This window comes from Burkholderia sp. BCC0398, assembly GCF_902833245.1.
Classification (GTDB): domain Bacteria; phylum Pseudomonadota; class Gammaproteobacteria; order Burkholderiales; family Burkholderiaceae; genus Burkholderia; species Burkholderia sola.
In genome coordinates this window covers 281,893-338,113 of record NZ_CADFEM010000009.1, presented here as the reverse complement: position 1 = coordinate 338,113, position 56,221 = coordinate 281,893, and the positions used below count along the sequence as shown (strand labels likewise).

The window sequence follows — 56,221 nt, the reverse complement described above, 5'->3', positions numbered from 1 at the left end:
ATCGCGCACGGCCGTGCGCGAAGGCATGAAGCTGCTGCACGCGCGCGGGATCATCGACACGACGCACGGCAAGGGTTCGTTCGTCGCGAGCCTGACCCCGCAGCGCGCGATCACGCCGATGATGCATCTGCTCGGCTCGCAGCCGCGCACGCTGTACGACCTGTTCGAGGTGCGCGGGATGCTCGAGGCCGAGGCCGCTCGGCTCGCGGCGCTGCGCGGTACGCCGGCCGATTTCATCCTGATCCGGCGCCGCTACGAGGAAATGACGGCGGCCGACGCGCAGGATCTCGATCCCGCTGCGCGTGCGAAGCTCGACCACGCGTTTCATCTGGCGATCTGCGAGGCATCGCACAACCCGGTGCTCGTCAACACGCTGCAGTCGCTGACCGACCTGCTGCTCAGCTCGGTGTTCGCGTCGGTGAACAACCTCTATCACCGCGAACCGCTGAAGAAGCAGATCGACCGCCAGCATGCGCGGCTCTACAACGCGGTCACCGGCCGGCTGCCCGACCAGGCACGCAAGGCCGCGAGCGAACATATCCGTCAGTGCGTCGACTATCTGCGCGAGATCGAGCAGGAGGAACAGCGGCTCGTGCGTTCGACGTTGCGGCTCGAAGGGTGGACATGAGCGGGCGGGCCTGGCCGACGCGGTAACCGCTAGAATTGCGGTTTTAGCCCGGAACACGTCCATGTCTTTTGCCTCGCTTGGCCTGATCGAGCCGTTGCTGCGTAATCTGCAGGGCCTCAATTACCAGACACCCACGCCGGTGCAGGCCAAGGCGATTCCCGTCGTGCTCGGCGGCAAGGACGTCATGGCCGCCGCACAGACCGGCACCGGCAAGACGGCCGGCTTTGCGCTGCCGCTGTTGCAACGGCTCGTCCAACACGGCCCGGCGGTGTCCAGCAACCGTGCGCGCGTGCTGGTGCTGGTGCCCACGCGCGAACTGGCCGAGCAAGTGCTGCAAAGCTTCGTCGAGTACGGGAAGGGCCTCGATCTGCGCTTTCTGGCCGCGTACGGCGGGGTGAGCATCAATCCTCAGATGATGAAGCTGCGCAAGGGTGTCGACGTGCTCGTCGCGACGCCCGGCCGCTTGCTCGACCTCAATCGGCAGAACGCCGTGCAGTTCGATCAGGTCCAGACGCTGGTGCTCGATGAAGCCGACCGCATGCTCGATCTCGGCTTCGCGCGCGAACTCGACGCGGTGTTTGCCGCGTTGCCCGCCAAGCGCCAGACGCTGCTGTTCTCCGCGACGTTCTCCGACGAAATCCGCACGCTGGCGGCCGGCATTCTGCGCAGCCCGGTCGACATCAGCGTCAGCCCGCCCAACGCCACGGCCAGCAAGATCAAGCAGTGGGTCGTACCGGTCGACAAGCGGAACAAGCCCGACCTCTTCATGCATCTGGTGGCCCAGAACAAGTGGGAGCACGCGCTGGTGTTCGTCAAGACCCGCAATGGTGTCGACTATCTGGCGGTGATGCTGGAGAAAGCCGGCTATGCGGTCGATACGATCCACGGCGACAAGCCGCAACCCGCACGTTTGCGCGCGCTGGAGCGCTTCAAGACGGGTGAGGTGCAGATGCTGGTCGCCACCGATGTGGCGGCGCGCGGGCTCGATATCGACGATCTGCCGCTGGTGATCAACGTCGATCTGCCGATCGTCGCGCAAGACTACGTGCACCGTATCGGCCGGACCGGCCGCGCGGGCGCCAGCGGCGTCGCGGTGTCGCTCGTGTGCGCGGATGAAGCGCCACAACTGGCCGCGATCGAAGCGCTGATCCGGCAGACGCTGCGCCGGGAGGAAGAGCCCGGTTTCGAAGCCGAACACCGCGTGCCGGAAACCAGCGCGACGGGCCAGATCATCAAGAAACCCAAAAAGCCGAAGAAACCGAAGGTGCCGCAAGCTGCGCCGGTGGCCAAGCAGACGCCGGGCAAGAAGCCGCATACGCAAGGTGGCGAAGGCAAGCGCAAGCCTGGGGTGCAGCACGCGGCGGCCAATGGTGCCGGTCAAGGCCCGGACTACACCATCGGCAGCCCGTTCAGCGTGCACAAGCCGCGCAGCAAACCGGCCGGCAAACCGGCCGGCAAGCCGGCGCCGGGGAAGGCTGCCGGTAAATCTGCTGGTGGTCGCGGCAAACCTGGCAAACCGTCCAGGTAGCCTGAATCGTTCCCTTTCAAAGTGCCCGATACGATCGAACCGTCCGATGCAGTGAACGCATAGGGGTGGTTCGGAACAGCGCTGCCGGTTTTCTCGTGAGCGACCTGAAACCGCGCGCGATAGCGGCTTCGCCGCGTGACCCATGATGTGCGATGACTGAAGTGAGAGATGGAATGACGACGACATTCGACGAGGCGACAACGGCGGCGATCGCCGCGTTTGCCCAACTGGATTTCTACACGGCTGTGCAAGCGATGCGCGCCGAGGCCGATTACGACCACGAACGAGACCAGTGGATCTCGCGCTATATCGACGAGCAGGGCGGCGGCGTGGACGATGCGGAATACGACGCACTGCACGCGCGGGCACAGGCCACGCCGGAATACGCGGCGTTCATCGATGGGGTGCGGCGGGAAATTATGGCGTACTTCGGCGTGACCGACGAGCAACTGGACTGGATGATCGTGCTGCGCGACGACGACAGCGATGAACTGTGGGCGGAGGTCAACCGGCAGCGGAGCGCGTTGGGAACCGGGGAAGTGCGCGGGGATCTTTGACCGGGCGCGTCGTTCGTCGGTACGTTGGTGCGCGATTTGAAGGTCGGCTTCGCACCACGTATCGGACGCTCGCCTATCGATCAATCTTCTCGCGCCAGTCGTAGCAAGATATCGGCGAGGGCCCGAATTTTCGGTTGTGCCGCCCGTTGGGGCGGATAGACGAGGAAGTAGGAAAGGCCGTCTTCAACCACTTCCTCAAACGGGGTCACCAGCGATCCGGCACGGAGTCGGTCTCTCGCCATTCGCGGGTCGCCGATTGCAATGCCGTGTCCTTCCATCGACGCCGCGAGCGTCAATTCGAGGGTATCGAATACGAGCCCGCGTCCCGCATCCGTCTGGCGTGTCCCCACGTGATCGAGCCAGCATCTCCACTCTGCGTGGCTGGGCCCGGGATGGAGCAAATCGACCTGCGCAAGGTCGGCAACGGATCGCAGCGATGTCGCCAACGCGGGCGCGCACATCGGCGTGAGCCGCTCGGAAAAGAGCGGTACTGCTTCCATACCGGTCCACTGTCCCGTGCCGCGCACGACGATGGCGTCGACGTCGGACGTCGTGAAATCCGGCGTGTCGTCCGCGGAGGTCGAAATACGCAGCTCCGTGCCGCTCATCGCGCGATGAATGTCCGGCAGCCGCGGGAGCAACCAGCGAACGGCGAACGTGGACGGCAACTTCAACGTGAGCACCGAGGTCGCCCGTGCATGGGAATCCGCATGCTGAACCAGTTGCGTGAGCACGTTGACCGCGACCGTCAGCAGTGCATTGCCTTCCGGCGTCAACGTCAGCCCCGAGACATGGCGCACGAAGAGTGCGCATCGATAATGCGTTTCCAACTGCTGTATCTGGCGGCTCACCGCGCCTTGCGTGCGGCATAGATGATCCGCGGCCTTGCTGACGCTGCCCAGTTGCGCCGCGGCGACGAACGACTGAATTGCCGCCAGCGGCGGGAGCGGCCGCGTCAGGTCGGCCAGCGGATATGCATGCGCCGCATACCCGGGATGCAAATTTTTCGATTGTTCGGTCATCGGTGCGTCGCTATCGTGCGTCTACCGGATGCCCTGTTCTGGCGAATGAACGGGTTGTCGACGAACGATCGGAGGATAATTTTGGGCTCAACGTCGGAATCACTCTACACGGAACAGGTTCGCGCTTACCTGCGGGAACTGGAGCGCGGCGATGTCGGCGCCATCTGCGCGCTATTCACGCCGGACGCGCGGATTTTCTCGCCATTTCTCGGCTGGATGCACCCCGGGCCCTTCTTTTCGAAGGTCGCCGCCGTATCCGGAGAAAGCAAGATTACACCGATCGATATCTGCGTCAGCACGACCGGCGCTCGACGTGCGACAGGTTACTTCATCTACGACTGGGCGCTGAACGACGGTTCGGTGGCGCACTTCGAGTGCGTCGACGTGTTCGAGTTCGACACTGCGGGGCTCATCGAACGGATGATCATCGTCTACGACACCCATCCGATTCGCAGTACGGTCGGCGACAAGTACGCGTAGTCGAATCGGTGTCGCTCGATGCCGAAGGCTGGCGTGTGCGGACGGCAGTTCCGCACGACGCCAAACTTCCGCGGACGCTGTCTCCCAGGTTTTGTCAGCAGGTCGAAATATGTCTCGACGACCGATGTCGATCGAAGTCGTACCCATCTGCGAAGCGCGTCGAAATCCCGGCAAGCTACGCGTCCGTGTCGCGGTGCGCTCTGTCGAAATTCTGCCTCGCTTCCCGGAAGCGGTCCGCATTCTCGACGATCCAGGTCCACAGCGGAACCATCCTGACGAGCAGGTCCATGCCCGTGTCGGACAACTCGTATTCGACTCTAGGCGGTACTTCTTCGAAATCGTGACGGAGCACCAGGCCGTCACGCTCGAGCTGCCGTAACGTGCGCGTCAACATGCGCTGAGTCACCCCGTGCATGCGCCTGCCGATTTCCGCATGGCGCAGTCTGCCGTACACGCCGAGCGTGTGGACGACACCGAGCGACCAACGGCTTCCGGCATGGGCGAGCACCTCCCGCCGCAACCCGTCATCATCGTCTCGCAGGCCGTCACACACGGTCTGCGAATATCGGAGAAGTTCGTCTCGATCCAACTATCCGGCTCCCAGTATCACGCGTGTACCTTCTTTCATACATGTCCGTGCATCGCTAGACTGCGTGCAACACATTCCTCAGCAGGCTGGACGATGAACCCAACAGACCCTCACGCGACTTCTCGGAACATCCTCGTGCTCGGTGCCGGCGAACTCGGCCTCCCGGTACTCCGCAATCTTGCACGTAGAGCGAAGGACGTCGCCGGCGCGAAGGTCAGCGTGCTGCTGCGCGCGAGTGCCCTCGAGTCCAGCGCACCCGCCAAGCGGCATGATATCGCGGAGATTCGCGCGCTTGGAATCGAGATCGTCGTAGGCGATTTCGTGAAGCATTCCATCGATGAACTCGCCGCCCTGTTCGCGCGATATGACACGGTAATCGGTTGCGCGGGCATTACAGCCGGCATCGACACGCCGATGAAGTTGGCGCGGGCTGCGTTGCAGGCGCGCATCCCGAGGTACTTCCCCTGGCAGTTCGGCGTCGATTTCGACGTGATCGGTCGCGGTAGTCCGCAGGACATCTTCGACGCCCAGCTGGACGTGCGCGAATTGCTGCGTAGTCAGCACGAGACCGAGTGGGTCGTCATCTCGACCGGCATGTTCACGAGCTATCTATTCGAGCCGGACTTCGGCGTAGTCGACCTGAAAAACGACGCAGTCCACGCGCTGGGTAGCCTCGACACCGCCGTGACGCTGACGACGCCCGACGATATCGGCGCGCTGACTGCCGCGATCGTGTTCGCCGAACCCCGTATCCGGAACGAGATCGTGTATCTGGCCGGCGACACCGTGACTTACGGGGAGGTCGCCGACAAGCTGGAAGCGGGCCTCGGCCGTCCCTTCAGCCGTTCGGTATGGAGTGAGCAGTATTTGCTCGACGAGCTGGCGCGCGATCCGAGCAACATGATGCGCAAGTACCGTGCGGCATTTGCTCAAGGGCGGGGCGTCGCATGGGACAAGAGCGGGACGTTCAATCAACGCCGCGCCATCCCGGTCACCGACGTGGCGTCGTGGATCCATGCCAACCTCGCTTCGGGTCGCGGCGAGTAATCGCAAGCCCGACCATCCGGATAAACGGCATCGACGACAGGCGATCGTCGAAGGCGTTGAAGCCTGGATGGCGGATCAGGCTCACCAACCGACATCCGCCCAACCCGCAAGGCATGAAAAAAGCCCGCCGAAGCGGGCAACCTCACGATGCGGAGGGGGAGATGCGAAAACGCAACCGGCGCGCGTTCAGCCTTTCGTCGCGCCGAACGTGAGCCCCGCGACGAAATGCTTCTGCATCGCGAAGAACATCGCGACCGACGGCAGCGCGGCGAGGATCGACCCGGCCGATACCAGATTCCATGACGTCGTCCATTGCCCCTTCAACGCCGCGACACCCGCCGTGATCGGCGCGGCCTCGTCGCCTTGCGTGAGGCACAGCGCCCAGAAGTAATCGTTCCACACGAACGTGAACACGAGAATCGCGAGCGCGGCCAGCGCCGGCCGGATCAGCGGCAGCACGATGCGCCAGAACACCGTCCATTCGCCCGCGCCTTCGATGCGCGCCGCCTCGATCAGTTCGAACGGCAGCTGCTTGATGAAGTTGCGCAGGAACAGCGTGCAGAACCCCGTCTGAAACGCGACGTGAAACAGGATCAGCGCTTCGACGGTATTGAACACGCCGAGGCGCAGCGACAGGTCGCGTACCGGAATCATCAGCACCTGCACCGGCACGAAGTTGCCGGCGACGAACGTGCCGAACAGCGCGGTATTGCCGCGAAACCGGTAGGTCGCGAGCGCGAAGCCGGCCATCGCCGCGAGCGCGATCGAGCCGACGACCGACGGCACCGTGATCTGCACGCTGTTCCAGAAGTAGTGCAGCATCGGCGACGTGGTCAGCGCGTCGCGATAGTTCTCGATCATCGAGAAATGCCGCGGCCAGCCCCAGTAATGGCCTTCGACGAGTTCCTCGGTCGAGCGCACCGACGTGACGAACACGGCGATCATCGGCAGCAGCCAGATCACGAGCGCGACGGGCAGCGACAGCTTGTACAGCCGGCGCGATACCGGCTTCCAGTGGGCAACGGGTGTCGGAAACATGATGAATGAACTCCCGAAAGGTCACTGTTCGTTGCGCAGCATGCGGCGCAACTGGAACGCGATGTAGACGAGCATGATCGCGAACAGCACGACCGCGATCGACGCGGAATAGCCGAGCCGGTAGTACTTGATCGCCTGGTCGTACATGTAATACGCGAGCACGGTCGAGCTCTCGAACGGGCCGCCGCCCGTCATCACCGAGATCAGGTCGAAGCTGCGCAGCGCGCCGATCACGGTGACGACGATCGCCATGAACGTGGTCGGCCGCAGCTGCGGCAGCACGACGTGCCACAGCAGCGCGAAGCCGCGCGCGCCTTCCATCCGTGCGGCTTCGATCTGTTCCGGGTTGACCGACGTGAGGCCGGTCAGGTACAGGATCATGCAGTACGCCGTTTGCGGCCACAGCGCGGCCAACACGATGCCGAAGGTCGCGTAGCGCGCGTCGCCGAGCACCGGGATGCCGTGCCCGGCGATGAGCGCGAGCAGCCCGAAGGTCGGATCGTAGAACCACGAGAAGATCAGCCCGACGACCACGCCCGACAGCACGAACGGTGCGAAGAACAGCGACTTCACGAGGCGGATGCCGCCGACCGCCTGGTTCAGGTACAGCGCGAGCGCGAGGCCGAGCGGCGGCGCGAGCATGAACAGCACGAGCCAGATCACGTTGTTGCGCAGCGCCGTGTAGAACGTCGGCGCATGCAGCAGCTCCGCGTAGTTCGCGAGGCCGACGAAGGTGCGCTCGGTCATCCCGTCCCAGTTGTACAAGCTCAGCCACAGCGTCGACAGGATCGGCCAGATCACATAGACGGCCACCATCGCGCAGGCCGGCGCGAGAAAGAGCCACGCGGCGCGCCGTTGCCGCCGCACGGCGGGCGACGGGCGGCGCGCGGGCAATGCGTCGGCGGATGAGCCGCGCGACGGCGGCGCGGCGCCGGCGGGCGGGGGGGACGCGATCGGACTGGACACGGCAAGCCTCCTGAAACGGACACGGCGGCGCGCCGCCGCCGGTTGGGTCACGCGGTCACTTCTTGTAGATCCGCTTGCGGGTCTGTTCGAGTTGCGCGAGCACCGTGTCGAGCTGCGCGGGATTCGCGACGAACTGCTGCATGCCCTTCATCCCCTCGTCGGCCATTTCCTTCGTCATGTCGCGGTCGTAGAACTGCGCGACGCCGCCCTTCGTGTCGGCGAGGATCCGGAAGCCGATCCGCGAGATCGGATCGGCCGGCTCCGGCGACTTGCTGTTGGCCGACAGCGAACCGAGCCCTTCGGCGAGTTTCGCGCCGATCTCGGGCGTTTCGACGAATGCGAGGAACGTGTGCGCGTCGGCCTTGTTCTTCGCCTTGGTCGGGATGTGCAGCGATTCGACCGGGCCGTCCTCGGCGGTCGGCACCTTCGGGTCGATGACGGGGAAGCGGTAGTAGCCCATTTCCGGCTTCACGTTCGGCGGAAAGCCGGCCGCGATGAAGGTGCCCATCAGCATCATCGCGGCCTTGCCCTGGAACAGGAACGGCTGCGCGCCGTCGAGATCGTAGGACAGCGCGTTGTCGATGAAGTAGCCCGAGTCGATCAGCGATTTCCACGTCGTGTAGACCTTCTTCACGCGCGGGTCGGTGTACGCCACGTCGCCGGCCATCAGCTGCTGGTGAAACGCGTTGCCGTTCAGGCGCAGGTCGAGATAGTCGAACCAGCCGGCGAGCGTCCACGCGTCGCGGCCGCCGATCGCGATCGGCGTGATGCCGGCCGCCTTCAGCTTCTTGCACGCATCGAGAAACTGGTCCCAGGTCTTCGGTTCGTCGGCGATGCCGACCTTGCGGAACAGGTCCTTGCGGTAGAAGAGGCCCCACGAGTAGTAGACGGTCGGCGCCGCGTACTGCTTGCCGTTATACGACGACGCGCTGCGCGTCGACGCGTACATCGCGTCCCAGCCGTTCTTCGTCCAGTCGCCGCTCAGGTCCTCGAACAGTCCGCGCTTCGCGTAGTACGCCATCCGCTCGCCCGCGTGCCAGTTCACGACGTCCGGCGCGACGGTCGTGAGCCACGCGGGGAGCTGCACCTTGTACGCTTCCTCGTCGACGAAGGTCGGCTTCACGTCGATGTCGGGATGGGCCTTGTGGAACGCTTCGATCGTCGATTGCCACACGGCGCGCTGGCTCGCGCCCTTGAACGCGATGTTGATGGTCAGCGTGCCGGCATCGGCGGGCGTCGTCGCGCCGAACGACGCGAACGCGATGGCGGCGGCGCTCGCCAGGCGGGCAGCGACGCGAAGGGGGCGATGGGTCATGAGTGTCTCCAGTCCTGTGTGTCGTTGTTTGTGCGTGACCCGGCGCGTGGCGGCGCCGGGGGCGGTTGCTACGAACGGCTTCGATACACGGCCACGCCTTGCGGCTCGACCTGCGCGGCGCCGACCACGAACGCGGACGGCGGTACGCCGTCGATCGCATGCGGCGTGTCGCGATAGTTGAATACGTAGGTCAGGCCGCCGCGCCGGCTCACGCGCACGGTGTCGCCGAGCGGCGTCGGGGCCAGGCCCGCAACGGCTGCGACATCGGCGAACAGCCGCGCGGTGGTCGCGTCGTCGAACAGCGCGGCCCAGTAGTGCAGCGTGCCGTGCGACACGCAGGCCGGATGGCCGTCGGCGAAGCGTGCGTGCACGACGCAGCGGGCGCCGTCGTCGTTCAATTCGACGAGGTCGCGCCAGTGACGCGCTTCGCCCGCGAGCGGCGAGCCGTCGCGCAGCGTGCCATCGATCCGTTCGGTCAGGTTCGGCCGCAGCGATTCGACGCGCCACACGCGTACCGGCAGGATCGATGCGAGCGGGCCGGGCGGCAGCGCCGGCGGAATCTGCAGGTCGGCCGTCTTCGAGCCGGTGCGCGGGCCGAACACCGCGTGCGCACCCGACGCGGCGAGCCGCGACGCGAAATCGTCCGGCACGACCGGCAGCGGCGGCACGACGACGAGCCGGTAGCCGTCGAGCGGCGCATGCGCGGACACGATGTCGACGTCGAGGCCGAGCGAGCGCAGCGCCGAGTAGTACTCGAACGCGAAACGCGGGTAGTGGAAATCGGCGCCCTGCGGCTGCACTTCGAACAGCCATTTCGCTTCGTAGTCGAACACCAGCGCGACCGGCGCGCGCACCGGGCCGGTTGCGTCGGCATCCGCGCCGGCGTCGAGCACGGCGGCGATTTCCTGCGCGACGCGCTGCGCTTCGCGGCCGCCTTCGTCGAGCCGGTTGTCGGGGGTGTTCAGGCCCGCGTGCATCTGCTCCTGCGCGAACGGCGCCTGCCGCCAGCGGAAGTACGATACGCAGCCGGCGCCGTGCGCGAACGCTTCCCAGCTCCACAGCCGCACCATGCCCGGCAGCGGCGCGGGGTTCCAGTGCGCCCAGTTCACCGGGCCCGGCTGCTGCTCCATCACCCAGAACGGCAGCTTCGACATGCCGCGATAGAGATCGTGATTGAACGACGCGAAATCGGGATGGCCGGTACGCAGCCAGCGCGCCTTCACGTCGGGCGCGAACCACAGCTCCTCGAGCGCGCCGAGCGGATAGCTGTCCCACGTCGCGACGTCGAGGTCGCGCGCGACTTCGTAGTGATCGAACTCGGTGAACAGCTGCATGAAGTTGTGCGCGACGACGCGGCCCGGCGAGTGCGCGCGGATCACGTCGACCTGCATCCGGTGATAGCGCGCGAGCTCGTCGGACGCGAAGCGCCGGTAGTCGAGGCGATGCGACGGATGGGCTTCGGTCACGGTGCCCACCGGCGCGTCGACTTCGTCGAAATGGCGATACTCCATGCTCCAGAACACGGTGCCCCACGCGCGGTTCAGCGCGCCGATCGTGCCGTAGCGCGCTTTCAGCCATTCGCGAAAGCGCACGAGCGCGGCCGGCGAGTAGCTGACGACGGTCTGGTGGCAACCCAGCTCGTTGTCGGTCTGCCAGTAGCGCACGGCCGGGTGGCGGCCGTAGCGTTCGGCGACCGCCGTGCAGATCTGGCGCGACGCTTCGAGATAGGTCGGCGACGAGAAGTCGTAGTGGCGGCGCGAGCCGAACGCGCGCGGCCGGCCGTCGGCGCCGATCGCGAGGATATCGGGATGGCGGTCGACCAGCCATTTCGGCGGCGTCGCGGTCGGCGTGCACATCACGATCTCGAGGCCGGCCGCGCCGAGCACGTCGACCGCGCGGTCGAGCCAGCCCCAGTCGTATTCGCCCGGCGACGGCTCGATGCGGCTCCATGCGAATTCGGCGATCCGCACCTGCTCGATGCCGAGCGCTTTCATCCGGCGGGCGTCGTCGGCCCACATCGATTCCGGCCAGTGTTCCGGGTAGTAACAGACTCCGAGGCGCATGCCCGATCCTTATGCGTAGTGGTGGACGGGAAGGTCGGCGCACGCGGGCACCGCGCGGCCGTCTTCGGTGAACAGGTGGCAGGCCGCGGCCGGCGCGTGCACGTGCACGCGTTCGCCGGTGCGCACCTGCGCGTCGCCGGGCACTTTCGCGATCAGTGGCGTCGCGTTCGGCTGGCCGGCCGGATCGAGGTGCACGTAGGTCTGCTCGCCCAGGCGTTCGACGAGCGCGACGTCGCGCGCGAGCGTCGTCGCGTCGGGCGCGGCGCCGAGCGTCAGGTGTTCGGGGCGGATGCCGAGCGTCACGGCGGCGCCGGCGGAGAGCGCCGAGCCGTCGCGCGGCAGCACGAAGGTTTCGCCGGACGGCACGAGCGTGACGGCCGTGCGACGCGCGTCGCATGCGGTCACGACGGCCGGCAGGAAGTTCATCCGCGGCGAGCCGATGAAGCCCGCGACGAAGCGGCTGGCCGGATGGTGGTAGAGGTCGAGCGGCGCGCCGACCTGCGCGATGCTGCCGTGCTGTGCGGTATCCGCGCCGGCGTGCAGCAGCACGATCTTGTCGGCGAGTGTCATCGCCTCGGTCTGGTCGTGCGTCACGTAGACGACGCTCGCGCGTTCGAACTGACGATGCAGCCGCGCGATCTCGATGCGGGTCTGGCCGCGCAAGGCCGCGTCGAGGTTCGACAGCGGTTCGTCGAACAGGAACACGCCGGGCTCGCGCACGATCGCGCGGCCGATCGCGACGCGCTGCCGCTGGCCGCCGGACAGCGCCTTCGGCTTGCGCTCGAGCAGCGTGTCGAGCTGCAGGATGCGCGCGGCGTCGCGCACCTTCCGGTCGATCTCGGCCTTCGGCACGCGCGCGAGCTTCAGCCCGAACGCCATGTTCTCGTACACCGTCATGTGCGGAAACAGCGCGTAGCTCTGGAACACCATCGCGACGCCGCGCTGGGCGGCCGGCACGTCGTCGACGCGGCGGCCGTCGATCGACAACTCGCCGGCGCTCAGATCCTCGAGCCCGGCGATCATGCGCAGCAGCGTCGATTTCCCGCATCCGGACGGCCCGAGAAACACGCAGAACTCGTGCGCGCCGATCTCCAGATCGACGTCGCGAATGACCGGCGCGTGCTCGCCGTAGGCTTTCTGCACGCGTCGCATCGAGATGCTCGCCATTGTCTCCGCTCCATGTTTTAATGCGCCGTACGACTTGATTAAGCGCTTAATCACCGCGATCAAAAAAAGGGGCGATGCGATCGCGGCCGAGTCGCGCCCGTTGGCGGGCGGCAAGGTGTGCGGCGATAGTGCGCCGCTTCGGTGAGCGAAGCAAATACTGGATCGACGTCTCATATAGTGGGTAAGCGATGGCAACACTGGATGAAGTGGCGCGCCGCGCCGGCGTGACGGCCGCGACGGTGTCGAACGTGCTGCGCGACCGCGGCCGGGTGGGCGACGCGACGCGCGCGCGGGTGCTCGAAGCGGTCGACGCGCTCGGCTATCGGCCGCATCTCGCCGCGCGGGCGCTGGCGGAAGGGCGCGCGCCGACGGTCGCGCTGATGGTATCGAGCATCGCGAACCCGTTCTATCCGGAGTTCGCGCTGGCGGTCGAGCGCGCGGTGCGCCGCAACGGGCAGTTCCTGATCGTCTGCAACACGAACGAAGATCCGTTGCAGGGGCGAGCGTATCTCGACCAGATCGCCGGCACGGTCTCCGAAGGAATTCTCGTGACCAACGCGAACCTGCATCTGCCGGATCTGCTCGACGTCGCGCGGCGCGGTGTGCCGGTCGTGCTGTGCCTGTGGGAGCGGCCCGAGGCGCCGCCCGACGGGCTGCCATGCGTGGCGATCGATTTCCGCGAGGCGGGGCGGATCGCGACGCGGCATCTGCTCGAACTCGGCCATCGCGAGATCGGCGTGATCGTCGGCGGGTCGGCAAACGGCGTGCAGGCCGCGCGCTACGACGGCTGCGTCGACGTGATGCGCGAAGCCGGGCTGGACGCGTCGCGCGTCGGCGCCGGGCACGATTCGATCGAGGGCGGCGTGCGCGCGGCCGGGCAGTTGCTCGATGCGCATCCCGAGCTGACCGCGCTCGTCGCGACCAACGACCTGCCGGCGATCGGCGCGATGCACGCGGCGGCCGATCGCGGCCGGCGCGTGCCCGACGATCTGTCGATCGTCGGCATCACCGACATCCATCTCGCCCGCGACACGCGGCCCACGCTGACGACCGTCGCGATCCCGACCGCCGAGGCGGCCGGTATCGCGGTCGAATTGCTCAATACGCTGCGCGAGGCGGGCGGGCGGGGTGACGACGCATCGCGCGTGCGGGTCGCGTCACCGCCGACGCTGGCGGTGCGCGGTACGACGGGGCCGGTGCACGGCCGCGCACCGCACCGTGCCGGGCGGTCGCGCCGCACGTAAGGCCGCGAACCGGCCAGGTGGCGGCGCGAGGTTCGTTGGTAGAATTCGCATCCGTGGACAGCCGCCGGCAGCGACCCAGCCAGCCGGCGGCTACGCCAGACCGCCGACCCGCGCCCGCTTCGGCGCTCGATCCAATACGTGAATGAAGAAAACCGTCAAGACAGGTACGGCATCGGCTTCCGGCACGGCGCGCGCACGCCGGCCCACGCAGGCGGAGCGCAGCCAGGCGACGCGTGAGCGCGTCATTGCCGCCGCGATATCGCTGCTGCACAGGGAAGGCTATTCTGGCGCGACGACGCTCGCGATCCGGCGCGAGGCCGACGTCAGCATGGGCGCCATGCAGCACCAGTTTCCGACCAAGGCGGAATTGATGGCCGCGGTGCAGGAACGGCTCACCGGCGATCGCTTCGCGCAGTTCGAACGCGCGGCGCGCAGCGCCACGACGCCGCTCGAGCGGATCGACCGGATGCTCGATGTCGCGGGCGTGCTCATCGGCACGCCGCTATTCGCCGCCAGCATGGAGATCCAGTTGGCGCGGCGCGCCGACAAGGAGCTCGACGAGGCGGTGACGCGTATCCTCAGGCCGTTCGGCGAGGGGTTTCGCGCATTGATGGACGATGCCGTCGCGGGTTTCGATCGTGCGATTGCGCTCAAGATCACGCAATTGCAGTTACTGGCCGGATCGATGATCCGCGGGTTGACCATCGATGTCGTGACGGGCAGTGACCCTGCCGTGGCGCGGGCCGCATTCGCGCTCTGGCGTGAAATCGCGCTGCGGCACATCACGGACATGGCGCAATCTACTGCGCCGGCGCCCACGAAAACCGGCAAGCGCCGCGCTTCACGCTGATATCCCGCTGACGATGTGGGCCGCGCGCATCGTCGCGCCGGCCTCAACCACCTTCGACGAGCCGCAGCACGGTGCGTCGCGCCGAATCGAGATGCGCGACGGTCATCGCGCGTGCCGCCCGCGCATTGCGTTCGCGACATGCCTGCAGAATCTCTTCGTGATCGACCTGGAACGACGGCGTATCCGCGAGCAGCGTGGCCTGCAGGCGCTCGTAACGTTCGACCTGGCTGCGCAGCTCCGCGATCGACTTCAACTGCCGCGCGTTGCCGCAGCACGCATACAGCAACGCGTGGAATTCGCGGTTCAGCTCGCCTTGCCGGCGCGGCGCCGTCGCATCGCCGAGCAGCCTATGCACGAGTTCGGCGCGCGCGAGCGTCTCGTCGTCGAGCCGCTTCACGCTGCGGTAGATCGCATCGCCTTCGAGCAGCACGCGCAAATCGTAGATTTCCTGCACGTCGGACGCGCTCAGCATCCGCACGACCGCGCCGCGATTCCTGAAGATATCGAGCAAGCCTTCGCGTTCGAGCCGCTGGATCGCTTCGCGCATCGGAATTCGGCTGATGCCGAACCGTTCGGCCAGGTCGCGCTCGACGAGCCGCTCGCCGGCCGCCAGCTCGCCGTTGATGATCATGTCGCGCAGCGACGCGGCGACCGCGTCAGCGGTGGAGTCGAGTTTGGCTTCCATGCCTGCGTGTTCCGTTATTTTGGAATAATGGTATACCAAACGACGATCCGGTGCCAGAATGGCGATCACCGGCGGGCTTCACGTAACGGCGTCCGGCCCGTTCGGACCGGTCAAGACAACCGACATCAATGGAGAGCGAGATGGCATCGGGTGAACATCACTATCGCGTCGCAGTGGAGTGGACGGGCAATCGCGGCACCGGCACGTCGGGGTATCGCGAGTACGGCCGCGATCACGTGATCCGCGCCGGTTCGAAGCCGGATATCCCCGGTTCGTCGGACCCGGCGTTCCGCGGCGACGCGGCGCGCTGGAACCCCGAAGACCTGCTGCTCGCGTCGGCGTCGGCATGCCACAAGCTCTGGTATCTGCATCTGTGCGCGGAGGCCGGCATCCGCGTACTGGCCTACGTCGACCACGCGGAAGGCATGATGGTCGACGGCGCCGGAGCGGGCCGCTTCACCGAGATCGTGCTGCGGCCGCAGGTGACGATCCGGGCCGGCGACGATCGCGAACGGGCCGCGCATCTGCATCACGATGCGCATGCGCAGTGCTACATCGCGAATTCGGTCAACTTCCCGATTCGCTGCGAACCGGTGGTCGAGTTTGCCGCGGAGTAGGCAACCGCAGCTGCACAGTCACGGCGCGACGCCGTAAACCTCCCGCGCCGCGGCCCGAATCGCATCGACCATCACCGCGACGGCCGGCGAATGCAGCCGGTCGGTGCGCGTGATGAGCCCGAAATCGTCCATCCGGCAATCCATCTCCAGCGGCAGCACCGTGACGATGCCGTGCCGCGCGTAGTAGTGCGCGACGTCCTCGGCGAGCACCGCGATCATGTCGCTCTGCTCGATCAATTGCGTGATGAACAGCAGCGCGGCCGTCTCGACGACGTTCGCCGGCGGCGCGAGGCTCGCGCGCTGGAACACGAGCTCGAAGCGGTGACGCAGCACGCTGCCGGCCGGCGGCACGACCCACGCGGCGCGCTGCACGTCTGCGAGCGACAGCGGCGCCTGCGCGAGCAGCGGGTGGCCGGGCCGCACGACGGCGGCCACCGACTCGCCGGTCAGCGGTTCGTAGCGCAGGCGCAGCTTGTCGTGTTCGGCGGACAGCCGGCCGAGCACGATGTCGATCTTTTCCTGAGCGAGGTGTTCGAGCAGCACGTTGCTGGTGTCGATCTCGACCGACACGTGCAGGCCCGCATGCGTGCCCTTCACCGCGGCGACGGCCGGCGGCACGAGCCGCAGGCCCGGCGACGTGATCGCCCCCACGGCGACGTGGCCGAGATGCCCGGCCTTTAGCGCGGCCAGCTCCTCGCGCGCCTGGTCGAGGCTGCCGAGCGCCGCGCGCGCGTGGCGGATCAGCGCGTCGCCGTACAGCGTCGGCCGCATCCCGCGCGGCAGGCGCTCGAACAGCACCGCGCCGATCGATTCCTCGAGTTCGCGCAGCAGCTTCGACGCGGCCGGCTGCGTCATGTTCAGCGCGGCCGCCGCGCGGTGAATGCTGCCTTCGTCGGCGAGCGCGACGAGCAGCAGCAACTGGCGCGTCTTCAGGCGGGCGCGGTTTCCCCACGGGCTGGCTTCGGTCATCGTACGGGTTTATATCGATATCTGAATCGATATCGTAATCGCCTAAATCGTCATTAGCCAGTTATCAAAATTCTGCCTAGACTGCGCCGGTATCCCGTCACCACAGGACTGACGATGTCGGCAACAAAACCCAGGCTGCGCTCCGCTCAATGGTTCGGCACGAACGACAAGAACGGCTTCATGTACCGAAGCTGGATGAAGAACCAGGGCATTCCCGATCACGAATTCGACGGCCGGCCGATCATCGGCATCTGCAACACGTGGTCCGAACTGACGCCGTGCAACGCGCACTTTCGCAAGCTCGCCGAGCACGTGAAGCGCGGAATCTCGGAAGCGGGCGGCTTCCCGGTCGAGTTCCCGGTGTTCTCGAACGGTGAATCGAACCTGCGCCCGTCCGCGATGCTCACGCGCAATCTTGCGTCGATGGACGTCGAGGAAGCGATCCGCGGCAACCCGATCGACGCGGTCGTGCTGCTCGCCGGCTGCGACAAGACGACGCCCGCGCTGCTGATGGGCGCGGCAAGCTGCGACGTGCCGGCGATCGTCGTGTCGGGCGGCCCGATGCTGAACGGCAAGCTCGAGGGCAAGAACATCGGTTCGGGCACGGCCGTGTGGCAGCTGCACGAAGCGCTGAAGGCCGGCGAGATCGACGTGCATCACTTCCTGTCGGCCGAAGCCGGGATGTCGCGCTCGGCCGGCACCTGCAACACGATGGGCACCGCGTCGACGATGGCGTGCATGGCCGAGGCGCTCGGCGTCGCGCTGCCGCACAACGCGGCGATTCCGGCCGTCGATTCGCGCCGCTACGTGCTCGCGCACATGTCGGGTATCCGGATCGTCGAGATGGCGCTCGAAGGGCTCGTGCTGTCGAAGATCCTGACGCGCGCGGCGTTCGAGAACGCGATCCGCGCGAACGCGGCGATCGGCGGTTCGACCAATGCGGTGATTCACCTGAAGGCGATTGCCGGCCGCATCGGCGTGCCGCTCGAACTGGAAGACTGGATGCGCATCGGCCGCGACACGCCGACGATCGTCGACCTGATGCCGTCGGGGCGCTTCCTGATGGAAGAGTTCTATTACGCGGGCGGCCTGCCGGCCGTGCTGCGCCGGCTCGGCGAAGGCGGGCTGCTGCCGCACCCGGACGCGCTGACCGTGAACGGCAAGTCGCTGTGGGACAACGTGCGCGAAGCGCCGAACTACGACGATGAAGTGATCCGTCCGCTTGACCGCCCGCTGATCGCGGACGGCGGGATCTGCATCCTGCGCGGCAATCTCGCGCCGCGCGGGGCGGTGCTGAAACCGTCGGCGGCGAGCCCCGAACTGCTGAAGCATCGCGGCCGCGCGGTGGTGTTCGAGAACCTCGACCACTACAAGGCGACGATCAACGACGAAGCGCTCGACATCGACGCGAGCTCGGTGATGGTGCTGAAGAATTGCGGGCCGCGCGGTTATCCGGGCATGGCCGAGGTCGGCAACATGGGGCTGCCGCCGAAGCTGCTGCGCCAGGGCGTGAAGGACATGGTGCGGATTTCCGATGCGCGGATGAGCGGCACCGCGTACGGCACGGTCGTGCTGCACGTCGCGCCGGAAGCCGCGGCCGGTGGGCCGCTTGCTGCCGTGCGCAACGGCGACTGGATCGAACTCGACTGCGAGGCCGGCACGCTGCATCTGGACATTACGGACGAGGAGCTGCAGCGCCGCCTGTCGGACGTCGATCCGACCGCGGCGCCGGGCGTGGCCGGGCAGCTCGGCAAGGGCGGTTACGCACGGCTGTATATCGATCACGTGCTGCAGGCCGACGAGGGGTGCGACCTCGACTTCCTGGTCGGCATGCGCGGCGCGGACGTGCCGAGCCATTCGCATTGAGTGGCGGGCGGTGACCGCCGGTTGTGCAGAGATACGGCCCGCGTAAGCGCTAAAGCGCTAACGTGGGCCGACCGCGATGCATGGGGCCCACGTAAGCGCTGAAGCGCTAACGTGGGCCGACCGCGAAGCATGGGGCCCACGTAAGCGCTAAAGCGCTAACGTGGGCCGACAGGAGACAAGATGACGACGCAGTACACGCCCGCTCAGGCCGCGGCGGAACAGTCCGATTCGCCGGCAGCCGTCGACGAACGGCAACTGACCCGCCTGCTCACGCGCAAGCTGGTGCCGTTCCTCGCGCTGATCTACGTGGTCGCGTACGTCGACCGTACCGTCGTCGGCTTCGCGAAGCTCCACATGAACGCGGCGATCGGCCTCGGCGACGCCGCGTACGGGCTCGGCGCCGGACTGTTCTTCATCGGCTACTTCCTGTGCGAGGTGCCGAGCAACCTCGCGCTCGGCCGCTTCGGCGCACGCGTGTGGTTCGCGCGCATCCTCGCGACGTGGGGCGTGATCACGATGGCGATGGCGCTCGTGCAGGGGCCGACCAGCTTCTACATGCTGCGCTTCCTGCTCGGCGCGGCCGAAGCCGGCCTCTATCCCGGCATCCTGTACTTCCTCACGCAATGGTTCCCGATGCGGGATCGCGCCCGCGTGATCGGCCTGCTCGTGCTCGCGCAGCCGCTCGCCGGTATCGTCACCGGGCCGCTCGCCGGATGGCTGCTGTCGACGCACGGGTGGTTCGGCCTGTCGGACTGGCAGACACTGTTCGTCGTCAGCGGCTTGCCGGCCGTGCTGCTCGCATGGCCGACGCTGCGGCTGTTGCCCGAATCGCCCGCGCATGCGCGCTGGCTGAACGACGACGAACGCCGCTGGATCGCGCGGCAGCTCGCCGCCGACCGCGACACGTATCGCCCCGATTCGCACGGCAATCCGCTCGCCGCGTTGCGCGACCGCCGCGTGCTGCTGCTCGCCGCGCTGTTCCTGCCGTTCCCGCTGTGCATCTACGGGCTGTCGCTGTGGCTGCCGACGATCATCCACGCGTTCGGCGCCGGCGATGCGACGACCGGCCTGCTGTCCGCCGTGCCCTACCTGTTCGCGGTGGTCGGCCTGCTCGTCGTGCCGCGCCATTCGGATCGCAAGCGCGAGCGCTACTGGCACATCGTCGTCGTGTCGGCGGCCGCCGCCGTGACGATGGCCGCGAGCGCGTGGGTGCGGCAGCCGGCGCTGCAATTCATGTTCATCTGCCTGACCGCGTTCTCGCTCTATTCGATCCAGGCCGTCGTGTGGGCGCTGCCCGGCGAATTCCTGGCCGGCACGAGCGCCGCGGTCGGCATCGCAGCGATCAATTCGCTCGCGAATCTCGGCGGCTACGTCGGGCCGTACGGGATCGGGCTGATCAAGGCATCGACCGGCAGCCTCGCGGCCGGCCTGTACTTTCTCGCGGCGACGCTGCTGTTCGCGGTGCTGATGACGTTCGTGGTCCGGGCCGCACTGCGCGCGCCCGAGCCGGCCGCGGGCGCATTCGCCCGCGAATCCTGAACGCCTTGTTTTCCGGCTGAACGCCGATTCGACTGACGCAGGACCCACCATGACATCGAGCAGCACACCGCGCTATCGCGGCATCTTCCCCGTCGTTCCGACGACGTTTTCCGACACCGGCGAGCTCGACCTCGCGAGCCAGAAGCGCGCGGTCGACTTCATGATCGACGCCGGATCGGACGGGCTGTGCATCCTCGCGAACTTCTCCGAGCAGTTCGCGATCACCGACGACGAACGCGACGTGCTCACGTGCACGATCCTCGAACACGTCGCCGGCCGCGTGCCGGTGATCGTCACGACGTCGCACTACAGCACGCAGGTTTGCGCGGCGCGCAGCCTGCGCGCGCAGCAGCTCGGCGCGGCGATGGTGATGGCGATGCCGCCGTATCACGGCGCGACGTTTCGCGTGCCGGAAGCGCAGATCTTCGATTTCTTCGCGCGCGTGTCCGATGCGATCGACATCCCGATCATGATCCAGGACGCGCCGGCGAGCGGCACGCCGCTGTCCGCGCCGTTCCTCGCGCGGATGGCCCGCGAGATCGAGCAGGTCGCGTACTTCAAGATCGAGACGCCGGGTGCGGCGAACAAGCTGCGCGAGCTGATCCGGCTCGGCGGCGACGCGATCGAGGGGCCGTGGGACGGCGAGGAGGCGATCACGCTGCTCGCCGACCTCCATGCGGGCGCGACCGGCGCGATGACGGGCGGCGGCTTCCCGGACGGTATCCGGCCGATCCTCGAAGCATGGCGCGACGGGCGCCACGACGATGCGTTCGCGCATTACCAGACGTGGCTGCCGCTGATCAATCACGAGAACCGCCAATCCGGGATCCTCACCGCGAAGGCGCTGATGCGCGAAGGCGGCGTGATCGCGTGCGAGCGGCCGCGGCATCCGATGCCGGAACTGCACCCGGACACGCGCGCGGAATTGCTCGCGATCGCGCGCCGGCTCGATCCGCTCGTGCTGCGCTGGGCGCGCTGAGCGATTCGCGAAGGAGAGACGCACGATGAGCCATCCAATTTCGCTGGGTGTCGTCGGGATCGGCAAGATCGCCCGCGACCAGCATTTGCCGGCGATCGCCGCCGAACCGGGCTTCGCGCTGACTGCCTGCGCGAGCCGTCACGCAGAAGTCAACGGCGTGCGCAATTATCCGGATCTGAACGCGCTGCTGGCCGCCGAGCCCGAGCTCGACGCGGTGTCGCTGTGCGCGCCGCCGCAGGTGCGCTACGCGCAGGCGCGCGCGGCGCTCGAAGCCGGCAAGCACGTGATGCTCGAGAAGCCGCCGGGCGCGACGCTCGGCGAAGTGGCGGCGCTGGACGCGCTGGCCCGCGAGCGTGGCCTCACGCTGTTTGCGACCTGGCATTCGCGCTGCGCGAGCGCGGTCGAGCCGGCGCGTGCATGGCTCGCGCAACGCACGATCCGCGCGGTGCAGGTGCGCTGGAAGGAAGACGTGCGGCGCTGGCATCCGGGGCAGCAGTGGATCTGGGAGCCGGGCGGCCTCGGCGTGTTCGATCCGGGCATCAACGCGCTGTCGATCGTCACGCGGATCCTGCCGCGCGAGCTGGTGCTGCGCGAGGCGACGCTGATCGTACCGAGCGACGCGCAGATGCCGATCGCGGCCGAACTCGATTGCGCGGATACCGACGGCGTACCGGTGCGCGCGGAATTCGACTGGCGGCATGGCCCGGTCGAGCAATGGGAGATCGCGGTCGACACGGCCGACGGCGTGCTCGCGATCAGCCGCGGCGGCGCGCAATTGTCGATCGCGGGCGAGCCGGTCGAGATCGGGCCGGAGCGCGAATACCCGGCGCTGTATGCGCATTTCCACGCGTTGATCGCGCGTGGAGAAAGCGACGTCGACGTGCGGCCGCTGCGGCTCGTCGCCGATGCCTTCCTGTTCGGCCGGCGCGTGCAGACCGACGCGTTCGGCCGCTGAACCTGCGTGCGCTTCGCCATGAAGCATGAAGCGCACGCGACGATTGATTGATATTTCGACACGCATCACGGCATCAGCCGATACCAAGGAGACACCATGAACCGCACGACTCACACGATCCGTCGACACACCCTGCGCGCGCTGCTGGCCGCGCTTTGCATCGCGCCGCTCGGGATGACGGGCGCCGCGCATGCCGATGCGCCGCTGAAGATCGGCTTCCTCGTGAAGATGCCGGAGCAGGCGTGGTTCATCAACGAGCAGAATGCGGCATCCGCGCTCGGCCAGAAGGAGAACTTCTCGGTCGTGAAGATCGGCACGCCCGACGGCGAGAAGGTGCTGGCCGCGATCGACAACCTCGGCTCGCAAGGCGCGCAGGGCTTCGTGATTTGCGCGCCGGACGTGCGCCTCGGGCCGGCGATCGCGTCGCGCGCGAAGCGCTACAACATGAAGTTCGTGACCGTCGACGACCAGCTCGTCGATTCGAGCGGCAAGCCGCTGCCGAACGTGCCGCACCTCGGGATGTCGGCGACCAAGATCGGCAACCAGGTCGGCCAGGCGATCGCCGACGAGATGAAGCGGCGCGGCTGGAAGCCGGAAGAAGTCGGCGCGCTGCGGATCACGAACTACGAGCTGCCGACCGCGAAGCTGCGCACCGACGGCGCGACGCAGGCGCTGCTCGCGAACGGCTTCCGCAAGGAGAACATCTTCGACGCGCCGCAGAAGACGACCGACGACGAAGGCGGCTTCAGCGCGGCGGCGCCCGTGCTCGCCCGCCATCCGAACGTGAAGAAATGGGTGGTCTACGCGCTGAACGAGGAAACCGTGCTCGGCGCGGTGCGCGCGACCGAACAGCTGCACATCCCGGCGGCCGACGTGATCGGCGTCGGCATCAACGGCGCGGGCGAGGCGTTCGCCGAGTTCCAGAAGAAGGAGCCGACCGGCTTCTACGGGACGATCGCGGTCAGCTCGACGAACCACGGCAAGGACAGCACGCAGAACCTCGTCGACTGGATCCGCAACGGCAAGACGCCGCCGGCCGACACGCAGACGAGCGGCAAGCTGATGACGCGCGCGAACTGGCAGGCCGTGCGCGCCGAACTCGGTATCTGAGCGGGGCGAGGCGAGAACGCGATGACGATGCAGACGATGACGGCCGTGTCCGGCCACGACGCCGAAGCGGGTACGCCGCCGGACGGCCCGCTGCTCGCGCTCGACGGCATCACCGTGACGTTTCCGGGCGTGCGTGCGCTCGACGCGGTGTCGCTGTCGGTGCGCGCGGGCGAAGTGCACGGGCTGATGGGCGAGAACGGCGCGGGGAAATCGACGCTGCTGAAGGTGCTGTCCGGCGTGAACCAACCGCAGGCCGGCACGCTGACGCTGAACGGCACGGCGCAGCGCTTCGCGTCGACGCGCGCGGCACTCGAGGCCGGCATCGCGATCATCTACCAGGAGCTGCATCTGGTGCCTGAGCTGACGGTCGCGGAAAACCTGATGCTCGGGCAATTGCCGAGCCGGCTCGGCGTGGTCGACGAACGTGCGCTCGCCGCGCGCGCGCTCGATGCGCTGGAGCGGCTCGGCGAGCACATCGATCCGGGCATCCCGGTGAAGTATTTGTCGATCGGCCAGCGCCAGATGATCGAGATCGGCAAGGCGCTGATGCGCGATGCGCGCGTGATCGCGTTCGACGAACCGACGAGCTCGCTGTCCGCACGCGAAACCACGCAACTGTTCCGGATCATCCGCGCGCTGCGCGCGGAAGGCCGCGCGATCATCTACGTCACGCACCGGATGGAGGAAGTGTACGAACTGTGCGACAGCGTGACGGTGTTTCGCGACGGCCGCCGCATCGACACGTTCGATTCCGTCGCCGATCTCGACCGCGACCGGCTGATCGGCTGCATGGTCGGCCGCTCGATCGAGGACGTGTACGGCTACCGGCCGCGCCCGGCCGGCGACGTGCTGATTGAAGCGAAGGGGCTGGCGGGGCCGGGGCTGGCCGAGTCCGTGTCGTTCACCGCGCGGCGCGGCGAGATCGTCGGCTTCTTCGGGCTCGTCGGCGCGGGCCGCTCGGAGTTGATGAAGCTGCTGTACGGCGCGGTACGGCCGACCGCCGGCCACGTCGAGCTGAACGGCAAGCGGGTGGCGTTCGGCAGCCCGCGCGACGCGGTGCGTGCCGGCATCGCGCTGTGCCCGGAAGACCGCAAGCAGGAAGGCATCGTCGCGATCGCGTCGGTGGCCGACAACCTCAACATCAGCGCGCGCCGTCATTTCAGCCCGGCGCGCGTGCTGCTCGACGGGCGGCGCGAACGCGAGCTCGCGCAGAAATACATCGAGCGCCTCGCGATCAAGACCCGCGACGGCGAAACGCCGATCGGCGCGCTGTCGGGCGGCAACCAGCAGAAGGTCGTGCTCGCGCGCTGGCTGGCCGAGCGCATCGACGTGTTCCTGATGGACGAGCCGACGCGCGGCATCGACGTCGGCGCGCGCGCCGAAATCTACAACCTGTTCTACGAACTCGCGGAAGCGGGCCGCACGGTGATCCTCGTGTCGAGCGATCTGGCCGAGGTGATCGGCGTGTCGGACCGCATCGTCGTGATGAAGGAAGGACGGATCGCGGGCGAGGTCGCGAAGGCGCAGGCGACGCCCGATGCGCTGATCAAGCTCGCGCTGCCGCGCTAGCGGCCCGCAGTCAAACTGGAAAGCAAACGTTATGAGCCAGGCAATGCAACCCCAACGTACTTCCCCCTCCCCGGATACGCCCGCCGTGCCCGCGCGCGCGCGCGGCGGCGTGTGGCAGTTGATCAACCGCTCCGGCATCGTGATGGTGTTTCTGGTGCTGTTCGCGACGCTGTCGCTGACCGTGCCGGACTTCCTCACGCCGCGCAACATCCAGGGCCTGCTGCTATCGGTCACGCTGATCGGTTCGATCTCGGTGACGATGATGTTCGTGCTCGCGCTCGGCGAAGTCGACCTGTCGGTCGCGTCGATCGTCGCGTTCTCGGGTGTGGTCGCATCGACGCTGATTACCGCGACGCACAGCATCGTGCTCGGCGTCGCGGCCGGCGTGCTCGCCGGCGGCGCGGTGGGGCTCGTGAACGGCGTGCTGATTGCGCGCTACCGGATCAACTCGCTGATCGTCACGCTCGCGATGATGGAAGTCGTGCGCGGGCTCGCATTCATCACGTCGAACGGCGACGCGGTGATGATCTCGGAAGAGCGCTTCTTCGATCTCGGCGGCGGGTCGTTCCTCGGCATCTCGTTTCCGATCTGGAGCAACATCGTCGGCTTCGTCGTGTTCGGCTTTTTGCTGCGCAAGACGGTGTTCGGCAAGAACGTGCTGGCCGTCGGCGGCAACGGCGAGGCCGCGCTGCTCGCGGGGCTGCCGGTGATGCGCATCAAGATCGCCGTGTTCGTGCTGCAGGGGCTCGTGACCGGCTTCGCCGGCGTGATGCTCGCGTCGCGGATGAGCCTCGGCGACCCGAAGACGTCGGTCGGTCTCGAGCTCGGCGTGATTTCCGCGTGCGTGCTCGGCGGCGTGTCGCTGACGGGCGGCGTCGCGACGATCTCCGGCGTGCTGGTCGGCGTGCTGATCATGGGCTCCGTGCAGGACGCGATGAGCCTGCTGAACGTGCCGACCTTTTACCAATATCTGATACGCGGCGGAATTCTGTTGCTCGCGGTGCTGTTCGACCAGTATCGTCGCAACCAGCGGCGCGCGATGAAGATCTGATTTCGACCACGCGCGGCCGCCTGCAAATACGACGAATATCGGGAGACGGCATGCAACAGACTCATCCGGGCACGGCGGCGACGCTGCTGGCCGACAGCCGCAACACGCTCGGCGAAGGCGCGACGTGGTGCGACAGGACGCACGCGCTGTACTGGGTGGACATCGAAGGCGCGCAACTGTGGCGCTGCCGCGCGGACGGTTCGGACCTCGCGCAATGGGCGATGCCCGAGCGGCTCGCGTGCTTTGCGCTGACCGACGAGCCGGACGTGCTGCTCGTCGGGCTCGCTACGCATCTCGCGTTCCTTGATCTGCGTAGCGGTGCGTTCACGCGGATCGTCGACGTCGAACCCGAGCTGCCGACGCGGCTGAACGACGGGCGCTGCGACGGTTCCGGCGCGTTCGTGTTCGGGATGAAGGACGAAGGCAGCGAGCCGCCGAAAGCGGTCGGCGGGTTCTACCGGCTCAATGCCGATCTGACGCTCGAACGGCTTGCGTTGCCTGCGGCCGCGATCGCGAACAGCATCGGGTTCTCGCCAGATGGGTCGAAGATGTATTTCTGCGATTCGCTGGTGCGCGAGATTTTTGTGTGCGATTACCGGGCGGGTGGCGATGTCGCGAACGTGAGGCCGTTCGCGCGGCTGACCGATGCCGATGGTGATCCGGACGGCTCGATCGTCGATCGCGACGGCGGGCTGTGGAATGCGCAGTGGGGTGGGCGGCGGGTAGTGCGTTATGGGCCCGATGGCGTCGAGACGGACCGCGTGGCGGTGCCGACCGCGCAGCCGAGCTGCGTTGCGATTGACGGTGACGGCCGGTTGTATGTGACGAGTGCACGTGTTGGCCTGAGCGATGATGCGCTGGCCGGCGATGCGCACGCCGGCGGTGTGTTCGTCGCGCAGACGCGGCATGCGGGGCTGGCGACTGCGCGGTTTGCGGGGACACATACTGGATGAATGGCGGGTGTGGACGGCAGGTTCTATCGGCCAGCGGGCAAAACGAAAGCCCCCGACTTGTGAAGGCTCGGGGGCTTTTTTTCTTTCACACTCAATCACGACAATTAAAATAAAGGTAGTCGGGCGCGAATCCAATCCCACTTGGTAGGCGGAATCGCAAGCAACTGCATCACATCCCTGCTCGAGCTATCGTAATATACGATTCCGCCGACGCCATCTACCAGTTCTCGCTCAGTTGCCGAATTTGCGTAGTATGAAAAATAGCGTTGAGCGCGCAATTCTCCGGTCCCGTCAAAAAGCTGAAATCTCACTTCATGCCCATTCCGGATGTTGGCGCCACACAACTTCGCGTAATATTCCACGCCTCCAAATTCTTTCTTCCCCCCATTCAGTTCTTTTTCGAAACAATCACACTGACCATAGTTTGGCCTGGCCATGTGAATGGAGAAGCCAGTCAGAAAAAACACAAGAATGACTAGCCCAGTGATTCTTGGGAGGCTGGTCTGCATATTTCTTCCTGTATTAACCATTGTTGGTTCCAGTATCGCAGTCACTATTCTTTTACCCCATCACGAAGTGACGAACCATTTTCAAGATGAGAATCGATTGTTTTCGGTAATTTAATGGATGTGCGGACCGGTAATTTCGTACTTATACGAGGCAACTGAGAACATGGAGGGACGTTAAGCGTGATGTCGCGACTATGCGTCCGTCCCCCCACCTGCTGGTAAGATGGCCCGCAATTCCACCCAGCCCGCGCCATGAGTTCCACCCCGACCAAGCCCGCCCGTTCGAAACCCGCCGCAAAGAACGTCGCCCGCACGCCGGCCGACAAGCCGAAGCCGCGCGTGCAACAACGCCTGACCTATGTGATCGGCGGCCTCGACCGGCTGCTGCGCCGCCACATGACCGACGCGCTCGCGCCGCTCGGCATCACGCTCGCGCAGTACACGGCGCTGTCGGTGCTCGAGGCGCGCGGCGCATCGTCGAACGCGCAGTTGGCCGAGCGCTCGTGGATCACACCGCAGTCGGCGAACGAGGTGATGAGCGTGATGGCCGCCCGCGGTTTCGTCACGCGCGAAGCCGACCCGTCGCACGGCCGCATCATCCTGCTGACGCTGACCGATGCGGGCGCGGCGATGCTGCGCGAATGCGAAGCCGTGCTGCGCCCGCTCGAAAAGCGCATGCTCGGCGACATCCCGGCCGACGACGCCGCGCACGTGCAGCGTGCGCTCGAACTGTTCTCGCGCAACCTGCGCGGCTGACCGCTTCCCCGGTTTTCACGACGCGGGCCTGCCAGGCCCGCGCTCGCTTCGTACGCGCCATCGGCGGCCTCCCGACCGCTCCCCGATTTCCCGTCGCTTTCCCCGCGTTCCGCTCCGGGTTTACACCGGCGCTCGTGCCGCTTGCAATATCAGGTAGCCTGATATTAAATGAAGTCGTCCGCAGCAGGGATGCTGCGCACCGAATCGCACTGGAAACGAACGACAGGAACAGACATGAGCAAGTATGACAACCGCTGGCAGACCGTTGAAGTGAAAGTGGAGGCCGGCATCGCGTGGGTGACGTTGAATCGCCCCGAGAAGCGCAACGCAATGAGCCCGACGCTGAACAGGGAGATGCTGGAAGTCCTCGACGCGGTCGAGTTCGACGACGAGGCGAAGGTGCTGGTGCTGACCGGCGCGGGCGCCGCGTGGACGGCCGGCATGGATCTGAAGGAATATTTCCGCGAGATCGACGGCGGTTCCGACGCGCTGCAGGAAAAAGTGCGCCGCGACGCGTCGGAATGGCAGTGGCGCCGTCTGCGGATGTACAACAAGCCGACGATCGCGATGGTGAACGGCTGGTGCTTCGGCGGCGGGTTCTCGCCGCTCGTCGCGTGCGACCTCGCGATCGCGGCCGATGAAGCGGTGTTCGGGCTGTCGGAGATCAACTGGGGCATCCCGCCGGGCAACCTCGTCAGCAAGGCGATGGCCGACACGGTCGGGCATCGCCGCGCGCTGCACTACATCATGACCGGCGACACGTTCACGGGCGCGGAAGCGGCCGAGATGGGTCTCGTGAACAGCAGCGTGCCGCTCGCCGGGCTGCGCGACGCGACGATCGCGCTCGCCGCGCGGCTGATGGACAAGAACCCGGTCGTGCTGCGCGCGGCGAAACACGGCTTCAAGCGTTCGCGCGAACTCACGTGGGAGCAGTGCGAGGATTACCTGTATGCGAAGCTCGACCAGGCGCAACTGCGCGACCCGGAGCGTGGTCGCGAGCAGGGGCTGAAGCAGTTCCTCGACGACAAGACGATCAAGCCGGGCCTGCAGGCATACAAGCGCTGAGACAAGCGCGGACGCAGCCGCCGGCTTCCCCGCCGGCGTAATCGCAAGAGACAGGCAAGGCAGGAGACGACATGACCGACAGACGGATGCTGATCGGCGGCGAGTGGTGCAACGCCCGCGACGGCCGCACCTTCGACCGCTTCAACCCCGCGACGGGCGCGCTCGCATCGCGCGCGCCGGCGGCCGGCGTGGCCGACGCCGACGCGGCGATCGACGCCGCGCATCGCGCGTTCCCCGCGTGGGCGGCACTCGCGCCGACCGAACGGCGCCGCCGGCTGCTGAAGGCGGCCGACCTGATGGACGCGCGCATCGACGAGATCATCGCGACCGGCGTCGCCGAAACCGGCGCGACGCCCGGCTGGCTCGGCTTCAACGCGACGCTCGCGGCGAACATGCTGCGCGAGGCCGCGTCGATGACGACGCAGATCGCCGGCGACGTGATCCCGTCCGACGTACCGGGCAACCTCGCGCTCGCGATGCGCGTGCCGTGCGGCGTGGTGCTCGGCATCGCGCCGTGGAACGCGCCGGTGATCCTCGGCACGCGGGCGCTGGCGATGCCGCTCGCCTGCGGCAACACGGTCGTGCTGAAGGCGTCCGAGGCGTGCCCGGGCGTGCACGCGCTGATCGGCGCGGTGCTGGACGAAGCGGGGCTCGGCGCGGGCGTGGTCAACGTGATCACGCACGCGGCGGCCGATGCGCCTGAGCTCGTCGAGCGGATGATCGCGCATCCGCAGGTGAAGCGGATCAACTTCACCGGGTCGACGCACGTCGGCCGCATCATCGCGCGCCACGCGGCCGCGCACCTGAAACCCGTGCTGCTCGAACTCGGCGGCAAGGCGCCGGTGCTCGTGCTCGACGATGCCGATCTCGATGCGGCCGTCGACGCGATCGCGTTCGGCGCATTCTTCAACCAGGGGCAGATCTGCATGTCGACCGAGCGCGTGATCGCCGCACGGCCGATCGCCGACGCGCTCGTCGAGCGGCTCGCCGCGAAGGCGCGCACGCTGGTCGCGGGCGATCCGCTGGCCGGCCATCCGCTCGGCACGATGGTCGATGCGTCGGCTGCCGCGCGCGCGGCGTCGCTGGTCGAGGATGCGCGTGCGCTTGGCGCGCAACTGCCGCTCGGCTGCCGTGTGGAAGGCGCGACGATGCAGCCGGCGATCGTCGACGGCGTGACGCGCGACATGCGGCTCTATCGCGAGGAGTCCTTTGCACCGGTCGTCGCGATCCTGCGTGCGGACAGCGACGACGAAGCGGTGGCGCTCGCGAACGACAGCGAATTCGGGCTGTCGGCGAGCGTGTTCAGCCGCGATATCGCACGTGCGATGGCGGTCGCGCGCCGGATCGAATCGGGGATCTGCCACGTCAACGGGCCGACCGTGCACGACGAAGCGCAGATGCCGTTCGGCGGCACGAAGGCGAGCGGCTACGGCCGCTTCGGCAGCCGCGCGTCGATCGCCGAATTCACCGAGCTGCGCTGGATCACCGTGCAGACCGCGCCGCGCCACTACCCGATATGAGCGAGCCGACGATGAATGCAGAGAAGGCGCCGCTTCAGGTCGGCCAACACGCCGACGCCGACGCCGTGCGCTACCGCGCGGCCGCCGTCGCGGTCGGCGCGGCCGAGATTCGCCGCGCCGACGACGGTACCTGGTACCTGCGCTCGCGCGAGCCGCTCGGCGATTACCCGACGCGCATCACCGACTGCCTCGTGCGCGGCGCGCACGCGCATCCCGACCGCGTGCTGGCCGCGCGGCGTGGCGCCGATGGCCGCTGGATCGAGATCACGTACGCGCAGATGCTCGAACGCGCGCGCGTGCTCGGCCAGGGTCTCGTCGATCTCGGGCTGTCGGCCGAGCGTCCGCTCGCGGTGCTGTCCGGCAACGATCTCGAGCATTTGCAGATGATGTTCGCGGCGATGCTGGCCGGCGTGCCGTATTCGCCGATCTCGCCCGCGTATTCGCTGGTGTCGACCGACTACGGCAAGTTGCGTCACACGCTCGGCGTGCTGCGGCCGGGCGCGGTGTTCGTCGCCGAACGTGCGCCGTTCGCGCGTGCGCTCGATGCGACGTTGCCGGCCGATGCAACGCTGATCGTGGCCCGCGACGCCGATGCGCAAACCGATGTCGCGAGCCGCACAGTGCCGCTGTCGCGCCTGCTCGCCACCGTTCCGCGCACGATCGACGCGATCCACGCGGCGGTCGGCCCCGACCATCTCGCGAAGATCCTGTTCACGTCCGGTTCGACGAAGCAGCCGAAGGCGGTGCCGACCACGCACCGGATGCTGTGCAGCAACCAGCAGATGCTGCGGCAGACGATGCCGGAACTCACGCGCGAGCCGCCGGTGCTGGTCGACTGGCTGCCGTGGAATCACACGTTCGGCGGCAGTCACAACCTCGGCATCGCGCTGTACAACGGCGGCACGCTGTATATCGACGACGGCCGCCCGATGCCCGGCCGCTTCGACGAAACCGTGCGCAACCTGCGCGAGATCGCGCCGACGATCTACTTCAACGTGCCGAAGGGCTGGGAAGAGCTGACCGCCGCGCTCGAACGCGATGCCGAGCTGCGCGACACGTTCTTCTCGCGCGTGAAGCTGTATTTCTTCGGCGGCGCGGGGCTGTCGCAGGCCGCATGGGACCGGCTCGACCGCGTGACCGAAGCGCATTGCGGCGAGCGCATCCGGATCATGGCCGGCCTCGGGATGACGGAGGCGTCGCCTTCGTGCCTGTTCACGACGGGACCGCTGATGCGCGCCGGCTATATCGGGCTGCCCGCGCCCGGCTGCGACGCGAAGCTCGTGCCGTGCGGCGGCAAGCACGAACTGCGCTTCAAGGGGCCGAACGTGATGCGCGGCTACTGGCATGCGGACGTCGATCCGCGCGACGTGTTCGACGAAGAAGGCTACTACCGCAGCGGCGACGCGGGCGTCTTTGCCGATCCGCAGCGACCGGAACTCGGGCTGCTGTTCGACGGGCGGCTCACCGAGGACTTCAAGCTGAGCAGCGGCACGTTCGTCAGCGTCGGGCCGTTGCGCGCGAATGCAGTGTCGACCGGCGCGCCGTACGTGCAGGACGTGGTCGTCACCGGGATCAATCGCGACGACATCGGCTTGCTGGTGTTCCCGCGCGTCGATGCCTGCCGTGCGCTGGCAGGGCTCCCGGCCGATGCGCCCGTGACCGACGTGCTGCGCGCGCCGGCCGTGCGCGCAGCATTCGCGGCGTGGCTCGCCGCGCTGAACCGCAACGCGAGCGGCGGGTCGACGTTCGTCGCGCGGATCCGGCTGATCGACACGCCGCCGTCGCTCGATCTCGGCGAAGTGACCGACAAGGGTTCGCTGAACCAGGCGGCCGTGCAGAAGCATCGCGCGGCGACGATCGACGCGCTGTACGACCCGGCGCGACGCGATCCCGACGTGATTTACGCGTAAGCAGCACGCACGGGCAGTTGCAGCGGTAAGCAGCACGCACAACGACCGGCCGGCCACGACACCGGCAGGCATTTTTTCGGCCAGTGAATCAGGTTGCCTGATAAAGGCGGCCGTTCATACGACACCTCGCGCGCCGAATCGCCACTGGCCGGCGGCGGCGCGCGGCGGCCGTTGCAGGGCCGACCGACTACAAAGACATGGGAATGGAGACATGAACACTTACGTTGCCGAAAAATCCACGGTCGCGACCACGCTCGCGCTGTGTTTCGCGATCGCTCTCCTCGAAGGGCTCGACCTGCAGTCGGTCGGTGTCGCCGCGCCGCGCATGGCGCGCGAATTCGGGCTGTCCGTGTCGCAGATGGGCATCGCGTTCAGCGCGGGCACCTTCGGGCTGCTGCCGGGCGCGATGCTCGGCGGGCGGCTCGCCGACCGGATCGGCCGCAAGCGTGTGCTGATCGCATCGGTCGTGCTGTTCGGGCTGCTGTCGATCGCGACGGCGCAGGTATCGACGTTCGCGATGCTCGTCGTCGTGCGCGTGCTGACCGGCATCGGCCTCGGCGGCGCGATGCCGAACCTGATCGCGCTGTCGTCCGAAGCGGTCGAGCCGCGCTCGCGCAGCAGCGCGGTCGCGACGATGTACTGCGGGATCCCGTTCGGCGGCGTGATCGCGTCGGTGATCGGCGTGCTGCTCGCGGGCGACACCGAATGGCGGCACATTTTCTACGTCGGCGGCGTGGGCCCGCTGCTGCTCGTGCCGCTGCTCGTGTGGTGCCTGCCGGAATCGCGCGCGTATCTCGACGTCGCGGGCACGCAGGCATCACGCACGAGCGTCGGGAAGACGCTGTTCGGCGACGGCCGCACGACGTCGACGGTCGCGCTGTGGGTCAGCTACTTCTGCACGCTGATCGTCCTCTACTTCCTGCTGAACTGGCTGCCGTCGCTGATGGCTTCGCGCGGGCTCGATCGCGCACACGTCGGCCTCGTGCAGATCGCGTTCAACGTCGGCGCGGGGCTCGGCGCGCTCGGCATCGGCGCGGCGCTCGACCGGATGCGCGCGTCGCGCGTGGTCGGCGGCATGTATGTCGGGATCGTGCTGTCGCTCGCCGCGCTCGCGGCCGCGCCCGGTTTCGCGTCGCTCGCGGCGGCCGCGTTCGCGGCGGGGATGTTCGTCGTCGGCGGGCAGTCGGTGCTGTATGCGCTCGCGGCGATCTACTACCCGACCGCGATGCGCGGCACCGGCGTCGGCGCGGCGGTGGCCGTCGGCCGGCTCGGCTCCGTCGTCGGGCCGCTCGCGGCCGCGACGCTGCTGGCCGCGGGCCGCAGCGCGCCGGTCGTGATCGGCGCGAGCATCCCCGTCACGCTCGTCGCGGCCTTCGCTGCATTCGTGCTGATTCGTCGCCCGCAAGCCGACGACTGACGTTTCGTTTTTTTCAAGGCGCGCCGTCAGAGCGCGCAATTCAACACGGTCTGGAGACGCAACGAAATGAAGACGAAGACAAGGAACGGCCTGCTGGCCGCCGGCGCGTGCTGCGCGCTTGCCGCGCCGGGCGCGCACGCGCAGTCGAGCGTGACGCTGTACGGGATCATCGACACGGGCGTCGAGTTCGTGTCGCACGCGAACGCGGCCGGCGACCACGTCGTGCGGATGCCGGGCGTGACGGGCGAGCTGCCGTCGCGCTGGGGGCTGCGCGGCACCGAGGATCTCGGCGGCGGCTACCAGGCGGTGTTCACGCTCGAAAGCGGCTTCAACGTACGCGGCGGCGATCTCGGCCAGGGCGGCCGGCTGTTCGGGCGCCAGGCCTTCGTCGGGCTGAAGAGCGGCTTCGGTACGCTCGCGTTCGGCCGTCAGTACACGATGACCTATCTCGCGCTGCAGGGCGCGGACATCATCGGCCCCGACATCTACGGGCTCGGCTCGTTCGACGCGTACGTGCCGAACGGCCGCGCCGACAACGCGGTGACCTACGTCGGCGCGTATCGCGGCGTGACGTTCGGCGCCGCGTATTCGTTCGGCCGCGACGGCGCGGGCACCGGCAACTCGCCGGGGCAGGGCACGTGCGCGGGGCAGGTGCCGGGCGACGCGGTGCAGTGCCGCAACTGGTCGGTGATGCTCAAGTACGACAGCGCGTACTTCGGTGCGGCGGCATCGTACGAGGAACAGCGCGGCGGCACCGGCGCGGCCGCCAACTTCTTCGACGGCGTGGCGCCCGTCCCGTTCACGAGCAGCGGCGGCAAGGATGCGCGTACGCACGTGAGCGCGTATGCGCAGGCGGCCGGCGCGAAGATCGGCGCGGGCTGGATCGGGCGGCGCGTGTCGACCGGTTCGCCGGCCGCGCCCGGCGCGCATTCGGACCTGTTCTTCGTCGGCGCGTCGTATGCGGTGAAGCCCGATTTCATCGTCGACGGCGAAGGCTACCGGATCGTCAACAGCGCGCACGACACGCGCGCGACGATGGCCACGCTGCGCGCGACTTATCTGCTGACCAAGCGCACGGCCGTCTATGCGCAATCGTCGTATCTGTGGAACAGCGCGCACGCGCGCTACTCGGTCAGCGGCGGCGGGCCCGGCACGACGCCCGGCGCAGGGATGGGGCAGCTCGGCGCGATGGTCGGCGTGCGGCACATGTTCTGATTCAGCGGCGTGACGAACCGAATGGGAGTTATCTTGAACAGGAAATCTGCATTCCTCTGTATTGCGCCGCTGTCCGCCGTCGCCCTGCTCGCCGGTTGCGGCGGCGACGATTCGATCAGCGCGCCGCCCACGCACCTGAGCGCCGCGACGCCGGCCGCGATGGCGCAGACCTGCGACGCGCTCGCCGCGAAGCTCGCGTATGCGAACACGTCGTTCACGTCGGTGACGACCGCGGCGGCCGGCGCGCTGACGGTGGCCGGCAAGCCGGTCGCCGAGCACTGCGTGATCGCCGGGAAAATGAACGAGCGCGTGAGCGCGGTGGACGGCAAGACCTATGCGATCGGCTTCGAGATGCGCTTGCCGAAAGCATGGAACGGCCGCTTCTTTTACCAGGCGAACGGCGGGCTCGACGGCAACGTCGTGACCGCGACCGGCGAGATCGGCGGCGGCGGGCCGCTGACCAACGCGCTGAACCAGGGTTTCGCGGTGATCAGCTCGGATTCCGGGCACAGCGCCGCGCAGAATCCGCTGTTCGGCCTCGATCCGCAGGCGCGGATCGACTACGGCTACGGCGCCGTCGACGCGCTGACGCCGATGGCGAAGCAGGTGATCCGGCTCGCGTACGGCAAGGCGCCCGATCGCAGCTATTTCGGCGGCTGCTCGAACGGCGGCCGTCACGCGATGGTCACGGCGGTGCGCAATCCGGCCGACTACGACGGCATCATCGCGGGCGATCCGGGCTTCCATCTGCCGAAGGCGGCGATCGGCGAGATGTACGGCGCGCAGCAGTTCGCGAAGATCGCATCGGCCACGGGAACGAACGGGTTGCCGGATATCCGCAGCGGTTTCAACGATGCGGAACGCCAGTTCGTCGGCGCGAAGATTCTCGAAAAATGCGACGCGCTCGACGGCGCGGCCGACGGGATGGTGCAGGACGTCGCCGCGTGCCAGGCGCACTTCAGCGTCGATGCCGATGTTCCCACCTGCGCGAATGGCACGCGCACCGGGTCGTGCCTGACGCCTGCGCAGAAAACCGCGCTGGAGAACGTGTTCGCCGGGGCGCGCAACAGCGCGGGCACGGCGCTGTACGCGAGCTTTCCGTACGATCCGGGCCTGTCGGGCCCTGGCTGGGCTGCATGGAAGCAGTCGAACTCGATCATGCTCGACCCGGCCGCGATGGCGTTCACGTTCATGACGCCGCCGAAAACCGCCGCGGTGCTCGCGAACCTCGCCGGCTTCGCGCTCGGCTTCGACATGGACCACGATGCGCCGGCAATCTTCGCGACGAACGGCACTTATACGCAATCGTCATGGTCGTTCATGACGCCGCCCGACGAGACGAACCTCGCCGCGCTGAAGTCGCGCGGCGCGAAGCTGCTCGTCTATCACGGCACGGGCGACCCGGTGTTCTCGTTCAACGACACGCGCGACTGGTACGCGCAGGTCGCGCAGGCGAACGGAGGCGATGCGTCGAGCTTCGCACGCTTCTATCCGGTGCCGGGGATGAACCACTGCTCCGGCGGGCCGGCCGCCGACCAGTTCGACATGCTGACGCCGCTCGTCGCGTGGGTCGAACAGGGGCAGGCGCCCGCGGCGGTCGTGGCTGCCGCGCGCGACACGGCGAACGCGGTGCCGAACGCGGACGTGCCCGCGTCGTGGGGCGCGGGGCGTACGCGGCCGCTGTGCCCGTATCCGCAGGTTGCGCGCTACAACGGTTCGGGCGACTTGAACTCGGCGGCGAGCTTCAGTTGTCGCTGACGTAGCCGTCGATGGGAAGCGGCCGGCGCACGCTGTCACGCGCCGGCCGCTTCATCGCCGCATTCACTCGCCGGCATCGACCGGCACGTCGAGCCCGACCTTCACGCGGCTCATGCTGACCAGCGTCTTGAACCGCTTCACGTTGTTGTTCGCGAAGAACAGCTCGCGCGTGAGCGCGTTGTACTGATCCATGTTGCGCACCGCGAGGATCAGCACGAAATCCCATTCTCCCGTCACGTAGTAGCACTGCTGGATCTGCGGGCAGCGCTCGAACGCGCGTTTCATCGCGTCGAGCTGGTCGATCTGCTCGCTCTCGACCTCGACGTTCACGACGATCGTCAGCGGATGATCGACCTTGTCCGGCGCGACGATGGCCGTATAACGCTCGATCACGCCCGCTTCCGCGAGACGCCGCAGCCGCCGGTTCACGGCAGCGGTCGACAGGTTGACGCGCGCGCCGAGCTCGGCCTGCGGCGTCTGCGCGTCGCGCTGGACTTCCATCAGCAGCTTGCGATCGAACGCATCGAGAGGGATCGTCATGATGGCGCGTGCAACCTCGAAGAATGAGAAATTTTTGCGTCGGAGCGGTCGATTTGGCGATTTCATTCACCCGACCGCGCAATATTATTTTTCAAACCGACGGCGCGCGCAACCCGCGCTGCCCGATCCGACTCACCCGACGGACCCCCCAGGGGTCCCGCTCCGGAGCCTTTCGCCATGCTGATCGCCAACCCGCGCGCGTCGCGCACCGCCTACCCGAACGCGCTGCGCCGCGTGATGAACATCGCGTCGGCCGACGAAAGCGGCGCATGGCTCGCGCACTGGCCGCTCGTCGGCAATGCACGCACGCCGCTGCGCGCGCTGCCCGATCTCGCCGCGCGGCTCGGCGTCGCGAGCGTCAGCGTGAAGGACGAGTCGTGCCGTTCGCCGCTCGGCAGCTTCAAGGCACTCGGCGCGCCGATCGCGCTGGTGCGGCTCGTGAAGCGGCTGCGCCGCACGCAGGCACTCGATCCGCAAGGGCTCGTCACCGGCCGCTACGCGTCGGCGCTGGCCGACCTGACGGTGATCAGCGCGACCGACGGCAATCACGGCCGCGCGCTGGCTGCCGCCGCGCGTGCGATCGGCTGCGGCTGCGTGATCGTGCTGCACGCGCACGTCGACGCCGAGCGCGAACGCGCGATCTCCGCGTACGGCGCGCGGATCGTGCGCATCGCGGGGAACTATGACGAATCGGTCGTTTGCGCGGCGCAGCTCGCGCAGGCGAACGGCTGGTACGTCGTGTCGGATACGTCGTACGACGGCTACGAAGCGATTCCGCGCGACGTGATGCAGGGCTACGGCGTGATCGCCGCCGAAGCGGCCGCGCAGGCCGCGGAGGAAGACGGCCGGCCGTTCACGCACGTGTTCCTGCAAGGCGGCGTGGGCGGCCTCGCCGCGGGCGTCGCGAGTTACCTGTGGGAGCGTGACGGCGTGCAGCGGCCGCGCTTTGTCGTCGTCGAGCCGCGCCAGGCCGACTGCCTGTACCAGAGCGCGCTGGCCGGCCGCGCGACGAAGGCGAGCGGCAGCGTCGATTCGGTGATGGCCGGGCTCGCGTGCGGCGAGGCGTCGCCGCTCGCATGGGATTTTCTCGAGATGTGCATCGACCACTTCATGCTGATCGACGACGCGGATGCGGTGCAGGCGATGCGTGGCCTCGCGGACGGCAGCGAACGCGACGTGCCGCTCGTCGCCGGCGAATCGGGCGCGGCCGGTGTGGCGGGGCTGGCCGTGTTGATGCGCGACCCGGCGCGCGCGCGGCAGGTCGGGCTCGACGCGAACGCGCGCGTGCTGGCGATCAACACGGAAGGGGCGACCGCGCCGTCCGTGTACCGGAACTGCGTCGGCGAGACGGCCGATACGGTGCTCGCGCGCCAGCGCGACTGGCTGAGCCGCGCGGCGGTGGCGGCCTGAACGACATGACCACCGACGAGGCGAACGCAATGGATGCAATCGACGCGACGGCAGAAAGCACGCTGCAGGGCCGACTGAAGACCTGGCGCAGGTATCTGCACCAGCACCCGGAAACCGGATTCGAAGAGGTGAACACGTCGGACTACGTCGCGCGGATCCTGACGACGCTCGGGCTCGACGTGCATCGCGGCATCGGCGGCACGGGGCTCGTCGCGAACCTGACGGTCGGCACGGGCCAGCGCACGATCGGCATTCGCGCGGACATGGACGCGCTGAACATCGTCGAGCACGCGCCGGGCCGCGAACACGTGTCGCGCACGCCCGGCAAGATGCATGCGTGCGGGCACGACGGCCACATGTCGATGGTGCTCGGCGCCGCGCAACTGCTGGCCGAGCGCAAGGATTTCGACGGCACGGTGCGCTTCATTTTCCAGCCGGCGGAAGAGCACGGCCGCGGCGCGAAGGCGATGATGGCCGACGGGCTGTTCGAGCGCTTTCCGGTCGACGCGATCTTCGGTGCGCACAACATGCCCGGCATGCGCGCGGGCACGTTCGCGACGCGTGCGGGCGGCATCATGGCGAGCGAAGACAATTTCGTGATCCGGATCGACGGGCGCGGCACGCATGCGGCGCGGCCGCACATGGGCATCGATCCGATCGTGATCGGCGCGCAGATCGTGCTCGCGCTGCAGACGATCGTGTCGCGCAATCTCGACCCGGGCCAGCAGGCGGTGATCTCGTGCACGGAATTCATCACCGACGGGCTGCGCAACGTGCTGCCGTCGACGGTGACGATCAAGGGCGACACGCGCAGCTATTCGCGCGACGTGCAGGCGCTGCTGGAGGCGCGGATGCGCGAGATCAGCGAAGGGATCTGCCGTACGCACGGTGCGGCCTGCACGTTCGAGTACACGCACGAGTTCGCGCCGACGGTGAATTCGCCGGAATGGGTCGACACGGCCGTGCAGGCCGCCGCGCACGTCGCGGGCGCCGATGCGGTGAACGCCGACGTGCAGCCGATGATGATCTCGGAGGATTTCGGCGCGTTCCTGCAGGCGGTGCCGGGCAATTTCGTGTTCATCGGCAACGGCGAAGTGGCCGGGCAGGGCGGCGTGCCGCTGCACAACGCGACGTACGATTTCAACGACGAGATCTTGCCGACCGGCGCGCGCTATTTCGCGGAAGTGGCGCGGCGCGCGTTGAAGGCGGTGTAGCGGAGGCGGGTCGCTGCGTATTCGGTTCGCCGCGCGTGCGGCGTACCTTCGTCATTGACGACGCATCGATGCTCGAGCGCACCGGTTTGCCGGCGCGTCGAGGATCGTCCGTCGTCGCATTCGATCAACCGGCCAGTTCACCCAGGCACGCATCGAACTGTGCGACGAGCGTATCGACATCGTCGGCCGTCGTTTGCGGGCACACGAGCATCATGTTGTGGAACGGCGTGATCAGCACGCCGCGATTCAGCAGGTACAGGTGCACGATGTGCTCGAGTTCGCTGTCGAGTTGCGCGCCGGCCAGCGTGCCGTTGCGCGGCGGCACGGGCGCGAACTGAAACTCGGTGCGCGCGCCGATGCGCGTCACGCACCACGGCAGCCGGTGTTTTGCGATCGCCTGGTCGAGCCCAGCCGCGAGCCGTGCGGCGAGTGCGAACATGTACGCATACGCAGCGTCGGTCGCGACTTCGGCAAGCGTCGCGCGCATCGCATGCATCGCGAGCATGTTCGCGGTGAGCGTCGTGCCGATCCCCGAATGGCCGGGCGGCGCATTCAGCTTCGCCGCTTTCGCGCGTTCCGCGAATTCGGCGCTGAAGCCGTACACCGCGCACGGCACGCCGCCCGCGATCGGCTTGCCGACCACCAGCATGTCCGGTTCGAGGCCGTGCGCGACCGCGTAGCCGCCGGGCCCGCTGCTGATCGTGTGCGTCTCGTCGATCACCAGCAACGTGCCGTGGCGGCGCGTCAGTTCGCGCGCGGCCTCCCAGAAGCCGGGGTCGGGCAGCACCATACCGATGTTCGTCATCGCGGGCTCGGCGAGCACGCACGCGACGTCGCCGTCCTTCAGCGCCGCTTCGAGCGCGTCCAGATCGTTGAATTCGACGACGCGCGTGTTCGCGAGCAGGTCGTACGACTGCCCGAGCAGACTGTCGCGCTGCACCGGGCGGCCGTCGACGAGATCGACGAACACGTCGTCGACGGTACCGTGATAGCAGCCGTTGAACACGACGATCGTGTTGCGGCCGGTGGCCGCGCGCGCCCAGCGCAGCACGAAGCGGTTCGCGTCGCTCGCGCTCAGCGCGAATTGCCAGACCGGCAGCTGGAAGCGGCGCGCGAGTTCGCGCGACACCCAGGCGGCGTCCTCGCTCGGCAGCATCGTCGTATAGCCGCGCGTGGCCTGCTCGACGAGCGCGCGGGCGACCGGTTCGGGCGCATGGCCGAACATCGCGCCCGTATCGCCGAGGCAGAAGTCGACGTAGCGATGACCGTCGACGTCGATGAACGTCGCGCCGCGTGCTTCCTTCACGTATAGCGAGAACGGGGTCGACCAGTCCTGCATCCAGTGCAACGGCACGCCGAACAGCAAGTGCTCGGACGCTTCCGCGGAGAGTGCGCGGGAGACCGGCATGGCTTCGGTGAACGCGCGGCGCTCGCGATCGAACAGCGCGCGGGCGCGGATGAGGTCCACTCCGTGGCGGGTAGGCAAAGGCAGCTCCTGGCTGGGGGATAGGGGAAACGATAGCGCGGGCAGCAGGGAGCTGAACAGAGGCGGAATTACCGAGGCGGGTCGGCGGCGGTTGGCGAGCAGGGAAATCGCTTTGGCGGATAGGTCGGCCGAGACGATTTAATTGAAGTTTTTGCGCATAAACATACGACAACTTATCTCTAAGCGTAGGCAGTGAAATGTGAGTGTGTGCACACATATATACGGCTGTGCGCGTAAAAACTGGGTAAGCGACGGATGCATGATCCGTGCGAAGCGTGCGTCGACTGCGCGATATGGTATGACGACGTATAAATGCGAGCTGTCGCCCAGCGCATCGATACCCTTCCCCGGAAGGCGCGCCCATGGCGCCCATCGTCGTCGTTCATCTTTCTCTCCGATCACCCGCATCGAAGCGGGTAACGTGCCGCACCTTCATCGTCACGCTCGGCTGCGACGACCAACTGATGAGCGACGCGATGTGCACGCGAGCACCGGTCGTGCAGAACGTGACGGTCACGTCGCCGGGGCCGATCCATGCGTTCAACGTGAGCGCGATGACGCTGACGAACGTGACGATCGCCGGGCAGGTCGTCAACACGACGATCACCGACAAGCGGTGAGATGAGGCGACACGCCACGACGTTCGCGTGCGGCCGATCGATACCTGCACGCGAACACGAACACGAATACGCTACGCCAGCGTCTTCACCATGTAGTGCTCGTCGTAGAAGCGGCCATCGACGCACATCGAGCGCGGCTCCGTGCCGAACCGCACGAATCCCTGCGACGCATACAGCCGCTCCGCGGCGTGGTTGACTTCGTTCACGCACAGCATCAGCTGGCTGCATCCCCACGCGTTCGCCGCATGCGCGGTCGCGCGGTCGAGCAGCGCCTGCGCGACGCGTTGCCCGCGATACGCGGCGTCGACGTACACGCCCCAGATCGTCGCCTTGTGCGCGATCTTCGTGCGCGCATCGCGGCGTACGCCCGTGATGCCGACGAGCGTGCCGCCGTCGAACGCGCCGAACACGGCCTGTGCCTGCGTCGGCGTGAGGCGTTTCGCGAATTCGTCGACCGGCACCTGCGACTCTTCGTCGAGCGTCGGCAGGAAAGACGTCGGGGCGGTGTCGACCGCACGCAGGCGGACGGTCTGGAACTGCGCCGCGTCGGCGGCGTCAAGCAGGCGGATCGTTGTCGTCATCGTCATCGGCGGCATTCCGGTTGAGGGGTGTGCATGCCGGCGCGCCGCTGCGGCGGTCGCGGGGATGCATCGTCCTAATCCTAATAGGAATCCGGATGCCGCGTGGCGATGCGCGGTGCGTCGCAGGGGCGGCGGGCGCGATCGTGAACGGAGAAGACAGTGATGATGGCGTGTCGTACCGCGATCAAGGAGGGTGCGCGTCAAGCGCATGCGCGGTCGCGCCGGTCTGGCGCACGACGTCGAACAGGCGACGTGCGCGCGATCAACTCACGCGCACGCCACGGGAATCAATAGCGCGACAGTTGATTGCCGTTGATCTGCACGCGGTCGCCCGGACGCAGGTTGCCCGGCGACTGCACGTCGAACGAGCGCATCGAGCCGTCGCTGACCTGCACGTCGATCCGGTAGCTGCTTGGGCCTTGCGCGGCGCCCATCTGCTGGCCGATCTGGTTGCCGGCCACCGCGCCGCCGAGCGCGCCGATCACGGTCGCCGCATCGCGGCCGTGACCGCGGCCGAACTGGTTGCCCACCAGCCCGCCGACCAGCGCACCGACGACGGTGCCGGCGATGCCCGACGGAGCGACCGAGCCGTTGACCGGCTGGATGTTCGACACGGTGCCGTACTGCGTGCCGTAGCCGTTGCCGTACGGGGTCGCGTATTGCTGTTGCGGGTTGCCGTACTGGTCATACGGCTGCGAGCCGTATTGCGACGGGTTGCCGTATTGGTCGTACGGTTGCGGCGCCTGGTTCGGATACGCCGGTTGCTGCTGCACGTAGCCCGGCTGCGAATACGTGGGCTGCGCATAGCCGGGCGTCGCGTATTGCTGCTGCTGCGGATAGCCCGGCTGCGCGCCGTAGTAGCCCGGCGCGACGCACGCGGTGAGCGGAAGCGCCGCCACGGCGACGAGCGAGGCGAACAGAACGGTCTTCGTGGAAGGCATGCGCATCATGATGTTTCCTGCATCGGCAACGTGTCCGCCGATGGATTCCCGTCAGGGTGGCGAACTCGGCGTGAGTATAAGGAATGGCCGGATGCGCGTCCGGTGCGGCCGGGTAACAACGTGTAAAGTCTGTTGCCGCGTAAATCGCCGGTGGGGTGGGCGTCGAAGGGGCGGCCGGCAACGGCGCGACGCGGTTTCCCGGCGCACGCGTGCGGGCGCTGCACCCCCGCGCGGCCGCCGACATTCCAGCCGCTTCCACGGCCAACGACACCCGTCTCCGCGTTCGGTCCGCCGGCCCTGCGCGCCGCACATCGGGAAATCGAATGCGCGGCATCGCGACTTTTAATTGGCCTCGCGCAGCGGCGTCCGATATCGTGGCCGGATTCCCTGCCAACGATCGCGCCGCGCCGGCCGCGTTTCCTCCCCTGTCCGCGCCGGTGTCGCGCCGCGACCGCCCCAATCGAAGCCATGACCGAACGATTCTTCATCAACGCCCGCGACGCCAGCGGCCAACCCGTCAATCTCGTCGTCCGCGACGGCCGCTTCGCCGCGATCGGCGCCGATTGCACCGCCGCGCCCGGCGCGCAGACGATCGACCTCGACGGCCGCGTCGTGCTGCCCGGTTTCGTCGACGGCCACATCCATCTCGACAAGAGCTTCGTCGGCGATCGCTGGGTGCCGCATGAGCCGGTCGGCTCGCTGCGCGAGCGGCTCGCGGTCGAGAAGCGCCAGCTCGCGGCCGCGCCGCCGATCGTCGAGCGCGCGAACGCGCTGATCGCGCAGGCCGCCGCGTTCGGCACGATCGCGATGCGCAGCCACGTCGACGTCGATGCGACGACGGGGCTGTCGAACCTGCACGCCGTGATGGCCGCGCGCGAACAGTGGCGCGGGATCGTCGACATCGAACTGGTCGCGTTTCCGCAGGCCGGCGTGATCACGTGCCCGGGCACCGCCGAGATCCTCGATGCGGCGGTGCGCGAAGGCGCGGACGTGGTCGGCGGAATCGACCCGACGACGCTCGACGGCGATGCGGACGGCCAGCTCGACATCGTGTTCGGCATCGCCGAGAAGCGCGGCGCGAAAATCGACATCCACCTGCACGAGCCGGGCGAAACGGGCATCGCGCAATTGCTGCGGATCGCGGCGCGCACGCGCGCGGCCGGGCTCGGCGGACGCGTGAACGTGAGCCATGCGTACGCGCTCGGCCAGGTGAGCGCCGACGACGTGCAGCGCACCGCCGCGGTGCTGGCCGACGCCGGCGTATCGATCCTGACGAATGCACCGGGCGACTGCGCGTTCCCGCCGGTGCAACGGCTGCGCGACGCGGGCGTGCACGTGTTCGCGGGCAACGACAACATCCGCGACGCGTGGTGGCCGTACGGCAACGGCGACATGTTGCAGCGCGCGATGATGGTCGGCTACCGGTCGGGCTTCTACACCGACGAAGCGCTCGGCATCGCACTCGACATGGCGACGCACGCCGGCGCGCGCGTGATCGGCAAGGAGCACTACGGAATCGCGGTCGGCTGCGACGCGAGCTTCGTCGCGGTGCGTGCGCCGAATGCGGCGGCAGCCGTCGCCGGCGTGCCGGCCGAACGCTGGGTATTCCGCCGCGGCGAAAGCGATCAGGGCGCACCGCTCGCGCCGTCGCTGCGCTTCACGCGCTGATCCGCCCGACCCGCGGCACCTTGCACCGACCGACCCGACCGGAACCGACATGACGAACCTGCTGATCCGCAATGTCCGCACGAACGCCGACGCCGCGCTCGATATCCTGATCGAAGGCGATCGCATCGCGCGCGTCGGCCCGTCGCTCGACGCGCCCGCCGGCTGTGCGATCGAGGACGGCGCGCTCGCGTTGGCGCTGCCCGGCCTCGTCGAAGGCCACACGCACCTCGACAAGACCCATTGGGGGATGCCGTGGTATCGCAACGCGGTCGGGCCGCGTCTCGTCGACCGTATCGAGAACGAACGCCGCTATCGCGCGACGAGCGGGCATGACGCGGGCGCCGCGTCGCTCGCGCTGGCGCGCGCGTTCCTCGCGGCCGGCACGACGCGCATCCGCACGCACGTCGACGTCGATACCGAAGCCGGGCTGCGCCATCTGCACGGCGTGCTCGCGACGCGCGAGACGCTGCGCGGGCAGGTCGAGATCCAGATCGTCGCGTTTCCGCAATCGGGCGTGCTCAAGCGGCCGGGCACCGATGCGTTGCTATCCGACGCGCTCGACGCCGGCGCCGACCTGCTCGGCGGGCTCGATCCGTGCGCGATCGAAGGCGATCCGGTCGAGGCGGTGGACGTGCTGTTCGCGATCGCCGAACGCCACGGCCGCGGACTCGACATCCATCTGCACGAGCGCGGGTCGATGGGCGCGTACTCGCTCGACCTGATCCTGCAGCGCACCGCGACGCACGGCATGCACGGCAAGGTCACGATCAGTCATGGTTTCTGTCTGGGCGATCTCGTCGAACGCGAGCGCGATGCGCTGCTCGCGCGGATGGCCGAGCTCGGCGTTGGCATCGTCACGACCGCGCCGGCCGCGGTGCCGGTGCCGCCGGTGGCCGCGTGCCGCGCGGCAGGCGTGACCGTGATCGGCGGCAACGACGGCGTGCGCGACACGTGGACGCCGTACGGTTCGCCCGACATGCTCGAACGCGCGATGCTGATCGGCATGCGCAACGATTTCCGCCGAGACGATGCGCTCGAAGTCGCGCTCGACTGCGTGACGCACGGCGCGGCGCGCGGCTGCGGTTTCGCGGATTACGGGCTGCAGCCGGGCAGCCGCGCGGACGTCGTGCTCGTCGATGCGCTGACGTTCGCGGAGGCCGTCGTCGCGCGGCCGGTGCGGCGTCTCGTCGTATCGTCCGGGAAGATCGTCGCGCGTCATGGTGCGCTGGTCTGAGCGCCGCGTCGCCCCGGTATGATCCGGTTTCAACCGGATGTCGGGAGACGACGATGCGACGCACGACCGCGGCACGGGCCGCACGATGGATGGCGGCGGCCCTGTTCGCCGTGAGCGCCGCGCATGCGGTGGCGACCGGCTCGGCCGACGACGCCCAGCAGGAAGCCAACCGGCGCACGGTGCTCGCGTTCTACGAGAAAGGCTTGAACGACAAGGATGCGGACGCCGCGCTCGCGTATGTCGGCGATCGCTACGTGCAGCACAACCCGAACGCGGCCGACGGGCGTGACGGTTTCCGCAAGTTCGTCGCGTTCCTGCGCGACAAGTATCCGCAGTCGCACAGCGAGATCAAGCGTGCGTTCGTCGACGGCGACTACGTGATCCTGCACGTGCACGCGGTGCGCGAACCGGGCACGCGCGGCAGCGCGATCATGGATATCTTCCGGCTCGAGCACGGCAAGATCGTCGAACACTGGGACGTCAACCAGCCGGTGCCCGAGCAGGCGGCGAACGGCAACACGATGTTCTGACACGTGTGGCGCGCGGCGCCCCCCTGCGCGCCGCTCCCGTTCGAAATCCGCTTCGCCTACCGCCCTTCGAGTTCCAGCATCGCCGCGAGCGTCTTCGTCAGCGCGCGGACCATCGGGTCGGCCGTCGGCCGATGCAGGATCGCGATGTCCATATGCTCGATCGGCGCGAAGCCCTGCTTCGCGGTCAGCACCACATGCTCGTCCGTCACCACGCGCGCGGGCAGTACGCTGATGCCGAGCCCGTCCGCGACCGCCGCCTGGATGCCGCTCAGGCTCGACGTCGTGAAGCTGATCCGCCAGCGGCGGCCGCGCTCCTCGATCGCCTTGATCATGTCGTCGCGGTAGAGTCCGCGCGGCGGGAACACGACGATCGGCACCGGGTCGAGATCGATCGACGGATGCTTCGCGCTGTCGATCCAGCGTAGCTTCTCCGGCCAGCGCACGACGGCCTCGCGGCTGTCGCGCCGCTGCTTGATCAGCACGAGGTCGAGTTCGCCGCGATCGTACGCGGCGCTGATGTCGCGGCTCAGCCCGCACGTCACTTCGAGTTTCACCTGCGGATGCTCGCGCTTGAACGCCGCGAGCGCGTGCGTCGTGCGGCCCGCCGCGAAATCGTCGGGCACGCCGAGCCGGATCGTCAGCGCGACCGTCGCGCCCGACAGCGCCTCCAGCATCTCGTCGTTCAGCGCGAGCATGCGTCGCGCATAACTGAGCACCGTCACGCCCGCATCGGTCGGCCGCACGTCGCGCGCGCCGCGGTCGAGCAGGCGGTGGCCGGCGATTTCCTCGAGCCGGCGCACCTTCTGGCTGACCGTCGACTGCGTCGAATGCAGGCGCGCGGACGCCGTCGTGAAACTGCCGCAGTCGGCGACCATCACCAGCGCACGCAGCAGGTCGATGTCGAACAGGGGTCTATTCATTTATGCACTTCTAGGGATTCGGGCATTGCATTTTCAAATGCGTGCGACGACTTTTAACATGGCAGGGCAGCGCGGGCAATCGCGGTTTCGCCCGAGTTGGGCGGGTGTTTTGCGGGATTGTGAGGTGCTTGACGACTTCCTGTGGATGACGTTCGCGGGCGCGGTAGGGATCAGCGGCGGCGCGATTTGGGTTCAGGCGTGCCGCCGGGGAGTTTTCGCAGGAATGCGTCGGCGAGTTCAACGCAATAGTCGAACGACGGCGTGTAGCCGAGTGTCCGGATGTCGTCGAACCGCGGTTGTACGAAGGCGCGATGCTCGTTGAGCAGACGCAGAAACGTGTCGCGATGCCGAACGAGGAACGCACCGGCTTCCATCAAGCTTTCCGGCTCCCGCTCGATGACCAGGCACAGATCGAACAGGTCCCGCGCAGTCGGACGATCGCCGCGGTGCCGCATTTTCTTGGCGACGATTTCCGCGGAAGTCTCGACCTTGACGACACGATCCATCAGCGTCCGTTCGTCGTAGCCGGGAGACGTCAGATTCCGGGAGACCACGAAGTCGATTTCGCCGTCGGGCAGCATCAGCTTCACGAACCCGGCGTGTTCCTCATCATTCGGCGTGATGTCGGACGCGGCATCGCTGATGCGGGGATTCACGTTGAAAAATTCCATCGCAGTATAGGGCACGTTGCCAGTAGATTCGACGGAACCGCGGGAAACACATCGCGGTGGTGGCCGGTGTCCGGAAAACGCATTCTGGGTCAGGTGCGGGATCGCGCAGGGTAAACATCCGAAATTTCCCGGAAAATCTCTCAATGGAGCGTCACCCGCGTCCCCGGCTTCGATCTTTTATTAATCCGCCGCCCTCCCGCATTTCCCTGCTTGTGCTCAAAAATCAAGCGGTCTAGACTGCATGGCAGTTTCACCGAAGTCCCTCGTCTTTCGCGCCCCGCGCCGGCACGCCGTCGCATCGCCCCAAACCGAACGCCGGCGTCGCCCGCCGCGTCGAGACTTTCAAGGACCCGCCATGAACCGCACCGCAAAGCTCCTCGTCACCGCGCTGGCGTTCGCACCGCTCGTATCGTTCGCGCAGGACGCGTCGACGATCCGCTGGGGCATCGACCCCACGTATCCGCCGTTCGAGGCGAAGCAGCCCGACGGCTCGCTGGCCGGCTTCGACATCGACCTGCGCAATGCGATCTGCGAGCAACTGCAAGCGAAGTGCGTGTGGGTCGAGCAAAGCTTCGACGGGATGATCCCCGCGCTGCGCGCGCGCAAGTTCGACGTGATCATGTCCGCGATGACGGCCACCGACGAGCGGCTCAAGCAGATCGACTTCTCGAACAAGCTGTATGCGTCGCCGGGCGCGCTCGTCGCGCCGGTCGGCTCGAAGCTGCTGCCGAATGCCGCGTCGCTCGCCGGCAAGCGCGTCGGGATCGACCAGGGCACGACGCAGGAGGCGTACGCGAAGGCCGAATGGGCGACCAAGGGCGTGACGATCGTGTCGTACCAGAATCAGGACCAGGTGTATCAGGATCTCGTCAACGGCCGGCTCGATGCGACGTTCCAGGACAAGACCCAGGCCGGCTACTCGTTCCTGAAGACGTCGCGCGGCAAGGGTTACGCGTTCGCGGGCCCGGACGTGACCGACGCGCGGATTACCGGACACGGCGTGGCGATGGGCATACGCAAGGGCGACGGCGACATGAAGAAGCGGCTGAACGACGCGATCGTCGCGATCCGTGCGAACGGCACGTACCAGAAGATCGCCGCGAAATACTTCGACTTCGACATCTACGGCGCAAAGCAGCAACTGACTTCGGCGCCGTGACCCCGTGACTCATCCAACCGACAGGCACACCATGACGAGTATCCAGGATCGCGTCGCGCAAGCCGTGACGCCCGAACTGATCGCCGCGTTCCGCGACGAAGGCGCGGTCTGCATCAAGGGCATTTTTTCTCCGGACGAAGTGGCCGCGCTGCAGGCCGGCATCGACGCGAACCTCGCGCAGCCGAGCGAACGCGCGAAAGTCGCGAGCCGGCCCGACGATCCGGGCTGGTTCTTCGAGGATTTCTGCAACTGGCAGCACAACGACGCGTATCGCGACTTCATCGTGCGCTCGCCGGCGCCGTCGGTCGCCGCCGCGCTGATGGGCACGGACACCGTGCGGCTGCATCACGACCACCTGCTCGTGAAGGAGCCCGGCACGCGGCAGCGCACGCCGTGGCACCAGGACCAGCCGTACTACGACATCGAAGGCGACGACAACGTCAGCATGTGGATTCCGGTCGATCCGGTGCCGCTCGAATCGACGCTCGAATTCGTCGCGGGCTCGCATCGCGGGCCGTGGCTGATGCCGCGCACGTTCATGGACAAGGAGGCGAAGTGGTTTCCGGAAGGCAGCCTCGCCGACCTGCCCGACATCGAAGCCGACCGCGCGGCCTTCCCGATCCGTCGCTGGGCGCTCGAACCGGGTGACATGGTGTGCTTCCGGATGCTGACGCTGCATGCGTCGGGCGGCACGCAGAACCGCCGGCGCGCGTTTTCGATCCGCTTCGTCGGCGACGATATCCGTCACGCGCCGCGCCGCTGGAAAACGTCGCCCCATTTCCCCGGGCTCGCGGAACAACTGCCGGACGGTGCGCCGCTCGATCACCCGCTGTTTCCGGTCGTGTGGTCGCGCGATGCGGGGCAGGTCGGCGCGATCTGACTCTGGCGCGTCGAGGTAACGAACCCGGCGGCGGTTCCAGGGACGAAACGGCCGTCGTGCGTTGGGCGCGTGCGACGAAGGATCAGGTCGGGTGGCGTCCCGCGCCCGGCTTGAAGCGCGAGCCGAGCCGGTAGCGGTTGCCCGGATGCAGGAAATGCACGAACGTGACGGGCAGCCCATCCGTCCACGTGCGGCGCGTGAGCGTCAGGCACGGCTCGTCGGCGCGCATGTCGAGCAGCCGCGCCTGTTCGCCGGTCGGCAGCGACGCGTCGACGACGTGCTCGATTTCCAGTTCGTGGTGCGATACGTTGTTGTACAGGTACTCGGACGGCGGCTCGGTCTGGAAATCCTGATCGATGAAGCCGGGCGCGGCGGCCGGGTTCACGTAGCGATCCTCGAGCTGGATCGGGCGGCCGTTCTCCTCGTGCACGCACACCACGTGAAAGACCGGCGTGTTGACCGGCAGGCCGAACGCGGCCGCGACGTCGAACGACGCGGGCTCGCGCGACTGGCTGAGCACGCGGCAGCGGTACTCGTGGCCGCGCGCGCGGATCTCGTCGCGGATATGCGCGATCATCAGCAGGTTCGACTGCGGCTTCACCTCGGCGACGAAGGTGCCGACGCCCGCGATGCGCTTGAGCACGCCTTCCTCGGTCAGCTCGCGCAGCGCGCGGTTGACCGTCATGCGCGCAACGCCGAACTGCGCGGCGAGATCGAGCTCGGACGGGATGCGGTCGCCGGGGCGCCAGTCGCCGGACTCGACGTGCTGGCGAACGAGCGTCTTGATCTGCTGGAACGGTGCGGTGGCCTTGGTGACCATCGGAAGATCCTTGCGCGAAGAAGTGACGAGGCTAGTCGTCGTGGCTGACGATGACCAGGATCTCCGCCTGCGCGGCGCCGAGGCTGCGCGTGCGGTGCGGGATGAGTGCGTTGAAATAGACTGAATCGCCGGTCCTGAGTTGCACCGTCTCGTTCGGAAATTCGATTTCGACGCGCCCCTTGTGCACGAACAGGAATTCCTCGCCTTCGTGTTCGCGGAACGTCGACGCGACGAATTCGTGGGGCGGATGCACGACGAACGGCAGCATCTTCTTCGGCGCGACGCCCGCCGCGATGCTCTCGAAGCGGTGCGCGTGACTATCGGCTGCCGCGCCCATCGCGGTGCGCTCGCCGGCGCGCGTGACCGTGATCAGCTCGCGGTTGCTGCTTTCCGAGAACAGCTGCTCGACGTCGACGTTCAGCGCCTTCGACAGCTTCAGCGCGACCGCGATCGACGGCACGCTCAGGCCGCGCTCGACCTTCGACAGGTAGCTCTTGGTGAGGCCGGTCTCGTCGGCCAGCACGTCGAGCGTCCAGCCCTTCTGTTTTCTGAGCAGCTTCAGGCGAATCGTCATGGGGCGCCAGGTGTCCTTCGAAAAACCGATTGTAACGCATGACACAAAGTGTCATTCGGTGTATCGTGTGTCACGCGCGCCGGAAAAAAGCGGCCGCGGACGGCGCGGCAGACCCGGTTCATTCAGGAGGCGAACATGGCGGAAACGCTGAATTTGACGAAGGAAGCACTGGTCGCGCTGGCGGAGCGGCGACTTGAAAACGAAGTGGGCGACAGCGGCTGGTCTGCGCGACAAAAGCTCGCGCTGACGTGCCGGATCCTGTTCGACGCCGGCCACGATTCGGGCCTGGCCGGGCAGATCACCTGCCGCGCGGATGCGGCCGGCACGTACTACACGCAGCGGCTCGGGCTCGGTTTCGACGAAATTTCGGCCGCGAACCTGCTGCGCGTCAACGAGGATCTCGACGTCGTCGATGGCGAAGGCATTCCGAACCCGGCCAATCGGTTCCATACGTGGATCTATCGCGAGCGCCCGGACGTGAACTGCATCATCCATACGCATCCGGCGCATGTCGCGGCGCTGTCGATGCTCGAACAGCCGCTGGTCGTGTCGCACATGGACACCTGCCCGCTGTACGACGATTGCGCGTTCCTGAAGGACTGGCCGGGCGTGCCGGTCGGCAACGAGGAGGGCGAGATCATCTCGAGGGCGCTGGGCAGCAAGCGCGCGATCCTGCTGTCGCATCACGGCCAGCTGGTGGTCGGCAAGACGATCGAGGAGGCGTGCATCCTCGCGCTGCTGATCGAACGCGCGGCGAAGCTGCAACTGCTCGCGATGTCGGCCGGCGAGATCAAACCGGTGCCGCCGGCGCTGGCGCGCGAAGCGCACGACTGGATCTCGAAGCCGAAGCGCGATGCGGTGACGTTCGACTACTACGCACGCCGTGCGTTGCGTACGCATCGGGATTGCGTCGCTTGAGCGCGTGCGCCGTTTCGATCTCTTCACACAATCATTGAGGAATACCCATCGTGTCCATCCTGCTGAAAGGCATCATTGCCTACCCGGTCACGCCGTTCTCCGCCGCCGGCGACGTCGACCTGAAAGCGCTCGATGCGCTGATCGAACGCCTGATCGCCGACGGCGTTCACGCGATCGCGCCGCTGGGCAGTACCGGCGAAAGCGCATACCTGTCCGATGCCGAATGGGAGGCCGTCGCCACCGCGTCGATTCGCGCGGTGCGCCGGCGCGTGCCGACCGTCGTCGGGATTTCCGATCTCACCACGGCGGGCGCGGTGCGCCGCGCCCGCTACGCCGAACAGGCCGGCGCCGATGCGGTGATGGTGCTGCCGGTGTCGTACTGGAAGCTCGGCAACGACGAGATCGTCGCGCACTATCGCGCGATCGGCGACGCGATCGGCATCCCGATCATGCTGTACAACAACCCGGCGACGAGCGGCGTCGACATGTCGCCCGACCTGATCGCGACGATCTGCCGGGCCGTCGACAACGTGACGATGGTCAAGGAAAGCACCGGCGACATCGGCCGGATGCACCGGCTCGCGCAGTTGAGCGACGGGACGATTCCGTTCTACAACGGCAGCAATCCGATGGCGCTCGCCGCGCTGGCCGCGGGCGCGTCCGGATGGTGCACGGCCGCGCCGAACCTGAATGCCGCGTTGCCGCTCGCGTTGTTCGACGCGATGCGCACGGGCGATCTCGCGCGCGCCAGATCGGTTTTTCACGCGCAGTTGCCGTTGCTGCAGTTCATCGTCAACGGCGGGTTGCCGGTGACGGTGAAGGCCGGACTGAGGCTGCGCGGTTTCGACGCCGGCGAACCGAGGCGGCCGCTGCTGCCGCTCGGCGACGCACGCACGCGCGAACTCGAGCGCCTGCTGGCGGCGCTGCCGGAGGTTGCCGCGGCATGAGCGACGACGCGCGGCCGGCGATCGCGGCCGTCATCGACGCGGTGCGGATCGGCGCGAGCCGGCCGCTCGCCGGCACGCCGCACGCGAGCGCGATCGACAAGCAGCCGGTCGATGCGCGCCGGTGGCTGGGTGCGCTCGGCTTTGCCGGCGACGAGCAGGCCGATGCGCGGCATCACGGCGGCCCCGACAAGGCCGTTCATCACTATGCGCACGATCACTATGCGTGGTGGGCCGGGCAGATCGGCGCGCGCGACGTGCTCGCCCGGCCGGGCGCGTTCGGCGAGAACCTGTCGACGAGCGGCATCACCGAGCGCGACGTGTGTCTCGGCGACGTGTTCACGCTGGGTGGCGCGGTGCTCCAGGTGTCGCAGTCGCGGCAGCCGTGCTCGAAGCTCAACGCACGTTTCGATCATCCGAGGATGGCGGCGCTCGTGCAGCAAAGCGGCCGGACCGGCTGGTACTACCGCGTGCTGCAGGAAGGCTGGGTGGCGGCGGGCGACGTGCTGGCGCTGCATGCGCGCCGCTACCCGCAATGGCCGTTGTCGGCGGTGCTCGACGTGCTGTATCGACGCACGCTCGACATGGCCGCGCTCGACGCGCTGTGCGACGTGCCGCTGCTGCCGCCCGGCTGGCGCAAGATGCTCGAGAAGCGCCGCACGGAGCGGCAGGTCGAGGACTGGACGAAGCGGCTCGAAGGATGACGGGCCGCGTCCGATGCTTACTTCGTCGGCAGGTTGCGCACGTCGGCGGTCGGCTCGTTACCGAATGCGTCGCTCAGCACATAGCCGATCAGCTGTCGGGCGGTGGCCTCGGGCGTGGCGAGCGCGCCGCTCGCCTTCAACTCGTCGAATTTCTCGCGCATCGGGAAATTGTTTTCGTCGGTCGCGCGGATCGTGGCCTGCATGCCCGTATCGATGACACCCGGCGCGACGCTGCAGATCCGCAGTGCGCCGTTCGCGTCGAGCGCGACGGCGCGCGCATGGTGATCGAGCGCGGCCTTGGTCGCGCAGTAGATGCTCCAGCCCGCATACGCGTTGCGCGCCGCGCCGCTCGACAGGTGCGCGATCCGGCATTCGGTCGCGGCCGACGCGGCTTGCACGAGCGCGGCCGACAGCATCAGCGGCGCGGCGACGTTCAGGCCGACCGCGCGGGCGACGATCGTCGGGTCCTGCACGGCGAGCGGGCCGATCGGATCGACGATGCCCGCGTTGTTGAACAGCAGCACGAGCGACGCGTCGTCCACGAAGCGGCACAGCGTGTCGCCGGCCAGCCAGGCCGCGACGGCCGTGGAATCCGACAGGTCGAGTTCGACTTCGGCGAAGCGCTCGCCGGCCTGCGACGCGAGCGACGGATGGCGGCTGCGCGACACGCCGAGCACGGCGATGCCTTCCTGCAGCAGTTGTTCGGCGAGCGCCGCGCCGACACCGCGCGTGTGTCCGGTGACGATGGCGCGCACGGGTGCGGGAGAAGATGCAGTCATGGTGGTGAACCGGTGAGGGGTGAACGGTAGTGGCGAGCGGCGCGCACGCACGGCGGCAGTGAATTCGGGGCGAGTGATGCGTGGTATCGACGAGCGAAGACGGTCGCGCGCGGCGCGCTCGATATCGGGATGAGCGCCTATCGTAGCGCCGGCATGGGCATCGCGCAAACGCGGGGGCGTGCGCGAAGGCCGAATCTGCGGCGCTGCGGCCCACGCATCGTCGCATTGCACCGCGCGCGATCGGCCGCGCCGCTACGTCGGACGAAAGCATGCCGCGGCACGTGCGCGCGCTGGTGCGATGAGCGGCGCCGGGCCGCTCGCCGCGAGCTATCATATGGCTCGCCCGTGCGCGATGCCGCGCGGGCCGCGATCGTTTCCCTTCACCTGCTGCACGCCGCGACGCTACTCATGAACACCACGCCGGATACGCCCACGCCCCGCGCCCTTCGCGAACTCACGCCCCTCGAGGCCCGCATTCTCGGCGTGCTCGTCGAGAAACAGCACACGGTGCCGGATACCTACCCGCTGTCGCTGAACGCGCTGACCGCGGGCTGCAACCAGAAAACCGCGCGCGCGCCGGTGATGAACGTCAGCGAGGACGAAGTCACGACCGCGCTCGACGGGCTGAAGCACCTGAGCCTCGTGATGGAAGGCAGCAGCAGCCGCGTGCCGCGTTTCGAGCACAACATGA

53 protein-coding genes and 1 pseudogene (2 of these 54 running past the window's edge) are annotated in these 56,221 nt (G+C 67.6%); 35 read left to right on the top strand and 19 right to left on the bottom strand.

The window, feature by feature from the left end; genetic code table 11:
* The 3 genes from glcC to HWX76_RS21605 form a co-directional block, all read left to right on the top strand.
* Positions 1-628: the 3' portion of a transcriptional regulator GlcC gene (glcC, locus tag HWX76_RS21615; protein ID WP_050013449.1), read on the top strand. Its footprint begins 143 nt before the window's first position; 628 of the gene's 771 nt are visible here — the last part of the coding sequence; the start codon falls outside the window, past its left edge; the stop codon is at positions 626-628.
* A 61-nt stretch (positions 629-689) separates the two neighbouring features.
* Entirely contained in the window at positions 690-2,156 is a 1,467-nt protein-coding gene (locus HWX76_RS21610) for a DEAD/DEAH box helicase (protein WP_124680518.1), read from the top strand.
* A 173-nt stretch (positions 2,157-2,329) separates the two neighbouring features.
* Positions 2,330-2,713 carry a hypothetical protein gene (locus HWX76_RS21605; protein WP_050013447.1) on the top strand — a complete coding sequence of 128 codons (384 nt, stop codon included), beginning with the start codon at positions 2,330-2,332 and terminating at the stop codon, positions 2,711-2,713.
* A gap of 80 nt (positions 2,714-2,793) precedes the next feature.
* Here the strand turns inward: HWX76_RS21605 and HWX76_RS21600 are convergent, their stop codons facing one another.
* Positions 2,794-3,735, bottom strand: a complete 942-nt coding sequence (locus HWX76_RS21600) for a LysR substrate-binding domain-containing protein (RefSeq protein ID WP_176016317.1) — start codon at positions 3,733-3,735, stop codon at positions 2,794-2,796.
* Between the two features lie 81 nt (positions 3,736-3,816).
* On the opposite strand from HWX76_RS21600, the gene HWX76_RS21595 reads away from it, so the two are divergent.
* Entirely contained in the window at positions 3,817-4,215 is a 399-nt protein-coding gene (locus HWX76_RS21595; protein WP_080334230.1) for a nuclear transport factor 2 family protein, read from the top strand.
* 175 nt (positions 4,216-4,390) lie between these two features.
* Here the strand turns inward: HWX76_RS21595 and HWX76_RS21590 are convergent, their stop codons facing one another.
* The gene (locus tag HWX76_RS21590) at positions 4,391-4,804 is read right to left on the bottom strand and encodes a helix-turn-helix domain-containing protein (protein WP_050013445.1); all 414 of its coding nucleotides are present in this window, start codon (positions 4,802-4,804) and stop codon (positions 4,391-4,393) included.
* A 93-nt stretch (positions 4,805-4,897) separates the two neighbouring features.
* On the opposite strand from HWX76_RS21590, the gene HWX76_RS21585 reads away from it, so the two are divergent.
* Positions 4,898-5,851, top strand: coding sequence for an aromatic alcohol reductase (locus HWX76_RS21585; protein WP_176016316.1), 954 nt, complete (start codon positions 4,898-4,900; stop codon positions 5,849-5,851).
* Positions 5,852-6,037: 186 nt separating this feature from the next.
* Here HWX76_RS21585 and HWX76_RS21580 read toward each other — a convergent pair whose 3' ends face one another.
* From HWX76_RS21580 to ugpC, 5 genes are all read right to left on the bottom strand, one after another.
* Positions 6,038-6,889 (bottom strand): carbohydrate ABC transporter permease, encoded by an 852-nt coding sequence (locus HWX76_RS21580; RefSeq protein ID WP_050013443.1) that lies wholly within the window; start codon positions 6,887-6,889, stop codon positions 6,038-6,040.
* 21 nt (positions 6,890-6,910) lie between these two features.
* Entirely contained in the window at positions 6,911-7,855 is a 945-nt protein-coding gene (locus HWX76_RS21575) for a sugar ABC transporter permease (RefSeq protein WP_050013442.1), read from the bottom strand.
* Between the two features lie 55 nt (positions 7,856-7,910).
* Complete coding sequence (locus HWX76_RS21570) at positions 7,911-9,170, bottom strand: extracellular solute-binding protein (RefSeq protein ID WP_050013441.1); 1,260 nt, start codon at positions 9,168-9,170, stop codon at positions 7,911-7,913.
* Positions 9,171-9,238: 68 nt separating this feature from the next.
* A complete protein-coding gene (locus HWX76_RS21565; RefSeq protein WP_089489923.1) occupies positions 9,239-11,233 on the bottom strand; it encodes a beta-galactosidase in 1,995 nt (664 codons plus the stop codon).
* A 9-nt stretch (positions 11,234-11,242) separates the two neighbouring features.
* Positions 11,243-12,400: a sn-glycerol-3-phosphate ABC transporter ATP-binding protein UgpC gene (ugpC, locus tag HWX76_RS21560; protein ID WP_089489922.1), complete on the bottom strand. Its 1,158-nt coding sequence runs from the start codon at positions 12,398-12,400 to the stop codon at positions 11,243-11,245.
* Between the two features lie 188 nt (positions 12,401-12,588).
* Here ugpC and HWX76_RS21555 point away from each other — a divergent pair, with 188 nt between their 5' ends.
* Positions 12,589-13,644: a LacI family DNA-binding transcriptional regulator gene (locus HWX76_RS21555; RefSeq protein ID WP_050013438.1), complete on the top strand. Its 1,056-nt coding sequence runs from the start codon at positions 12,589-12,591 to the stop codon at positions 13,642-13,644.
* A gap of 142 nt (positions 13,645-13,786) precedes the next feature.
* On the top strand, positions 13,787-14,494 hold the full coding sequence (locus tag HWX76_RS21550) for a TetR/AcrR family transcriptional regulator (RefSeq protein WP_050013437.1): 708 nt from the start codon (positions 13,787-13,789) through the stop codon (positions 14,492-14,494).
* Positions 14,495-14,537: 43 nt separating this feature from the next.
* Here the strand turns inward: HWX76_RS21550 and HWX76_RS21545 are convergent, their stop codons facing one another.
* Positions 14,538-15,179: a GntR family transcriptional regulator gene (locus HWX76_RS21545; protein WP_176016315.1), complete on the bottom strand. Its 642-nt coding sequence runs from the start codon at positions 15,177-15,179 to the stop codon at positions 14,538-14,540.
* A gap of 140 nt (positions 15,180-15,319) precedes the next feature.
* Here HWX76_RS21545 and HWX76_RS21540 point away from each other — a divergent pair, with 140 nt between their 5' ends.
* The gene (locus tag HWX76_RS21540) at positions 15,320-15,796 is read left to right on the top strand and encodes an OsmC family protein (protein WP_050013435.1); all 477 of its coding nucleotides are present in this window, start codon (positions 15,320-15,322) and stop codon (positions 15,794-15,796) included.
* 18 nt (positions 15,797-15,814) lie between these two features.
* Here the strand turns inward: HWX76_RS21540 and HWX76_RS21535 are convergent, their stop codons facing one another.
* Positions 15,815-16,765 carry a LysR substrate-binding domain-containing protein gene (locus HWX76_RS21535; RefSeq protein ID WP_050013434.1) on the bottom strand — a complete coding sequence of 317 codons (951 nt, stop codon included), beginning with the start codon at positions 16,763-16,765 and terminating at the stop codon, positions 15,815-15,817.
* Positions 16,766-16,879: 114 nt separating this feature from the next.
* On the opposite strand from HWX76_RS21535, the gene HWX76_RS21530 reads away from it, so the two are divergent.
* From HWX76_RS21530 to HWX76_RS21495, 8 genes are all read left to right on the top strand, one after another.
* Positions 16,880-18,631, top strand: a complete 1,752-nt coding sequence (locus HWX76_RS21530; protein WP_089489919.1) for an IlvD/Edd family dehydratase — start codon at positions 16,880-16,882, stop codon at positions 18,629-18,631.
* Positions 18,632-18,811: 180 nt separating this feature from the next.
* Positions 18,812-20,170: an MFS transporter gene (locus HWX76_RS21525; protein ID WP_124639023.1), complete on the top strand. Its 1,359-nt coding sequence runs from the start codon at positions 18,812-18,814 to the stop codon at positions 20,168-20,170.
* Positions 20,171-20,219: 49 nt separating this feature from the next.
* Positions 20,220-21,149 (top strand): dihydrodipicolinate synthase family protein, encoded by a 930-nt coding sequence (locus HWX76_RS21520; RefSeq protein ID WP_050013431.1) that lies wholly within the window; start codon positions 20,220-20,222, stop codon positions 21,147-21,149.
* Positions 21,150-21,174: 25 nt separating this feature from the next.
* A complete protein-coding gene (locus HWX76_RS21515) occupies positions 21,175-22,104 on the top strand; it encodes a Gfo/Idh/MocA family oxidoreductase (protein ID WP_050013430.1) in 930 nt (309 codons plus the stop codon).
* Positions 22,105-22,200: 96 nt separating this feature from the next.
* Positions 22,201-23,214, top strand: a complete 1,014-nt coding sequence (locus HWX76_RS21510) for an arabinose ABC transporter substrate-binding protein (RefSeq protein WP_050013429.1) — start codon at positions 22,201-22,203, stop codon at positions 23,212-23,214.
* Between the two features lie 21 nt (positions 23,215-23,235).
* Positions 23,236-24,783, top strand: a complete 1,548-nt coding sequence (gene araG, locus HWX76_RS21505; protein ID WP_176016314.1) for an L-arabinose ABC transporter ATP-binding protein AraG — start codon at positions 23,236-23,238, stop codon at positions 24,781-24,783.
* A gap of 31 nt (positions 24,784-24,814) precedes the next feature.
* On the top strand, positions 24,815-25,834 hold the full coding sequence (gene araH / locus HWX76_RS21500) for an L-arabinose ABC transporter permease AraH (protein ID WP_050013427.1): 1,020 nt from the start codon (positions 24,815-24,817) through the stop codon (positions 25,832-25,834).
* 50 nt (positions 25,835-25,884) lie between these two features.
* Positions 25,885-26,787: an SMP-30/gluconolactonase/LRE family protein gene (locus HWX76_RS21495; RefSeq protein WP_176016313.1), complete on the top strand. Its 903-nt coding sequence runs from the start codon at positions 25,885-25,887 to the stop codon at positions 26,785-26,787.
* A 104-nt stretch (positions 26,788-26,891) separates the two neighbouring features.
* Here HWX76_RS21495 and HWX76_RS21490 read toward each other — a convergent pair whose 3' ends face one another.
* Positions 26,892-27,296, bottom strand: coding sequence for a hypothetical protein (locus tag HWX76_RS21490; protein ID WP_176016312.1), 405 nt, complete (start codon positions 27,294-27,296; stop codon positions 26,892-26,894).
* 252 nt (positions 27,297-27,548) lie between these two features.
* Here HWX76_RS21490 and HWX76_RS21485 point away from each other — a divergent pair, with 252 nt between their 5' ends.
* The 7 genes from HWX76_RS21485 to HWX76_RS21455 all read left to right on the top strand — a co-directional run bounded on the left by HWX76_RS21485 (position 27,549) and on the right by HWX76_RS21455 (position 36,937).
* The gene (locus HWX76_RS21485; protein ID WP_050013425.1) at positions 27,549-28,052 is read left to right on the top strand and encodes a MarR family winged helix-turn-helix transcriptional regulator; all 504 of its coding nucleotides are present in this window, start codon (positions 27,549-27,551) and stop codon (positions 28,050-28,052) included.
* Between the two features lie 234 nt (positions 28,053-28,286).
* On the top strand, positions 28,287-29,117 hold the full coding sequence (locus HWX76_RS21480; protein WP_050013424.1) for a p-hydroxycinnamoyl CoA hydratase/lyase: 831 nt from the start codon (positions 28,287-28,289) through the stop codon (positions 29,115-29,117).
* A 71-nt stretch (positions 29,118-29,188) separates the two neighbouring features.
* Positions 29,189-30,637, top strand: a complete 1,449-nt coding sequence (locus HWX76_RS21475; RefSeq protein WP_089489913.1) for an aldehyde dehydrogenase — start codon at positions 29,189-29,191, stop codon at positions 30,635-30,637.
* A complete protein-coding gene (locus HWX76_RS21470; RefSeq protein ID WP_089489912.1) occupies positions 30,634-32,547 on the top strand; it encodes a feruloyl-CoA synthase in 1,914 nt (637 codons plus the stop codon). Before HWX76_RS21475 ends, HWX76_RS21470 begins: the two co-directional genes overlap by 4 nt.
* Before the next feature lie 211 nt (positions 32,548-32,758).
* Entirely contained in the window at positions 32,759-33,964 is a 1,206-nt protein-coding gene (gene mhpT / locus HWX76_RS21465; protein WP_050013421.1) for a 3-(3-hydroxy-phenyl)propionate transporter MhpT, read from the top strand.
* Between the two features lie 66 nt (positions 33,965-34,030).
* A complete protein-coding gene (locus tag HWX76_RS21460; protein WP_050013420.1) occupies positions 34,031-35,179 on the top strand; it encodes a porin in 1,149 nt (382 codons plus the stop codon).
* A 33-nt stretch (positions 35,180-35,212) separates the two neighbouring features.
* On the top strand, positions 35,213-36,937 hold the full coding sequence (locus HWX76_RS21455; protein ID WP_176016311.1) for a tannase/feruloyl esterase family alpha/beta hydrolase: 1,725 nt from the start codon (positions 35,213-35,215) through the stop codon (positions 36,935-36,937).
* Between the two features lie 63 nt (positions 36,938-37,000).
* Here the strand turns inward: HWX76_RS21455 and HWX76_RS21450 are convergent, their stop codons facing one another.
* A complete protein-coding gene (locus tag HWX76_RS21450) occupies positions 37,001-37,477 on the bottom strand; it encodes an Lrp/AsnC family transcriptional regulator (RefSeq protein WP_089489910.1) in 477 nt (158 codons plus the stop codon).
* Positions 37,478-37,654: 177 nt separating this feature from the next.
* Between HWX76_RS21450 and HWX76_RS21445 the strand changes: the two genes are divergently transcribed.
* The gene (locus tag HWX76_RS21445) at positions 37,655-38,887 is read left to right on the top strand and encodes a diaminopropionate ammonia-lyase (RefSeq protein ID WP_176016310.1); all 1,233 of its coding nucleotides are present in this window, start codon (positions 37,655-37,657) and stop codon (positions 38,885-38,887) included.
* A gap of 29 nt (positions 38,888-38,916) precedes the next feature.
* Positions 38,917-40,101, top strand: coding sequence for a M20 aminoacylase family protein (locus tag HWX76_RS21440; RefSeq protein ID WP_124556563.1), 1,185 nt, complete (start codon positions 38,917-38,919; stop codon positions 40,099-40,101).
* Between the two features lie 124 nt (positions 40,102-40,225).
* Here the strand turns inward: HWX76_RS21440 and HWX76_RS21435 are convergent, their stop codons facing one another.
* Positions 40,226-41,587 carry an aspartate aminotransferase family protein gene (locus tag HWX76_RS21435; RefSeq protein ID WP_124556562.1) on the bottom strand — a complete coding sequence of 454 codons (1,362 nt, stop codon included), beginning with the start codon at positions 41,585-41,587 and terminating at the stop codon, positions 40,226-40,228.
* 434 nt (positions 41,588-42,021) lie between these two features.
* On the opposite strand from HWX76_RS21435, the pseudogene HWX76_RS21430 reads away from it, so the two are divergent.
* Positions 42,022-42,207, top strand: a pseudogene (locus HWX76_RS21430) (hypothetical protein); the annotation flags it as partial.
* 71 nt (positions 42,208-42,278) lie between these two features.
* Here the strand turns inward: HWX76_RS21430 and HWX76_RS21425 are convergent.
* Positions 42,279-42,788 (bottom strand): GNAT family N-acetyltransferase, encoded by a 510-nt coding sequence (locus HWX76_RS21425; protein WP_050013494.1) that lies wholly within the window; start codon positions 42,786-42,788, stop codon positions 42,279-42,281.
* A gap of 287 nt (positions 42,789-43,075) precedes the next feature.
* The gene (locus HWX76_RS21420) at positions 43,076-43,738 is read right to left on the bottom strand and encodes a glycine zipper 2TM domain-containing protein (protein ID WP_124556560.1); all 663 of its coding nucleotides are present in this window, start codon (positions 43,736-43,738) and stop codon (positions 43,076-43,078) included.
* 459 nt (positions 43,739-44,197) lie between these two features.
* On the opposite strand from HWX76_RS21420, the gene HWX76_RS21415 reads away from it, so the two are divergent.
* From HWX76_RS21415 to HWX76_RS21405, 3 genes are read left to right on the top strand one after another with little or no spacing between them, the layout of a single operon-like run.
* Positions 44,198-45,397 carry an amidohydrolase family protein gene (locus HWX76_RS21415; protein ID WP_124653343.1) on the top strand — a complete coding sequence of 400 codons (1,200 nt, stop codon included), beginning with the start codon at positions 44,198-44,200 and terminating at the stop codon, positions 45,395-45,397.
* 49 nt (positions 45,398-45,446) lie between these two features.
* A complete protein-coding gene (locus HWX76_RS21410) occupies positions 45,447-46,631 on the top strand; it encodes an amidohydrolase family protein (protein ID WP_124594829.1) in 1,185 nt (394 codons plus the stop codon).
* Between the two features lie 53 nt (positions 46,632-46,684).
* Positions 46,685-47,161 carry a nuclear transport factor 2 family protein gene (locus tag HWX76_RS21405; RefSeq protein WP_176016309.1) on the top strand — a complete coding sequence of 159 codons (477 nt, stop codon included), beginning with the start codon at positions 46,685-46,687 and terminating at the stop codon, positions 47,159-47,161.
* Between the two features lie 56 nt (positions 47,162-47,217).
* On the opposite strand, the gene HWX76_RS21400 is transcribed toward HWX76_RS21405, so the two are convergent.
* Together HWX76_RS21400 and HWX76_RS21395 are read right to left on the bottom strand one after the other, a co-directional pair.
* Positions 47,218-48,081: a LysR family transcriptional regulator gene (locus tag HWX76_RS21400; protein WP_050013410.1), complete on the bottom strand. Its 864-nt coding sequence runs from the start codon at positions 48,079-48,081 to the stop codon at positions 47,218-47,220.
* Positions 48,082-48,251: 170 nt separating this feature from the next.
* Positions 48,252-48,752 (bottom strand): nucleotidyl transferase AbiEii/AbiGii toxin family protein, encoded by a 501-nt coding sequence (locus HWX76_RS21395; protein WP_176016308.1) that lies wholly within the window; start codon positions 48,750-48,752, stop codon positions 48,252-48,254.
* Positions 48,753-49,107: 355 nt separating this feature from the next.
* Between HWX76_RS21395 and HWX76_RS21390 the strand changes: the two genes are divergently transcribed.
* Together HWX76_RS21390 and HWX76_RS21385 are read left to right on the top strand one after the other, a co-directional pair.
* Positions 49,108-49,911 (top strand): ABC transporter substrate-binding protein, encoded by an 804-nt coding sequence (locus HWX76_RS21390; RefSeq protein ID WP_089489903.1) that lies wholly within the window; start codon positions 49,108-49,110, stop codon positions 49,909-49,911.
* A 31-nt stretch (positions 49,912-49,942) separates the two neighbouring features.
* Complete coding sequence (locus tag HWX76_RS21385) at positions 49,943-50,791, top strand: phytanoyl-CoA dioxygenase family protein (protein ID WP_124556555.1); 849 nt, start codon at positions 49,943-49,945, stop codon at positions 50,789-50,791.
* 82 nt (positions 50,792-50,873) lie between these two features.
* On the opposite strand, the gene hutC is transcribed toward HWX76_RS21385, so the two are convergent.
* Positions 50,874-51,611: a histidine utilization repressor gene (hutC, locus tag HWX76_RS21380; protein ID WP_124556554.1), complete on the bottom strand. Its 738-nt coding sequence runs from the start codon at positions 51,609-51,611 to the stop codon at positions 50,874-50,876.
* A gap of 31 nt (positions 51,612-51,642) precedes the next feature.
* Complete coding sequence (locus HWX76_RS21375) at positions 51,643-52,185, bottom strand: XRE family transcriptional regulator (protein ID WP_050013406.1); 543 nt, start codon at positions 52,183-52,185, stop codon at positions 51,643-51,645.
* 135 nt (positions 52,186-52,320) lie between these two features.
* Between HWX76_RS21375 and HWX76_RS21370 the strand changes: the two genes are divergently transcribed.
* From HWX76_RS21370 to HWX76_RS21360, 3 genes are read left to right on the top strand one after another with little or no spacing between them, the layout of a single operon-like run.
* A complete protein-coding gene (locus tag HWX76_RS21370; protein ID WP_050013405.1) occupies positions 52,321-53,103 on the top strand; it encodes an aldolase in 783 nt (260 codons plus the stop codon).
* A gap of 50 nt (positions 53,104-53,153) precedes the next feature.
* Complete coding sequence (locus tag HWX76_RS21365; RefSeq protein ID WP_050013404.1) at positions 53,154-54,050, top strand: dihydrodipicolinate synthase family protein; 897 nt, start codon at positions 53,154-53,156, stop codon at positions 54,048-54,050.
* Positions 54,047-54,751, top strand: a complete 705-nt coding sequence (locus tag HWX76_RS21360; protein WP_176016307.1) for an MOSC domain-containing protein — start codon at positions 54,047-54,049, stop codon at positions 54,749-54,751. The genes HWX76_RS21365 and HWX76_RS21360 overlap by 4 nt, the downstream gene beginning before the upstream one ends.
* A 17-nt stretch (positions 54,752-54,768) precedes the next feature.
* Here the strand turns inward: HWX76_RS21360 and HWX76_RS21355 are convergent, their stop codons facing one another.
* The gene (locus HWX76_RS21355; RefSeq protein ID WP_176016306.1) at positions 54,769-55,530 is read right to left on the bottom strand and encodes an SDR family oxidoreductase; all 762 of its coding nucleotides are present in this window, start codon (positions 55,528-55,530) and stop codon (positions 54,769-54,771) included.
* A 408-nt stretch (positions 55,531-55,938) separates the two neighbouring features.
* Here HWX76_RS21355 and HWX76_RS21350 point away from each other — a divergent pair, with 408 nt between their 5' ends.
* On the top strand, positions 55,939-56,221 hold the start of the coding sequence (locus tag HWX76_RS21350; protein ID WP_050013493.1) for a YceH family protein. 428 nt of this gene lie beyond the right edge of the window; only the first 283 of its 711 coding nucleotides appear in the window; the start codon lies at positions 55,939-55,941; the stop codon falls past the right edge of the window.

Excerpts from the sequence above, each read along its gene's own strand:
- HWX76_RS21610 (WP_124680518.1), top strand. The coding sequence starts at position 690 with ATGTCTTTTGCCTCGCTTGGCCTGATCGAGCCGTTGCTGCGTAATCTG.
- HWX76_RS21605 (WP_050013447.1), top strand. The coding sequence starts at position 2,330 with ATGACGACGACATTCGACGAGGCGACAACGGCGGCGATCGCCGCGTTT.
- HWX76_RS21600 (WP_176016317.1), bottom strand. The coding sequence starts at position 3,735 with ATGACCGAACAATCGAAAAATTTGCATCCCGGGTATGCGGCGCATGCA.
- HWX76_RS21585 (WP_176016316.1), top strand. The coding sequence starts at position 4,898 with ATGAACCCAACAGACCCTCACGCGACTTCTCGGAACATCCTCGTGCTC.
- HWX76_RS21580 (WP_050013443.1), bottom strand. The coding sequence starts at position 6,889 with ATGTTTCCGACACCCGTTGCCCACTGGAAGCCGGTATCGCGCCGGCTG.
- HWX76_RS21570 (WP_050013441.1), bottom strand. The coding sequence starts at position 9,170 with ATGACCCATCGCCCCCTTCGCGTCGCTGCCCGCCTGGCGAGCGCCGCC.
- HWX76_RS21565 (WP_089489923.1), bottom strand. The coding sequence starts at position 11,233 with ATGCGCCTCGGAGTCTGTTACTACCCGGAACACTGGCCGGAATCGATG.
- ugpC (WP_089489922.1), bottom strand. The coding sequence starts at position 12,400 with ATGGCGAGCATCTCGATGCGACGCGTGCAGAAAGCCTACGGCGAGCAC.
- HWX76_RS21555 (WP_050013438.1), top strand. The coding sequence starts at position 12,589 with ATGGCAACACTGGATGAAGTGGCGCGCCGCGCCGGCGTGACGGCCGCG.
- HWX76_RS21550 (WP_050013437.1), top strand. The coding sequence starts at position 13,787 with ATGAAGAAAACCGTCAAGACAGGTACGGCATCGGCTTCCGGCACGGCG.
- HWX76_RS21545 (WP_176016315.1), bottom strand. The coding sequence starts at position 15,179 with ATGGAAGCCAAACTCGACTCCACCGCTGACGCGGTCGCCGCGTCGCTG.
- HWX76_RS21540 (WP_050013435.1), top strand. The coding sequence starts at position 15,320 with ATGGCATCGGGTGAACATCACTATCGCGTCGCAGTGGAGTGGACGGGC.
- HWX76_RS21535 (WP_050013434.1), bottom strand. The coding sequence starts at position 16,765 with ATGACCGAAGCCAGCCCGTGGGGAAACCGCGCCCGCCTGAAGACGCGC.
- HWX76_RS21530 (WP_089489919.1), top strand. The coding sequence starts at position 16,880 with ATGTCGGCAACAAAACCCAGGCTGCGCTCCGCTCAATGGTTCGGCACG.
- HWX76_RS21525 (WP_124639023.1), top strand. The coding sequence starts at position 18,812 with ATGACGACGCAGTACACGCCCGCTCAGGCCGCGGCGGAACAGTCCGAT.
- HWX76_RS21520 (WP_050013431.1), top strand. The coding sequence starts at position 20,220 with ATGACATCGAGCAGCACACCGCGCTATCGCGGCATCTTCCCCGTCGTT.
- HWX76_RS21515 (WP_050013430.1), top strand. The coding sequence starts at position 21,175 with ATGAGCCATCCAATTTCGCTGGGTGTCGTCGGGATCGGCAAGATCGCC.
- HWX76_RS21510 (WP_050013429.1), top strand. The coding sequence starts at position 22,201 with ATGAACCGCACGACTCACACGATCCGTCGACACACCCTGCGCGCGCTG.
- araG (WP_176016314.1), top strand. The coding sequence starts at position 23,236 with ATGACGATGCAGACGATGACGGCCGTGTCCGGCCACGACGCCGAAGCG.
- araH (WP_050013427.1), top strand. The coding sequence starts at position 24,815 with ATGAGCCAGGCAATGCAACCCCAACGTACTTCCCCCTCCCCGGATACG.
- HWX76_RS21495 (WP_176016313.1), top strand. The coding sequence starts at position 25,885 with ATGCAACAGACTCATCCGGGCACGGCGGCGACGCTGCTGGCCGACAGC.
- HWX76_RS21490 (WP_176016312.1), bottom strand. The coding sequence starts at position 27,296 with ATGCAGACCAGCCTCCCAAGAATCACTGGGCTAGTCATTCTTGTGTTT.
- HWX76_RS21485 (WP_050013425.1), top strand. The coding sequence starts at position 27,549 with ATGAGTTCCACCCCGACCAAGCCCGCCCGTTCGAAACCCGCCGCAAAG.
- HWX76_RS21480 (WP_050013424.1), top strand. The coding sequence starts at position 28,287 with ATGAGCAAGTATGACAACCGCTGGCAGACCGTTGAAGTGAAAGTGGAG.
- HWX76_RS21475 (WP_089489913.1), top strand. The coding sequence starts at position 29,189 with ATGACCGACAGACGGATGCTGATCGGCGGCGAGTGGTGCAACGCCCGC.
- HWX76_RS21470 (WP_089489912.1), top strand. The coding sequence starts at position 30,634 with ATGAGCGAGCCGACGATGAATGCAGAGAAGGCGCCGCTTCAGGTCGGC.
- mhpT (WP_050013421.1), top strand. The coding sequence starts at position 32,759 with ATGAACACTTACGTTGCCGAAAAATCCACGGTCGCGACCACGCTCGCG.
- HWX76_RS21460 (WP_050013420.1), top strand. The coding sequence starts at position 34,031 with ATGAAGACGAAGACAAGGAACGGCCTGCTGGCCGCCGGCGCGTGCTGC.
- HWX76_RS21450 (WP_089489910.1), bottom strand. The coding sequence starts at position 37,477 with ATGACGATCCCTCTCGATGCGTTCGATCGCAAGCTGCTGATGGAAGTC.
- HWX76_RS21445 (WP_176016310.1), top strand. The coding sequence starts at position 37,655 with ATGCTGATCGCCAACCCGCGCGCGTCGCGCACCGCCTACCCGAACGCG.
- HWX76_RS21440 (WP_124556563.1), top strand. The coding sequence starts at position 38,917 with ATGGATGCAATCGACGCGACGGCAGAAAGCACGCTGCAGGGCCGACTG.
- HWX76_RS21425 (WP_050013494.1), bottom strand. The coding sequence starts at position 42,788 with ATGACGACAACGATCCGCCTGCTTGACGCCGCCGACGCGGCGCAGTTC.
- HWX76_RS21420 (WP_124556560.1), bottom strand. The coding sequence starts at position 43,738 with ATGATGCGCATGCCTTCCACGAAGACCGTTCTGTTCGCCTCGCTCGTC.
- HWX76_RS21415 (WP_124653343.1), top strand. The coding sequence starts at position 44,198 with ATGACCGAACGATTCTTCATCAACGCCCGCGACGCCAGCGGCCAACCC.
- HWX76_RS21410 (WP_124594829.1), top strand. The coding sequence starts at position 45,447 with ATGACGAACCTGCTGATCCGCAATGTCCGCACGAACGCCGACGCCGCG.
- HWX76_RS21405 (WP_176016309.1), top strand. The coding sequence starts at position 46,685 with ATGCGACGCACGACCGCGGCACGGGCCGCACGATGGATGGCGGCGGCC.
- HWX76_RS21400 (WP_050013410.1), bottom strand. The coding sequence starts at position 48,081 with ATGAATAGACCCCTGTTCGACATCGACCTGCTGCGTGCGCTGGTGATG.
- HWX76_RS21395 (WP_176016308.1), bottom strand. The coding sequence starts at position 48,752 with ATGGAATTTTTCAACGTGAATCCCCGCATCAGCGATGCCGCGTCCGAC.
- HWX76_RS21390 (WP_089489903.1), top strand. The coding sequence starts at position 49,108 with ATGAACCGCACCGCAAAGCTCCTCGTCACCGCGCTGGCGTTCGCACCG.
- HWX76_RS21385 (WP_124556555.1), top strand. The coding sequence starts at position 49,943 with ATGACGAGTATCCAGGATCGCGTCGCGCAAGCCGTGACGCCCGAACTG.
- hutC (WP_124556554.1), bottom strand. The coding sequence starts at position 51,611 with ATGGTCACCAAGGCCACCGCACCGTTCCAGCAGATCAAGACGCTCGTT.
- HWX76_RS21375 (WP_050013406.1), bottom strand. The coding sequence starts at position 52,185 with ATGACGATTCGCCTGAAGCTGCTCAGAAAACAGAAGGGCTGGACGCTC.
- HWX76_RS21370 (WP_050013405.1), top strand. The coding sequence starts at position 52,321 with ATGGCGGAAACGCTGAATTTGACGAAGGAAGCACTGGTCGCGCTGGCG.
- HWX76_RS21360 (WP_176016307.1), top strand. The coding sequence starts at position 54,047 with ATGAGCGACGACGCGCGGCCGGCGATCGCGGCCGTCATCGACGCGGTG.
- HWX76_RS21355 (WP_176016306.1), bottom strand. The coding sequence starts at position 55,530 with ATGACTGCATCTTCTCCCGCACCCGTGCGCGCCATCGTCACCGGACAC.